Raw genomic sequence first — 55778 nt, 5'->3', positions numbered from 1 at the left:
GGGCATAGACAAAAAAATACCTGACTTTTATGACTGGCTTGGTGCAGGCATTTGTCTTATTGGGGCATCTGTAATCCTGTTTGCCCCCCGCTAATAAAAACAAATAGCCCAGTTGATGGCTGGGCAATTTCTTAAATATTCAAAGCTGGTTTATCTAGAATATAATGTATAATACAACCTTTAAAATATGTTTTTATAATGTTCATTAAACACCTTGAAAAGTCTTTCATCTCCACCGCGGTCAGGATGGAGGGCTTTCAATAGTTTTTTGAACTCTTTTCGGATGATTTGCAGATCCTCATCAGGCTTAAGGCCGAGCAGCTTGGCAGGCTGAATTTTATCATCGGCAATCATTTTTTGTGCCTGAACCATTTTCTTCAATGACTTCACTTTGGATTCCTCTATTTGGACACGGGTATTCAGGATTTCAATTTGCCCTTTCAGGTCTTTAACCTGCAGCAGGACTCCTTCAAGCTTTTGCCGATGCAGCTTTTCTTTTTCCTGGATGATAAAATCAGCGAGATCCTTCATCTTTATGGAGTAGCTGATTTGCCTGCGCGCGCTTCGTTCCGCTATTATTTTTCCTTCTTCTATCCACCGCTCAACGTCTTTGCCATTCGCCTTTATTCCGGATTTTTGTATTTGTGCAACAGCATCAGTAATGTTCATTTTTCTTGCTCGCTCTCTATAAAATCTATACAGCAGTCAAAATAATCATATCACTGATCACTTTCAGAAAAATGACAGGGGAATGACATAGTATTAAAGTTTATTTACATGATTATTGCTGAATGAAAAAGAACCACCCTTTATAGGTGATTCTTTGGCAGAAATTACTTTACAGGACGTTCAAGCGTCAGGATCTCATCCTCCATCGAAGCATATTGCTGTTCCACAACATGCTTTACATCAGCGACGGCTGCATTGTAGAAATGCGGTGCCAATGATTCCTTAACAAAATCCAGTACTCTTTCTGCAGCGAACTCAGATAGATCTTCATCTCTTTCCTCAGAAAAGAAAATCTGGATATCCTCAATCATCCTTTGATGCTGCTCTTTTGTCATTTTTATAAACACGCCAAGCCTTCCTTTCGGGTTAGGATATATGCTACTATACAGGGAATTTTCATAAAATGGGAGGGCGAATTTGAAAGGCAGAGGAAAAAGAAAACCTATGCCTCATCCCCGTAGACATTAAATAAAGAGCTGTAGTAATCTTTTACATAAGTGTTCTTGTTTGCCTTCTTTTTCGGATAAAGGGAAATAGGAATGGCTGACAGGGCAAGAATAGAACTGCATAGTAAAACCAGATAGAATATTCCAGATAGAATGAACATGAAGGAAACCTCCTTTTAGTTGTTAAGAAAAGCTTAATTTATGAAACGCATTTCATAGCAAGAAAAAAAGTGAAAAAAACAGGTGGGTTTATGGCAAATATTAAAGATATCGCTAAAAAGGCAGGAGTTTCAGTTACAACGGTTTCGAGGGTGCTCAATAATCATCCTTATGTGAAGGAGGATAAGAGGGAAGCGGTCTTGCAGGCGATGGAGGACTTCAATTATCAGCGAAATATCAATGCAGTCCATTTGAGCAAAGGGGAGACCCTTCTTATTGGTGTGGTTGTTCCTTTTACCAATCACCCTTATTTTGGTCTGCTGGTAGAAGGGATTGCCAATGAAGCCATGAAAAACAACTATAAACTGGTTCTTTTTCAAACGAATTACGAGGAAGACAGAGAAATCGAAGCGTTAAAAATGCTGCAGCATAAGCAAATTGATTCCTTAATCATCTGTTCAAGAATCTGCGGCTGGGAGGTTATCAACCAGTTCACCGAGTATGGCCCTATCGTCCTTTGTGAAGATGCAAGGAATCAGAAGGTGTCCTCAACCTATATCGACCACTATTTGACGTTCACTAATGCTTTAGAGTATTTACATCATAAAGGGCATCACAAAATCGGGTACTGCATTGGAAGAAGATCAGGCGCCAACAGCAGACAGCGTGCAAAAGCCTATGCAGATTTTTTAACCCGGATTGGGGCGTCTTATAATGAAGAATATATCTTTAACGAGTGTCTGAATTTTGAGCATGGAGAAGAAGTGGTTCAGCGGTTATTGAACATGGATAATCCACCAAGTGCGCTGCTGGTAACAAGTGATTTAGCTGCAAGCGGAATCGTCACATCCTCCAGGGAAAAAGGAATTCGAATACCCGGAGATCTTGCCATAATGGGATTTGATAACCAGCCGATCGCCAAAATCATGCATATCACCACACTTCAAATCCCGCTTGTGGAAATAGGAAAAAAGCTGATGCTTCAAGCGATCGATAGGGAAAGCCGTTCTCACGAGGAGATACCGGTGAAGCTGATTGAACGGGAGACTGTTTAGGGGGGACACGCTGGGCTGGCAGTGGAACTTGGAGTTTTTTTGGACAGCAAAGTGTGCAGCGTTTGAGCTAGAAGCATGAGCTGTTTGGAAATTGAGTCGGTAATTGGAGCGACTTCGGACGCAGAAAGCTGAAAACGGAGTGATAGAGTCCGACCAGGAGCAAGTTTGGACACAGCGCACCGGAAACCCGGGATTTGAGTCCGAAGTTGGAGCAACTTCTGACAAAGCGCGCCGGAAACCCGGGATTTGAGTCCAAAGTTGGAGCAACTTCAGACACAACACGCCGGAAACCCGGGATCTGAGTCCGAACCTGGAGCAACTTCTGACACAACACGCCGGAAACCCGGGATCTGAGTCCGAACCTGGAGTAACTTCTGACACAACACGCCGGAAACCCGGGAACTGAGTCCGAACCTGGAGCAACTTCTGACAAAGCGCGCCGGAAACCCGGGAACTGAGTCCGAACCTGGAGCAACTTCTGACAAAGCGCGCCGGAAACCCGGGATCTGAGTCCAACCTGGAGCAACTTCTGACAAAGCGCGCCGGAAACCCGGGAACTGAGTCCGAACCTGGAGCAACTTCTGACAAAGCGCGCCGGAAACCCGGGAACTGAGTCCGAAGTGGAGTAACTTCTGACACAAAAAGCGGTAAGTGCAGAGCCTGAGCGCGATCCCAGGCCCAACAACGGACACAGAAATATGAAATGACCCCTTTACTGCCCACCCTCTCATTTTTCAAACCAGAATTACACTGAAAGAAGCCACAAAAGAATAATTACCCCTTTGTCCGCCAATACTAACAAAAAAATCTGGGGCTGATGTTATATGGGGTTCGTACTTTTAATTTTTTTGGCCTGGCTGGTTATAATGATTTTTACTTCTATGAATAAGAAACTGACTTTTGTTGAAAATACATTTGTTTATCTGGCAGCGATGGTCATTCATATTAATTATACGTGGATTGTATATGAAGAGCTGAATGAGGCACATATTTCCCAGCAGATCTTAAATAATTCTGCCTTTTTAGTACATAGAAGCATAACGCTTCCAATTACAATAGCAATCACATTTAATTTATTAAGGACAGCGGATTCGCTGGGTTCAAAGTTTATAAAAATAGCGGTTTCCGTTGCATTCCTCGCTTCTGCTGTAATAATTGCGAGGTATTTTGAAATTGTGGAATTTAAAAAGTGGAAAATTGTCTATGAAATCATCTATTTATTCCTCCTCCATTTTGCAATGCTTTACTTATTAAAGTATTTTAGGCAGCTAAAAACAAGAGGGGTGAATGAAGCATGAAAATCTGGAAGGACTTCGGTGGCAATGAGCTTATTCTTTTGCTCATGATTGTTGCTGCCTACCTTGTTTATTTTCTCCTTATCAGAAGGCCGGACAGGCTGGCGAAGCAGATTACAGTGCTGAGTCTGCTGTGGGGAATGGCCATCGGCATACTCTATGATTTCACCATTGGCGGGGGCAGAACCGATTTTTATAAGGTAAATGATTTAAACAATTATGAAGTAACAGATGTTTTGTACTATTTATTATTCGCTCCATTTGGGTATTTCTTTTTTTACCTTTATGAAAAACTGAACATCAGCAAAAAAACGTTTATTATTTATGTGTTGGCCTGGGCACTTTTGGGTGTTTTCATTCAATGGGTTTTAACGGCAGCAGATATTATTATCCTGCAAAAAGAGTATAAGCTCATGCATTCTTTCCCTATCTTTTTGCTGACTCAGACACTGACAGGTATTTATATTCAGGTACTCAAATCAAAGGAATCACTTACAGCTGAATAAATGGCCGCATATCCTGAAACTTTTAGCTGTTTCTGAGCGTAGTACTTACTAAGGACAGCTGAAAGGAGAATGAATTTGAAAGCCGAAAAATGTCCAAAATGCGGTTTAAATGAGTTGGGCAAAGGAAAGCATTCGGGTTATGGGGTCATATTTTCTGTAAATAAGATGAGTCTTGGTTCTGATATTGAATACCTTATTTACTCAAACTGCGGTTTTATCATTGAAGGGTATGTGAAGAAGCCGGAGAAGTTTAAACATACAATGTAGGAGCATCATGAAAAAATATAAGTTAAAGAATCATTTTAAAGGATTAAAAAAGGGAACGCATTTTTACTTGATTGCTGAATCTGAATTTATCGGCATTAAAGAATATGTGCTGCGCACAAACGATTTATCGCATCGGATCTCGATTAATGAGGCCGAGCTGAACAGAAATTTCACGATTATCACCAAAGAATAAAAAAGAATGCTCAGTGCATTGTGCCCGGAGCATTCTTAAATATTTTATTACCAAATATCCCCGCGTTCTTTTTTCAGAGCCTTCATTTTTTCAACCCATTCGTCCACTCTCTGCTTGATTTCATCACTTTCCTTTTCAGCAGCGTTCCGATTTTTTTCATGAAGCTTCATATATAAATCCTTCATCTGGTCGCTGCGTGCATAGCTCCAGTCACGAAGTTCGGATCGCTGCTCATCTGTGATCCAGCCGTTATCTCCCATTATGGTGACGGCATCATGAATCCGATGTGCTTCGCGCCTGCCGACTGTAAATAATTGGCGTGGATATTCTTCTCCTATTTTATATTCGTCTATCATTTCCCATGGGCTTGGTGCCATGGTAAAAGCCCATGCCAGATCACCGGCAGATGGCAGCCACTCGTACTGAATGGTGTTTTTCAAATCGTCTGGACTGTCTGCTTTAAAATACTCCCCGTTGCCTGCTTCGGCTACTGCTCTTAATTGATCTTCAGCTTTGCCGTCTACATCAAACCCAATGATATTTACAGTATTGCTGCTATTATTTTTCACAAGGTCTTTACTTGCCTGTACTGGGTTGCCATCACAGGTTTCAGCACCGTCACTGACAATGTAGATTGTGGTTGAGCCGTCATAACCGCTGCTCATTTCTGCTGCTTTTTGAATGGCACCGGCAAGGGGCGTCCAGCCTTTACTTTCAAATGAATCTACTGCTTGGTGAAATTCCTTCTTTGAATATTTGCCCATAGGATAGACTTCCTCTACACCTGAACAGGAAATTTCTTTATCAGCGTCCGCTTCAGTGCCTTTATGTCCATAAACCACAAGGGACACATCACTGCTTTGGCCGATCGTCTGGGCGAAACTCTTGACGGCGCTTTTTGCAATATCCATTTTTACTTTGCCGTCTGCCTGCAGCAGCATGCTTGAACTGGCATCCAGCAGAATAATGGCCTGTTCTGCTGCCTTTTTATCTTCTTCCTTTGGTTCTGATTTTGTGGGATCCGGCAGGTATGGCTCTTCAAAATCAGGTTTGTAGCCATTGGATTTTTCAATGATGTTTTTATAATTGGGGCTCGCCAGCAGGGAAATTAGTACTTTTTTTAGAGAGTCTGTATCTTTGGCTTCTTTTGTCAGCTCTTCCAGTATAGGCGTCATTTCCTGTAAAAGTTTAGGATCAGTCTTCGGTATAACTTCAATGGCCTCAATATCCTTTTCGTATGTAAGATCATCCATCAGTGTTCCATGAGGCAAACTTAGCAGGCTTTCTTCAGTGACCTCCAGATTAATAGCATCTGTGTTTGCTAGGGTTTTTTCCTGCTTTTCTTCCCTTTTTTGCACTTCTTTAACAGTTTCATCAGCGGCTGTTTTCTCTTTATCAGTGCTGCAGGCGGAAAGAATCAGTGCAGCGGACAACAGCCATAAACCATAATATTTCACAGAAATTCTCCTCTATGTTTATATTTTACTAATTATTGAGTGTAACATGGATAAAGGCAGTTTTGAAGTAATTTCCATATGATAGGATTTTTTTAAAGCAATTTGTTATAGTGGAAGTGAGAGATCATGCAGAGGAGGCAGTCCGTTGGAAAAAGCATTTCCGGTTCTTGAAACAGAGAGATTAATTTTAAGAGAAGCAACTGAAGAAGATGCAGAAGATATGTATGTATACCTGTCAGATCAGCTTGTTGTAAAGCATATGGGAATCTCAGCCTGTGAAACTCCCGAAGAGGTGCTCGGCGAAATAGAATGGTATAAATCCATCTATACAAATGGCACAGGAATGCGCTGGGGCATTACTCTTAAGGACTCGGGAAAGGTCATTGGAAGCTGTGGTTTCCTCAATAGGAATCCAAAACATTACCGAAGTGAAGTAGGTTATGAACTAAGCAGGGAGCATTGGGGGAAAGGGATTGCGAATGAAGCTCTTGAGAGGGTATTAAAATTCGGCTTTGAACAGCTGGGGCTTGAAAGGATAGAAGCCCTGATTGAGCCTAAAAATCTCTCATCCCAGAAGCTGGTCGAAAGGCAGGGCTTCACGAGAGAGGGACTGCTCAGGCATTATGAATACACAAACGGAAAATTTGATGATTTGTATATGTACTCCATTTTAAAAGGGGATTTATAGATCGTTACATACCAGGAGGATATTTTCATGAATTACAATGGCCGTACCTTTGTTTCTGTGCAAAATACTGAGAATGGTGAGGTATCATCAAAGACCTTTTTTCATTATAAACAGGAAAGTAACATTTTAACTGCTTCTTATAGCGGGGGAGAGATTGTTCAGGGAACGCTGATTGGACTTGTCCATGAAGACGGAACTTTAGAATTCAGATATAGCCATGTAAATCACAAAAATCAGCTTCGCGGCGGAAAATGTCTCTCTACCCCTGAATTACTGCCGGACGGCAGAATCAGGCTGCATGAAAAATGGCAGTGGCAGGATGCTGAAGGGACGAAAGGACTTTCGATTATAGAGGAAGTAAAAGCTTGAGGCATGCGGAGAGTATAAACTCTCCGCTTTTGTTTTTTCTTTTGATAATGAAAATAAACAAAATTCATAATACCAAAAACCTGTCCATCTGCCAGTCCACTCCTCGCACTGAATTATCTGCGATATCTGGAAAGCCATGTAAAACCAGAATGCCAGCGACAGCCTCTTTTCCCCAGTCGAATTTTCTATCAATTCAACTCCAATCTTAAATTCCCAAGGAATACTGTAAATAAAAAAATCCATGGCCCTATAAAGCCACAGATTCCAGCATTAAGAATTACAGATCATCAAAATATTACCATCAAGGTCCTGAAAGTTAAAGTAGGCAAAATCTCCAATACGCTCAATTTCTTTTACAATAGTAATTCCCTGATTTTTAACAAAAGCGTACGCCTCATCAATATCCCGTGCAAAGAAGTTAAATAAAACGTGCCCGGAGGGAGTCCATTTAAAGGATGGATCGAAGGTGTGATCGTCCAGTGTAAGTCCGGTTTCTGACGTGACCGGAATGTTGTATACCGGCGATTCCACCTCTTCCTTGTTAAAAGGAAGTCCAAGCAGGCAGCTATACCATTCAGCCGATTTTTTCAGTTCCTTGACATGAATAAAAACATTGTTCACATTGCCAGCAATCGGCGAAGCAATTGATTTCATATACTCACCTCTTTCATTGTGATCTTTTTACATATTCTCTATAGGGGGCTAATTCCCTTTTTTTGCTGCCTGAGGAGGGCGGGCAATATTTGTATACTAAAAAAGTCTGAATGGAGCAACATAGAAAGAAGCATGAAAGTAGATTGCAGGGGTGGAAACATGGAGGCATTTCCAGTCATTCATACTAACTTCTGGGATGCGGTTATAGCAGTTCCTTTAGTTGTTCTGCTGACTCAGCTGGGCAAGGTGCTCCTTAAACTTCCAAAGCCTTTTATTCCTGGGCTGGCCAGTGTCATTGGATTAATCATTTCTGTTTTCTTTGCACACAGAAATAATTTATGGGCAGGAATTTTTATGGGCTTTTTTTATGGAAATGCGGGAGTAGGGTTATATTCCTCCTTAAAAACACAAATACTGGCATTCAGGAAGACTGTTGAAGGAGGAAGTGAGAATTGATCTATATCTACCATGATTTTGGGGGAACTCATACGACATCGCTGGCAGCAGCATATCATCTGAGAATCATTCAAAATCGAAAACTCGAAAAAGAGGAAATTATTCAGGTGCCATTTTTTAATAAACTGACAAAAAAAGATGCAGGAACTCTTATTTTTCATGGTAAAGATGAAGAGGGTAATCCGGTATATAATCTCGGAAGAAGATCTTCAAAATTGACAATTGAAACCCTGCAACATTTTTGTCTGGTATTAGGTAACCGTAAAGCAATTCACGAGAAGATCATTCTCTCAAATACTTCACCGGCCGTTCCGGTTATTATGTCAATTGGTGGATTCTTGGCAAACGGCCTGGGCCTGGGGCCACTAGGTACACCGCTTTTGGTAAAAGGAGCTCAGCAGTGCTGCGGAAATATTCTTGACCTTGTAAATGAAACAAAAAAGACTGCTGCAGGCTCAGATGCAGCGGTCGTAAAAATTGATAATAAGAAGTTCCAGGCATAAGAAAAGAACATCTAAGATGGATCTTTTTATTGAGGACTATTGTCCAGAAACAGAAGTAAGCAAATTATGAAGCAGAGAAAGAAAAAGAAAAGAAAGCAAAGGAAAGAACTTCATAAAGATCATTTAGTATCAAAAGGCCTCTCCCACAAATAGGGAGAGGCCTTTTGATTTAATTTGCATACATCGCGTTTGCAGAGAATCATAAAAACAAGCTAATAATTTATGTGGCAGGAAAATCGATTTACTCAGGCCTTTTATTCTCCAGCCTACACTTGCTGCCGTTCCCCTGTCCAATTAAACTGGTCCTGGCGGCTGTGAAAACAGGTAATTCAAAAAAGAAGCATATTGTAAAGCTGTCCGGCAGTATAGTGAAGTAACAGCTATTTGACAGATCGCCGGAGGGAGAATCAGAATGGCCTACTATCGGAACCCGCAGTTATCTGCGGAGGAAATGCTTTCTATCATCAGAAACGGGCTCGGCATTTCACAGGTTCAGAAGAAAATTATAGTTGTCGGAGCCGGTATGTCTGGGCTGGTGGCTGCTTCGCTATTGAAGGATGCCGGCCATGATGTAACGGTTTTAGAAGCAACACAGAGGGTTGGCGGCAGGATTTTTACAATGCGAGAGCCATTCATGGACGATTTGTATCTGGATGTTGGCGCCATGCGAATTCCCCATGTTCATCAATTAGTTCTTGAGTATATTAAAAAATTCCGTTTAAAGGTAAATGAATTCAGAAACACAACACCCCAGGACCTGATCTTTGCCAATGGAATAAAAACCAATCGTACCGCCTATCAGCAGAATCCGGATATGCTGGGCTATCCAGTTGCTCCGCATGAAAAAGGAAAGACAGCGGAAGAGCTTCTGACGATGGCAATTAAGCCAGTTGCAGATTTTATTAATCAAAACCCCATTCAAAATTGGAGTATCGTAGTTAGAGAGTTTGACAGATACCCCATGAGTTTTTTTCTAAGATACAATCCAGCGGGGCCCTCTCTATCGCCTGGTGCACTTGAAAGCATTAAAGTTCTGCTCGGTCTTGAAGGGTTTCCAGAGCTGAGCTTTCCGGCCATTCTTCGGGAGCTGCTTCCTTTATTTAGCCCTGACATTCATTTTTACGAAATAGAGGGAGGCAATGATAAGCTTCCAAATGCTTTTTTACCACAGTTAAAAGAAGATCTTTTTTTCGGCTATCAAATGACAAAGATCGTACAGGATCCCGAACAGGTGACCATTCATGCAAGACATACCTTGAGCCAAAGGCCTTTGGTAATAACAGGTGATCTGGCCATTATCACCATTCCTTTTTCTCTGCTTTCGTTCGTTGAAGTCGTTCCCCGGAACTCATTTTCCCATGATAAATGGAAAGCCATTCGGGAGCTTCATTATGTTTCTTCTACTAAAATTGGACTTCAGTTCAAGCAGCGTTTCTGGGAACGTGAAGGGCTGCATGGAGGGAAGCTGATGACCGATCTTCCTATCCGCTTCGCAGCATACCCAAGTCATCTGATTGGTTCTTCGGGTTCCGGAATCATTATGGCGAGTTATACGTGGGAAGATGATACTTTATCCTGGGATAATCTTAAAGAAGGTGACCGGATCCGTAATGCCCTTGACAATTTGGCTGTTATCCATGGCAATCAGGTCTACGAGCATTTTTTAACAGGAGCCTCCCATAGCTGGTCACAGTACCCTTTTTCGGGCGGAGCCTTCTCCATGTTCAAGCCAAACCAGGAAACAGAGCTTTATCCAGTTATTCCTATTCCTGAGGGGAGAGTGCATTTTGCCGGGGAACATACTTCCACAGCTCCGGGCTGGATTGAAGGTGCAATTCAATCAGGCATAAGGGCAGCGAGTGAAGTCACCGATTTGCCCAGAGGCTATTACAGGTGGCAAAAATGGTAAAAATACGACAGAAATGTCTGTTTTTGACGTTAAAAAGTGCCAATGGGTAGGCACTTTTTAAAGATTTTCCAACAAATTGTACAAGACATCTGTAAACGCTTTCATTTATAATGGAAATAACAGATAGGAAAGGGGATGCGTTCAGGTGGAACTTTTAATGGAACAATGTGAACATGGCCGGCAGGAAGAACCTTGTGAAGAGTGTGCCCCCGATAAAGTAGGGGAAGAGAATTTCGATACCTCTGATTATGACTATCATAAGAGACTGTGGTTTTAGAAAAGCATTACTTAAAAACGCTTGGGATAGAATTCCCAAGCGTTTTTTCTATAGCTTCTTTCTTCTCATCCATTGCGTGGCAGCCCATTTGTCACCAACGGCAACAGGTGCTCCGCCATGTAGTGTCAGATCATTTAAGTTTTGGTCATTATAAAAATATTCAAAGTAAACAGCCATGCCCTTTTGTGGAGATACAGAAAAGTTAAGCTTTGGAAAATAAGTTTCCCCGCCCTGTGCCACATCATTCAGGTACATAACAAGCGTGCTGATTCTCGGATTGCTTGCAGCTCTGCTGCCTGAAGAGAAGAAGTCAAAGTGTGCTTTATATTCCTGGCCAATTTTATAATTCAGAATCTGGAGCCCTTCGCCATGCTCAACTGGAATGTTCATGATTTGTGAGACTCTTTTCTCGATTCTTGAGACGATTTCATTTTCCCCTTCCTGGAAAAAGGTGCTGCTGCTGGTTCTCAGTTCATCCACTTCAAGGGAGTTGGCAACTTTTGAACGCTGCATGCGATCTTTCGACTGCTGAATCAGCTGGTCACATTCTTCATCACTCAAAACATTTCCAAGTACCACGATTAATGGTTCTGCGAATTTGGCGATTATATGAATTTCCCGATCTTCTGTAATAATTTTATTTCCAGCATGATCAAAAATCGTTTGTTCACTAAAAGATACATCCATTGCCATGTACATCAACCTCTTTTATTTAGTTTTCTGAAAATTCAATATATTTAAAGGCTGCTTGAAGTAATCTGTTGTGCGTTTCTTCCTCCTATACAAATGGATGTCAGAGTCAGCTTTTCAGCTGGCTGAATTTATTTTACACTTTGATTTGAAAGAATTCTATCTTTTTTTCCTGGAAAACTACTAAAAATAGAAAGAATTGCGTCTGCATGATATTCATTTTCCGGAATATATTTCATTACATAAGCTAGTCTGAACAAAAGGAGATGGCCCGTGTATAAAAGTAGAATTCCACACTATTTAAGCCGGAGTCGAAGCGGTAATTTTACCGCATTTAAAAATGGGCTGATTATTTTGCTTGGAGCCACGCTAGTGGCGGTTTCGCTGCAATTATTCCTTGTGAAAAATTATGTCATTGACGGTGGCATTGTCGGATTGAGCATCATCCTTTCACACCTTTTTCACATTGATGTGGGTGCCTTAATACTGGTGCTGAATCTCCCGTTTTTACTGGCAGGGTTTTTCTTTTTAGGGGGAAGATTTTTGCTGTTAAGCCTGTTTGCCAGCTCGGTTCTGGCAGGGGAGACATACATACTGGCTCCATATGAGGAAGTAACTAGCCACCCGCTGCTTATTATTATCCTTGGCGGGCTTTTGCTGGGAATGGGAGTTGGCCTCATTATCCGATATGGCGCCTGCCTGGACGGTACGGAAGTTTTGGCTATTTTATTCAGCGAGCGGCTTCCTTTAACTATCGGTCAGTGCATTCTGATCATGAATACCATTCTCTTTGGAAGCTCTGTTTTCTTATTCGGCATCACAGAAGCCGCATATTCCCTTGCTACGTTTTTTGTTGCTTATAAAACCATAGATACCATTATAATGAGGCCTTAAACATTTCGTATATTTTTGAGGGGCGGGTATATCCTAACCAGTAAAAAGGTGAAGGAGATTACCCTGTGGATCCGTACGAAATTACCGGCATGATTGTGGATGATGAATTTGATGGGGAAGAATATGTGACGACAGAAATTCTCCATGAAAGCAATACTTATAGCATCACATTTAAAAAAGCAGATCTTGAAGTGATCAACGCCTGGATTTTTAAGGAGGGTTCGTCGCTTCCGGCGAAATTGTCCGAAGAAATGATCGAGCTTATTAGAGATGATGTGAAAAATAGAATAGGACTAAAATAGAGGCTCTAAAATGAACCTCTATTTTTTTGCATAATAATAACCATCTCTCAAACAATACTTGTAAATACAATTGTATCTGCAAGTGAGGGGGAAACGGATGAACCTTTTATTGAAACAGCAGACATTGCTTGTCATAAGGGCCCTATACTTCTGCATGGAAAAGAGATGGGCTGAGCTTGAAAAGAAGTTTAAGCTGACGCCTGCCCAGCAGCATATTTTGTTCCTGCTTGGCACTCATAATCAAAAGCTTAGCCCAACCCAAATAAGTGAGCTTGGGTGCTGGCATCTTTCGACTGTAACCAGGCTGTTAAAACCGTTAAAGGAAAAGGGACTTATTGATATCACAGCCAATCAGGAATTGCTGCGCTATAAATGCGTAACTATTACAAAAAGCGGAAGGGAACTATTGAACCTGATTATGGATGAGGTAAAAAAGATGGACCAATTTCCTCTGAATATGAGTCATTTATCGGAAAACGAGCTTTTGTCCTTCCTTGAATATGGCCAAAAAGTATTAGGGGATCAAAAAGGAGATCTTTTTAGAAAAATGCTGACTGATGCACGGGTGGAAAACTATAATTATGCATGATTCTTTTAAGAAGGATGTGTTCCGGGAGGTTATTCTATGAGTTACAGCGAGTACTGGGAGCAAATATATTCACAAAGTGAAAAGATGAATTCGCTCATTACTTCATACTGGAGAGAGTTTTCAGGTCTTACGACATGGCAGTTTTGGGTAGTTCTGGCACTGATGGTCCTCCCGCTGATTCTCGTCTATCTTGCGGTTGACCGCAGCAGAATTTTTGAGATCTTCTTCTTTGGATATACCGTGCATATTCTTTGGACATACGCCGACAGCTTTTTCGAGAGATATAGTTATTTTGTCCATACCTATTTCTTATTTCCAATGTTTCCCTATGCCTTGAACATGACAGCATCAGCTTTACCAGTGGGTTTCCTGCTGATCTATCAGTACTGCACCAACCATAGGAAAAGCTTCTTGCTTTACACCATTTTAGGTGCTGCTGTATTTGCCTTTGGATTTGCTACTTTAGAAGAATGGGCCGGTATAGTCCATTTTAACAAGGGAATGAATCAATTCTATCTATTTCTGATTGATGTCGCGATTGCATTTGCAGCTTATTTTTTGACAATGTTTGTTAAGAGAATGAGTGAGAATATTAAGGGAAAGTGAAAAGGGGAGTGGCCGAACTGCACTCGGGATGTGGTTCGGACCCAGAATGGGTGAGAAGCACGATCTGAGTAGGAAGATGAGCTGAATTCGGACATAGAATACGATAAAAAATTGATATTATGTCCGAATACAAGCCTGGATCTAACAGGGGGAAAAAGCCACTAGGTACTTTTTCAGTACCCAAACTCATTCTCATGTTTTGTGGCTTGACTAGTAATTATTTTACTGTCTTGATAAAATAAATTCCATCAGCTTTCTGCTGGTGTGTTTCAGGGCTTCCTCGTGGTAGATCATATAAAAGTCCCGCTGCATTGAAATCCCATCAACTTGGATTTGTTTTAAAGTTCCGAGGCGAAGTTCTTTTTTTACAGCCGATTTTGAGATGATGGAAATTCCTAAGCCAGCTTCCACACAAGTTTTAATGGCTTCGGTGTGTTTCAGTTCCATTATGACATTCAATTTGGACGCATCTACATGAGATCTCCTGAAGGAATCCTCCATTACTTGCCGTGTTCCTGATCCTCTTTCACGAATAATAATCGGAACTGACAGCAGCTCCTCGATGGAAATTTGGTCTGTCTTTATAAATTTATTTTCGGGAGAAGCGATGATAATCAGCTCATCTTTGGCAAATGGAACTTGTTTTAAGGCTGGATAGGAGAGCATGGATTCAATGAATCCTATATTGATCTCATGATTTAATAGCTTATCAACAATATGCCTTGAGTTAAATACATTTAAATGAAGCTTGACTTTTGGATAGAGACTCGAGAAATCAGCTAATAAAAAGGGGAGGACATGCTCCCCGATGGTTAAGCTGGCACCTACCTTTAAATCTCCATGTACACTTCCCTTTAGTTCTTCCAACTCATTTTCCGTTTCATTCATTAAGGCGATCAGCTTTTTGACTTTATGATAGAGGATTTCCCCTGCGGGTGTCAGCGAGATTTTTTTGGTTGTCCGTTCAAAAAGCTGGCAATCCCACTGTTCTTCGAGTTGTTTGATTTGAAGGCTTACACTGGATTGTGAGAGGTGGAGGTCCTTGGCAGTCTGGGAAAAACTTTTATTATTTGCTGTGACATAAAATACTTTCAGATAGTCGAGGTTCATGGGTATCCTCCTTCAAACAGGTAACGTCTATCTTTCTATTGTAATCGATTAGAAGTCATTTAAAAAATTTTATAAAGTAAGAGCAGAAGCGGTGTTAAGGCAAGAAGACCGAGGAAGCCGGCAATAGCAAGAGCAACTGGCTTAAAGCCAACCTTCACAAAATCATTCCATTTAATATTAAGACCAAGCCCTGCCATACCCATTGCGAGGAGATAAGTGCTGAATAATAAAAGGATGCTGATAATGCTTCCAGGTATAGAGAAAATCGTATTGATCATGCTGGTTAGGAGGAATCCAAAAATAAACCATGGGATTGGCAGCTTTCCTATTTTCCGGCTTTGGCTCCTGTTTTTTCTGCTGTATAAAAGGCTTATGATAAAGGCAACTGGTATCAGTAACAGGACTCTTCCCAGTTTGACCAGAATGGCAGAATCACTGCTGACATCTCCGCCTGGAACACCCGCCGCTACTACATGGGCAAGCTCATGCAGTGTTGCACCTGCTAATATACCGTATTCCTGCTCGCTTATAGGAAGCAAAGGAAATAAGATAATATATAAAATCGCTCCAATGGTCCCTAGAACAGCTATACATGATACGGCTACTGCGGTTTGTTCTTCCTTGCTTTTAACAATTGGGGCAATCGCAATGATGGCTGCCGCTCCGCAAATGGCAGTGCCCGCAGCAAGTAAAGCAGATAATTTTTTATTGATTTTAAATGCTTTCCCCAGAAGCAAAATGAAACTCATGGTAAAGACAATGACCACTACATCGATGATCATGATGGAAAAGCCTGCTGATATAATTTCCTGCAAATTCAGCCTAAAGCCCAGTAAAATAATCCCTGCACGAAGCAATACCTTGCTTGAGAACTGAATGCCTGCATGAGCGTCCACAGGTATTGATAGGGTATTCCCCCAAATTCCTCCTAGCAGAATGGAGAGGAGCATGATTCCGAGGATGGAGAAAAAGGGAAGAGTGGCAATTTGGCCAGCCAGAAACGCAAGCAGGAGGGTCAGCAATACTCCTTTCGCAAACCCGATAGCCTTGTGTTTTTTTTTAGGTTCTTCAATTATATATTCTTGAATTTTTTGCGCTTCCACAGAAAGTTCCCCTTTCGTTCATTTGATACCTTAACCGTATCATAGGAAAGGAGAATCGCTTCACCGATTGATTAATAAGACTTATTGGATTTTTTAATGAGTCGATATTGTATTGCTCAAGTTCTTTTTTGACTGTAAAGTAATTGCTTCTTAATTGATAGGATTACTGCTTCTGATCAAATTTGGACAGAGAAGGCAGGGTTAATTGGTATTGAGTCAGAACCTGGTAGAACTTGGGACACAGAAGATAGGAAAAGCTGATTTTGAGTCAGAATCTGGTAGAAATTCGGACACAGAAGGCAGGGAAACTTGGTATTGAGTCAGAACCCTGTCCAACTTAGAAAACAGAAAGAAGGAAAATCTGGATTTGAGTCAGAACCTGATTCAACTTAAGACAAAGAAAGCAGAAAAATGTGAACCTGAGTCAGAACCTGTCCAACTTCAGACACAAAAAGCAGAAAAACCGGGTTTTAAGTCAGAACCCGGTCACCTTCAGATACAGAAAGTATAAAAATCAGCACCCACCCCACTCTCGGTCAGGATAGTAAGAACAAGTCTTACGCAATGGTTGAAGCCGTCTTTTTTTGTTTATGGCGCTTATCCTGCAGAACAAATTGATCCCTGCCTGCCCCAATGCCGGAAACCGTAAAGATGGCAGTATTAGCCAAAAGCAAGGCCAGCGGAACGGTCCAAGTCCCTAACAGGTCATACAGTGAGCCGATGAGAATCGGTCCTGCTGCAGCCAGCAGGTAGCCGACGGATTGTGCCATGCCGGAAAGACTGGCAGCCTGTTTCGCATTTTCTGCACGAAGGCCGATCAGAGTTAATGAATGGCTGATGGCAGCGCCAAGCCCGATTCCGATTAGGACGATACTAAGGTTTGTTAATATTACACTAAAATTCATTAGAAGCCCTGTTATGCCGGCAAAAGTGAAAGCTCCGATCCAAAAGGCAATCGCTTTTTGGTTAGGGAGCCGGTCTGCAAGAACAGGAATAATAAAGTTGACAGGAAGTCCGGAAAACTGGAGAACGGTTACCATCCAGCCGGCTTCTGCAATATCCCGTCCCTGGCTGTGAAGGATTTCCGGAAGCCAGGTAGTGGTGCTGAAGTAGACCATTGATTGCAATCCCATAAACAGTGTAACCTGCCATGCGATGGGGGAGGACCAGATAGACGTCTTAGGTGCTGTGACGGCTGGTGTTTCCGTTTTTTTCTCCCGCCCCCTGATCTGTGGAAGCCACACAATGATCGCAATAAAAATCAGGATTGCCCATGCCCCAAGTGAAAGCTTCCAGCCTAACCCAAGGTCTTCAGCAAGAGGGACGCTGAACCCGGGTGCGAGTCCCGCCCAAATTCCCATTGAGAATGTATAGATCCCTGTCAGCAGGCCGACCTTCTGCGGGAATTTTTCCTTGACCATTCCAGGAAGAAGTACATTGCAAAGACCTACGCCTAAACCTATTAAAATAGTTCCTATGTACAGTGGAGGCAGCATTCCCAGCGAACGGGCCGCAATGCCGGCTCCCAAAATAGTCAAACCTAATAGAATGCTCCATTCACTGCCAAGCTTTTGGGCAATCCTCGGAACAAAAGGAGAGAGCAGGGCAAAGGCAACAAGCGGCAGGGTGGTCAGGAGTCCTGCTGCGCCGTTAGAGATTCCCGTCTCATCCCTGATAGCTCCAATCAAAGGACCAACTGAGGTGATTGCAGGACGTAAAGTAAACGCGACAAAGATAATGCCGGCCATTAGTAATAGGTTTTTTGAATTCATTTTTGCTGGGCTTCTCAATGCGAACACTCCCTTAAGGATGAAACTTTCGGATAACGAAAGATAATATTCAAAATAGTATAATAGTTTTTTATAAAAAAGTACATAGGCTAAGAGCTATGTATATATTTTTTGTTCTTTATTTAATTTCTAATATGCCAGGAACGAAAACGTTTCACCTCAGTCCAAAGGAAATCATAAGTTAATCAAAAATATAGTTGTAAATTACAAATAATATATCTATAATTAAACCAAGAGGTGAAAATTATGGAAAATCTTCGCGGCTTGTTTCAAGTAATGACGCGCCGTTTTGGCTTACTAAATAAGAATTGCTGCAGCGTCGGCGGTTGCGATATTTCCCTCATTCAGAGCCATATTCTTTATGAGATTGATAATCAGCATAATCCATCCATGCAGCAGATTGCTGATACGCTAGGGACCGATATTACTACTTTCAGCAGGCAGGTTCAATCTTTAGTGAAGATGAACTTAGTTAAGAAGATGCCGGACCCTGCTGATAAAAGAGTCAGTATTCTTTCGCTGACTGCTGAAGGCAGATTTATTGCAGGTTCAATAGATCAGCAGATGAATTCATTTTTACAAGAGGTCTTTTCACACATGAATGAGTTTGAAAAAGAAACAGTCATCCGCTCGATTCATTTGTTAAATAATGCTATGGAAAAATCCAGTGCATGCTGCAAGCCTATTCAGGGGTAAATTCCCCTGGGTTAAATACTTGTAATTTGCAAGTAAATTCGAATCCAATACAGGAGAAAAGAGGAGCACACACATGACTAATTTTAGTGTTGTCAAAGGCTGCTGCACACCTGAGAAAAACGAGTCAGAAAAGACATCATTTAGAGAGGGTGAAGGAAGAGAGCTGCCTGTTGCTATAATTGGCGCCGGTCCTGTTGGGCTGGCAGCTGCTGCACACCTGGCAAGCATGGGACAATCATTTATTTTGCTCGAGTCAGGAAAGCATGCTGGAGCCAATATAAAAAGCTGGGGACATATTCGGTTATTCTCACCATGGCGATACAATATTGATAAAGCTGCTGCCAGGTTATTAAGTGCAAATGGCTGGGTACAGCCGGATTCGGAAGCATTGCCTACCGGGGAGGAACTTGTTGAACAATATCTAAAGCCGCTGTCCAGGTTACCTGAAATAAAGCCATTCATTCATCTTAATACGAAAGTTTTATCAGTTGGCAGAAAAGACACCGATAAAATGAAAACTGGAAATAGGGGGAATATTCCTTTTATCATCCATGCTGAGCAGAATGGAGAGTATCAAACATTTGAATCAAGAGCAATCATTGATGCTTCAGGCACCTGGGGAAATCCAAACCCAGCTTCCTCAAGCGGTATTTGGCTGGCTGGCGAGAAGGAACTGAAAGAAAGGATTTATTATGGAATACCCGATGTTTTAGGGAGTGAGCAGCAGCGCTATCGAAATAAACGTATTGCAGTTGTCGGCGGCGGCCATTCAGCAATTAATGCCTTGCTGGATTTAGCCGCATTGAAAGAGTCCTATCCAGAAACAGAGATTTTATGGATCATGAGAAGAAATCAGGTTGAGGATGCTTACGGTGGAGAAGAAAAAGATACACTTAAAGCACGAGGCCGCCTCGGAAGCAGAATCCATCAATTGGTTGATAACTGGCAAGTGGAGGTCATTACTCCATTTCGCATCCAGCTGATCAAAAGGTCAGAAAAGGGAATTAGATTAATCGGGAGTCAAAATGGCAAACAGAGCAGACTGGATGGAATCGATGAAATGATTGTTAATACAGGAAGCCGTCCGGATTTTTCTATTATAAGTGAACTTCGTACTTCCATTGATTCTTCAACTGAAAGTGCAGAAGCATTAGCACCATTAATTGATCCCAATATTCATAGCTGTGGTACGGTTCGCCCTCATGGAGAAAAGGAGTTAAGACATCCTGAGAAGAATTTTTATATTGTGGGTTCCAAAAGCTATGGCCGTGCTCCAACCTTTTTGATGGCGACAGGCTATGAGCAGGTTAGGTCAGTGGTATCTCATCTAAGCGGTGATTTCGCTGCCGCTGGAAAAGTGGAGCTGGATTTGCCGGAAACGGGTGTTTGCAGCGTTCATCTGAAAAGTTCCTGTGATGCTCCTGCATCTTCCTGCTGCAATTGATTAAAGGGAGGGTAATCCTTCCCCTCATAACGATTTGAAGGTGATGACAATGACCATTAATAATGCTGGAGCGCTTAAAAATGAGTATTTTATAGCATATATGAAATTAATCATGAATGCTTTTGATTGTTCTGTCGAGAAAGCTATAGAAAAAGCTGTTTCGATGGGGGGAAAGTGAAATGGGACAGGAAACATATGCACAATTTTTATTGGCTTATCAGGAGTTGCTGAATCAAACAAAAGATTTGCTGTTTCATTGATGACTGGACTGAACAATGCCGTCCTGCCAGGCGGATTCACTGCGCTATGCTTCGATGTTTATTATGATATACCTCATTTATTAGCGATTGGGCCGGTTCAATAATCCTGCTTTTCTTAGCTGTGATTTGGTAAGCTTTAACAAGACACCAGTAATATTTTTGAAACCAACCAATTAGGGGGAAACTGGAATGTTGAGTGATACTTTTATTCGTGAAGCCAGAAAGACAGATTTAGAGACTATTTTGGAGATATATAATCAGGGAATACAGGATCGAATTGCTACATTGGAAACAGAAGCAAAAGACCTTTCCTATATGTCAAACTGGTTTAAACAGCATCAGGGGAGATATAGTGTGCTTGCTGCCGAAAAAGGGGGTATAGTAATCGGCTGGGCATCTCTGAATCCGTATAGCAGCCGATGTTCATATGATGGAGTGGCAGATCTGTCAGTCTATATCGCAAGAGAGTTCAGAGGGAAAGGGGCAGGCGAGAAGCTGCTCACTGCACTGGAATTGAAAGCAAGAGAGAACCAGTTCCATAAGCTTGTTTTGTTTACTTTTCCATTTAATAGACTGGGACAGAGTCTGTATATGAAAATGGGTTTTCGTGAAGTAGGTATATTTCGAAATCAGGGTTTGCTGGACGGAGAATTTGTGGACGTTATGGCTATGGAAAAACTATTATCTTGCGGCTAAAGTTTTAGCCGTTATTTGTTGGATGACGTAAAAAGCAGTGGCTCACCTAGAGACAGCTGCCACATTTTCGGTAAATAAGTAAAAACGATTTACTTATATAAGTAAATCGTTATATAGTTATATACGCAAAGCGGAGGTGGGATATTCATGAATGGAGGCACGCTCGAAATCGACAAAACTGCATCTATTTTAAAATTACTAGGCGATAAAACACGTCTTACAATCGTGAAACTATTAAAGGAACATGATTGCTGTGTATGTGAGTTTGTGGAGATTTTTAAAATGAGCCAGCCAGCCATTAGCCAACATCTTCGGAAACTAAAAGATGCAGGTGTGGTTAGGGAAACCAGAAGGGGACAGTGGATTATTTATTCATTGAATCAGGAAAGTGAATTTTATCCATTAGTTCAGGCTGTGCTGAATCACTTTCCAAGCCAGGATTATTTATTAACCGAATTGGAAGAGCAGGGATTGCGAATTTCCTGCGAGTAAGAGGGGGAAACAAATTGACTCAAATAATTTTAGCATCGGTGATTTTCATAGTCACCCTCACATTTGTCATTTGGCAGCCAAAAGGGCTATCAATTGGCTGGTCTGCATGCGGAGGAGCCATCCTTGCTTTAATAGCCGGTGTGGTTGATTTCAATGATGTCATAGATGTTACAGCCATTGTTTGGAATGCCACATTAACTTTTATTGCAATCATTATTATTTCGCTTATTTTAGATGAAATTGGATTTTTCGAATGGGCCGCCTTACATATGGCGAGAGCGGCAAAGGGAAGCGGAGTGAAGATGTTCATTTACGTTTCCATTTTGGGAGCTGTGGTCGCAGCATTTTTTGCGAATGATGGGGCTGCGCTCATTCTCACGCCAATAGTTCTTGCGATGGTCCGAAATCTGCAGTTTGAAGAAAAGTTGGTTTTTCCGTTTATTATCGCCAGCGGATTTATTGCGGATACTACGTCACTGCCATTAGTTGTCAGCAACCTTGTCAATATCGTTTCAGCTGATTATTTCGGCATCGGCTTTGGGGAATATGCCTCACGCATGATTATTCCGAACTTCTTTTCATTGGGTGCCAGCATCTTGGTCTTATACCTATACTTCAGAAAAAGCATACCAAAGAATTATGAATTATCTCATTTGAAAAACCCTGGAGAGGCAGTTAAAGACAGTAAAATGTTCCGATTGTCATGGCTGGTGTTAGGTATCTTATTAATTGGCTATTTCGCAAGTGAGTGGATTGGTGTCCCCGTTTCATTCATTGCGGGCATTGTAACGGTGTTCTTTCTGCTCATGGCGCGCAGAAGCCCGGCTGTGAATACACGAACGGTCATCAAGGGTGCACCCTGGGCTATCGTTTTCTTTTCAATCGGCATGTATGTAGTGGTTTACGGTCTTAGAAACGCGGGTCTTACCAATGTTTTAGCTGATTTAATTCAAATGACAGCTGACCAGGGACTGTTCGCAGCAACAATCGGAATGGGATTCATTGCGGCCATTCTTTCTTCTGTCATGAACAATTTGCCAACCGTGATGATTGATGCTCTGGCCATTGCTGAAACCGATACAAGCGGTGTGATGCGGGAAGCACTTATTTATGCAAATGTTATTGGATCTGATTTAGGACCGAAAATTACGCCGATTGGGTCCCTCGCCACTTTGTTATGGCTTCATGTTTTGTCTCTGAAGGGAGTAAAAATATCATGGGGAACTTATTTTAAAACAGGGATCATTTTAACCATTCCAACACTGTTCATCACATTATTCGGTTTGTACATTTGGCTAATGATTATTTAATAAGGAGAGTCCCAACATGACTAAAAAAACGATCTACTTTTTATGCACAGGCAACTCATGCCGCAGCCAGATGGCTGAAGGATGGGCAAAACAGCATTTAGGCGAAGATTGGAATGTTTACAGTGCGGGGATTGAAGCACATGGTTTAAATCCGAATGCTGTAAAAGCCATGATAGAAGCAGGGATTGACATCTCTAATCAGACTTCTGATATCATTAATTCTGAGATTTTAAATAATGCAGATTTGGTTGTAACGCTTTGCGGAGACGCAGCTGATAAATGCCCGATGACACCTCCTCTTGTAAAGCGCGAGCACTGGGGATTTGATGACCCTGCAAAAGCAGAAGGATCAGAAGAAGAAAAATGGGCTTTCTTTCAGCGTGTCCGTGACGAAATTGGCCAAAGGATTAAAACATTTGCCGAAACAGGAAAGTAAACATTCAGAGGGAGTGATTTTATTTTGAAAATAACAGATCATGCACGCGAGGAATTGATAAAAATGATGGAAGTGCAAAATGCCAGCAGCGTCCGCATCTTTTTTGACGGCTATGGCTGAGGACAGCCAAGAATAGGACTGGCTCTGGATGAGCCGGAATCAGATGATATTATTGTCACAATTAATGAAATCAAAGTAGCTATCGATCCGATCATTGAACCAAACACCGAAGACCTTGTATTAGAACGAAGCGGAAACGGAAGAGGAATCTCAATGATAGGGAACACAGGAAGATGCTGTTAGAAAAAGACCCAATGGGTCTTTTTCTTTGTCTATTGAGTTAATAGCTTTTTGCAGGCTCTTTTTGGATAAATTGTGTTTTCGCTTATCTATATTGACCATGATTAGTTTGGCTTGATTAGCATGGGCTGGGCCTATCTTGAGCTGAGCTGCCTATTACACTTATTTCCTTTTGTCAGAGTAAAACGTGCCAAAACGTTCCCAAATTCCCTCCAGTTTTTCAAGACGATCCTCAGATTCATTCATTCGATTTTTTCCAACATACGCTATGAGTGTATTAATAAGACTTAGCGGAGCAACAAAAGAATCAAAAAATGTTGGTAATTGACTTGAAGCAGTTAGCACAGCATCCCCATGAGGAACGAGCGGCGAAAGAAGATTGTCTGTAATGACAATGGTGGCGGCACCTCGTTCTTTTGCAAAATCCATAATATTGACAGTACTTGTTGAATAACGTGAGAAACTGATTCCAACTACTACATCTTCCGCATTCAATGCATATAATTGTTCAGGTTTATTTTCAACAGGACCGAGTAAATGAGCATTTCCTAAAATAATATCCAAGTAATATTGCAGAAATAGCCCAAGAGATGTGGCGCTCCGGTTCGCAGATATGTATATTTTTTTCCCGTTAAGCAGATGGTTTCCCGCATCTGCAATCGCCTTTGAATCTAAATTTTCCATCGTCGATTTAATATTGGCTATATCATCTTTAAAAATATCGTAGATGGCCTGGTTTGAATCATCATAAATCTGTGAAGACATTTTTAACCTGTCCTTCGTCGTCAACTGCATCTGAACAGAGTTCTGCATCTGGTTCTGCAGTTCACGATAGCCGGAATATCCTAAAAAGACAGCAAAACGTACCACTGAAGCCTCGCTTACTCCTGCTTGTTTGGCCAGGGTTGCAACCGTATAGAAAGGAACCGTGTTCGTGTTTTGAAGGATATAGGAAGCCAGTTTTTCCTGTGACTTGCTCATGCTTGACATTTTTTCAGCAATTAATTGATAGACATTTTTATTACTCATAATGACCCCTTTTAAATTTTTACTTTAAAAATAGGATAGTCCTATCATCAAACAAATGCAACAAAAGTTTCATGTTCTATAGTTTTTTGAAATTTTTTGTTCAAAAAGGGTTCCAAAATCATTCATTCTCACCTATTATGAAATAAATATTTCATTATTTTATGATTTTGAATAAAATATTTCTGAATGCAGGAGGATATTGTGATGACATTAATGGCAAGCCATTCCCTAACAGAGTTTGAGAACCAGACATCAAAATCCAGAGATTTTTTCTTAAAAGCTAAAGAAGTCATGCCAGGCGGAGTAACCGCTAATATCAAATCTTTTGATCCATATCCAATTATTATGGAAAAAGGGAAGGGAGCTTATTTATATGATCTCGATGGAAACGAGTATGTTGATTATCTGCTTTCCTACGGTGCTTTAATGCTTGGGCATGGACATCCAAAAATCATTCAAGCCATACAGGAACAGCTTGAGGGAGACGGGACTATGTTATTTGGAACTCCACACCGGCTTGAACTTGCTATGGGAGAGAAAATAAAAGAGCTTTATCCAAGTATGGAAAGAATCCGTTATACCAGCTCCGGAACAGAAGCTACTCTTCTGGCTTTGCGATTGGCATATGCTTATACAGGTAAAACAAAAATTGCTAAATTCGAGGGTCATTACCATGGAGGTTATGATCAGGTTCTTTTAAGTTTAAATCCTTCTCTTGAAGAAGCAGGGCAAGCTCATGCACCAAAGTCAGTGATTGAATCCAAAGGGATTGATCCATATCATGAGATACAAACCATAGTACTTCCTTTTAATGATCTCGAACATACCTCTGATATCTTAAAGAAGAATAAGGATGAAATTGCTGCCGTTATCCTTGAGCCCATACAGGGCGGATTCATCCCGGCAGAACCTTCGTTTATGAAGGGTCTAAGAAAGCTGACGGAGGAGCTGGGCATCCTATTAATTTTTGACGAAGTAAAAACAGGTTTTCGTGTGGGACTCAGTGGAGCTCAAGGACACTACAGCATTAAACCAGATCTCACAGCACTGGGAAAAGTGGCAGGCGGCGGTTTTCCTGTGGGAATCGTAGGGGGCAAAGAAGAAATCACGATGACAAGCGCTCCCACCGTTTCGTCAGATGTTTTTGACAGTAGTCACAGTAAAAAATCCAGTGCCAAAGATGTTCTATTCCACAGCGGAACATACAATGGACACCCTACGATTCTGGCAGCTGGTCTTGCTACTATAAATGTATTGGAACAAGAGATTGAACACGTTTTTAAAATGACTGACAGATTAAAAGAAGGGATAAAGGGTCTTTTTGAACAGCGGGGAATTCCGATGCAAACAATTGGTCTGGGCACCATATTTAACGTTATCATTACGGAAAAAGAACAAGTAAGAAACTACAGAGATTTACAGCAGGCTAATTTTTCCATGAGAAAGGAACTGGACTTTGGTTTGCTTGCAAAGGGTATCTATACAAAGCCATTAAACAGATACAGCATGGCTACAGTCCATGGCGAAAAGGAAGTAGACCGTACACTTGAGGCGTATGATACCGTACTTTCTAAAATGTTTTAAAGGTTTTCGAGTGAATAATAAAATAAAAAAGCAATGCAGTTTTCATACGCTGCATTGCTTTTTAAAATTAACGTTCCGCTGTTTTCTCAGTCAAAAAGGTAATCACCACAAACAAGGCGAAGGCAAGCAATAGCAAGGTTCCGCCAACAATAAAGAAGACCAGAACAAAGGTATCCCCTAAATCGAAGGGATTTAATGTATACATCCACATGCCGATTGTTAAGCCTAATGCCCCTGCCATTCCAAGAATACTGTGAATGGAAACCAGCCTCTTATATTTTACGCGGTATACTTTATAAAAGATTCCCCATGCGAATACGGAAAGCCATCCTACCAGCAGGATGTGGGCATGAATGGGCCTTAATGAATAATCCATCTGCCCGGACATATGTGATCCAAGATAGGTTCCGATAATGCCAAATACGGCTGCAAATCTAATTAACCTGATACTCCATTTTTGTTCCATAACGCTTATTCCTCCCGTTGTTTCTCCCTGAAAAATGTAATGGTAAAGGATGTGCCATTGCCAGCCTGGCTGTCTGCCTTGATATCCCCATTATGCAGCTCGATTATCTGTTTCACTATCGAAAGCCCGAGTCCTGTACCATCTTTCTTTCTTGCCGAATCCACCCTGTAAAAGCGGTCGAAAATCTGGCTGATCTTCTCTGCGGATATTCCGATTCCGGTGTCTTTAAATACAATCTTAATTTCAGATTGAGTCTGAGATAGACTGATCAAAATGCTGCCGCCATGTGAGTTATATTTTATCGCATTTGTCAGCAAGTTGTCCCAAATATTCACCAAAAGCTCCGGATCCCCTTTAAAAATGACTGGTGCAAGCTTGTAGGAAACTTCAATTTCTTTTTCCTCCAGCCTCCATTGATGCCTGCGGATGGTTTCCTTGATTTGCTCATCCAATTTCACTTCTGAAAGTTTCATCGGATAGGATTTCTGGTCAAGTGAAGTTAGCAGCAAGAGCTGTTTGGTCAAATTGGAAAGCCGCTTCGACTCCTGATCGATGATTTGCACATATTCGAAATGTTCCTCATCTGAAAGTTGCTGTGTCTGCAGAAGCTCTGCATACCCTTGAATATTCATAAGAGGGGACTGAAAGTCATGGGACACATTGTTGATGAATGACTTGCGGGCTTCATCATTGTGCTGCAGCTGTTTCTGCATGCGGCGGAAACTTTCCGCGAGCTGTCCGATTTCATCCTTTTGCTTAATATTTAATGGGAAGTTGAAATTCTCACGTGTAATTTCCTTGGTTGCTTCCGTCAGCTTCGTGATCGGTTTGATCAGATGCTTCGCAAACCAGATCACTCCGGTAATGCTGACAACGGCAATGGCGACAAAGAACCATGCGAAAATCATATGAATATCTGAGAAAATCAGATTATTATCCGGACGAAGGAATAGCCCGTAATTTTGATTGTCCATGGTAAAAGGGACGCCGACTGTATTTTTAAGGTCGTTTGAAAAATGGCCCATCATCAGGAATTTGCCGGCAAAGCTGTCCATCCCATGATAAACCTTTTGATCGGCCAGCACTTTTTCAGCTTCCTCAGGCAGTTCGGTCCTGTTGAACGGCTGGCCGAAGAATTCTCCATCGCCCGATTCACTTACAATATAAAGCTGATAGCCGAGCTTGCTCATGGAGTTTAAGTATGTTTTATATGTAGAACCAGAGGTATGCAAATGCTCAAGTCCACTCGCGATTTCCTCTGCAATCACCACATTTTGTCTGTCAATTTTCCCTTTTGTCGAAGCCATATAGACCCAGTTTGTTAAAAGGAAGGAAAGCAGGATGCTTATAGCTAATATCACAAGTGTAGCAGCGATGAATTTTCGGTAGAGCGTCTTCATTTTGTTTCCTCAAGCTTATATCCGATGCCGCGGATGGTCTGGATTTCAACGTTTGCCCCGTATTTTTTTAGCCGGTCGCGGACGCGGTTGATGTGAGTATTTAATGTCTGTTCGCTGCCTTCATAATCCGCACCCCACGCCTGTTCGATTAAAGCCGCTCGCTGGGTGATTTTATTTTTACGGGCAGAAAGCAGGCTCAGGAGCTCAAATTCCTTCAGTGGGAAAAGGATGGTCTCTTGATTGATTTCCACTTCAAAGCTTTTTCGGTCTATGGTCAGATTACCGGCTTTAACGACTGTTTCCATAGCCCGACCCGCTCTCCGGAGCACAACAGCTACCCGGAAAAGGAGCTCCTTCACTTCAAATGGCTTCACAATATAATCTTCAGATCCGGATAGGAAACCCTGTTCTTTATCACTGAGCTGCCCCTTTGCTGTCAGAAGAATAACAGGAATTCCGAAGTTGTCTGTCAGAAGCCTGGTGAGTTCGAATCCGTCCATACCAGGCATCATGACATCGACAACGGCTAAATCTGCTGTTTGTTCTTCCAATAATTTTAAAGCTTCTTGAGCATTGTCTGCACGCAGCACTTGATAGCCCTCACGATTTAAATGGATCGTGACAAGTTTTTGTATATGCAGATCATCATCAACGACAAGTATCTTCATTTAAGGTCCTCCTATTGGGAATACCCTCTCTATTCCGAAATGTTTTGCCGGGAAGTTTCCTTATCTTTTTCGAAAAATAAGATTAATGCCGGAAGCAGCATGCCTCTCACAAGGAAGGTATCGATCAATATTCCCATGGCAACGATGAAGCCAAATACGAATAAATCAGCGATTGGCATGGTCATCAGGGCGGCAAAGGTAGCAGCCAGAATAAGGCCAGCCGAAGAAATAACGCCGCCGGTATTGCGGATGGAAATTTCAAGGGCGTCCTTCACACGATGTTTCTTTCTTTCCTCCATAAAACGCGAAACCAGGATGATGTTGTAGTCGATCCCCAAGGCTACAAGGAAAATAAACGAATAGACAGGAACACGCGAGCTGATGGCATCAAAGCCGAATAATACATCTACCAGGAAAATCCCAAGCCCTAAAGCCGAAACGAATGAGAGCAGAATCGTTGCCATCATGTAGATCGGCATCCGGATGGATTTTGTAAGCCCAAATAACAGCGCAAGGATCAGGATTGTTTCAAGCAGGACAATTTTCATTATATCACCGCTGTTGATATCCTGTTCGTCCACTATTTTCGGAGTGACCCCGCTATAGTAGGATTCAGCTTCCACACCGATTTCTTCTAATAGCTCAGGTGTGTCGTCACGCAAGTTTCTCATAAAATCTATTGCTTCATTCGAATATGGATTGATGGATAGTGCCACATCCATTTTAGCAGCCTTGCCGTCTTCTGACAGGGCAGACAGGCGGACAGAGGCAATTTCATCAAATTCCTGGAGCTTATCACTGATTGCACCTGTATTACTTTCATCTAATTGCTCATCACTGACAACCAGCAGTGTCGAAGGAGCCAGCTCGCCCTTGTCATATCTTGCTTCCACTATTTCATAACCAACCCGTGAAGGAAGATCCTCAGGGAATTTTTTGACGGTGTCGAATTCATAATCAAGGTTGAAAATATTAAACGCTGTTATCAGCATGAAGATGCCGACAATTCCTCCAGATATGCCTGGCTTGTTTACAACAAATCTTGCGATTGGCCCCCAGACACTATGTTTAACTTCTGTTTCCGCACCAAATTTAGGAACCTTCGGCCAGAACGCCTTGCGTCCGAATAGGGTAAATAAAGCCGGAACCAGCGTAACGGAAGCCAGCATGATAAAAAACATCGCTGTTCCAAAAATCGGGGCAAAGTTCTGATAGTCACGGAAATCCGCGAAAAACAGAATCAGCATGGCAGCCAGCACCGTTCCGCCCGCGAAGAATACAGGCTCCCCGGTTGCCCGCATCGCATGCTTCATGGCTTCATATTTATTTTCATAATGATTCAGTTCCTCACGGTAACGGGAGAAAACAAATAACGAATAATCAATGACGGCAGCAAAAAGCAAAATGCTCATGATCGAGGTCGTCTGGTTATTGATCTCAAGACCGCCGGCACCCATTAGCGCAACACTCTGGTTTACGACCTGGTAGACGATTACCGTTGCCAGAAGCGGAATAATCGCCAGCAATGGTGAACGATAAATCGCTATTAACAGTACAAGAATAATGACAACAGTGGCAATCAGGAGAACAAAGTCAGCCTGTTCAAACAGCTTGACTGTGTCTCCAGCAATACCTGCCGGACCCGTAATATAGAAAGCTGTACTTTCTAGATCCTTTGCAATCTTATTGCCGACTTCAGACGCATGATCATTAATATCGGCATATTGATCATTGCCAAGTCCCTGTTCAAGCTCCATTGGTACAATCAGGGTAGACTTGTCCTCAGAAACAAAAGATTCGATGGCCTGCGGCGGAAGCTTGCTGATATCGATAATCGTTTTGATTCCATCGATATCCTCATTCATAATTCCTTCCAGTATTTTTTGAGCTTCATCGATTTGAACCTCGCCATTTTCATTATGGAAAACGAGGATGCCCGGTGTTCCTTGTTTGTCTGGAAAATATTCCTCTGTTTTATTCTGGGCGATAATGGACTTCGCCTCATCAGGAAGTGACTGGAAATTATTTGTTTTATAATCCCCCAGCAACGGACCGGCGCTTAAGCCAACCATAAGCACAAGCCAGCCGATAATCGTAATCCACATCCCTCTCTTGGTGGAAACCCAATCTGTTACCCCTTGCAGCAGTTTTTTCACATAAATGCCTCCTAAAACTAATTTCAATGGTTATTTTATAAAATGAAAATAAACTGAACCTCAACTTCTGTTTACAATTAGCCAGGTGCATGAAACTAGCAGTTTATATAGAAAATATAAACATACTAACAGTAGGAGAGACAAGGATGAGAACAGCATTATTGGTTTTAGACATGCAAAAGGGATTTGATGACCCATACTGGGGGAAGCGGAATAATCCCCAGGCTGAAAACAATGCATTTCGCCTGTTGACTGAATGGAGGAAGCGGCAGTGGCCTATTTTCTTTTCCAAGCATTTGTCGCTGGACCCGCAATCGCCTCTTTATCATAAAAATGAACTGGGAATCCAATTTAAAGATCTGCTGGCTCCAAAGCCGGGGGAACAGGTTTTTCCTAAGAATGTAAATAGTGCCTTCATTGGCACAGAGCTTGAAATTCAATTGCGGCAAAAGGAGATTCAATCTGTTGTTATCACCGGACTGTCAACACAGCATTGTGTGTCAACCACAACGAGAATGAGCGCTAATTTAGGGTTTAAAACGTATCTGGCATCAGATGCGATTGCCGCTTTTGACATCACTGATCATAGGGGAGTTGTCCATCCCGCGGAGACAGTGCAGGAATTGGAGCTCGCGGCCTTGCACAAAGAGTTTGCTGTAATCGTGACGGCTGATGCAGTGATAGGAAGGCTGACTTAAATAAAGAGGAATGGGAGTATTATCAAAATTTGAAAGGTGTGTGGCTTGAATATGCCAGTTAATGAAATGATACTCCGTGTAACCGTCTCGTTTTTGGTGCTTTTTATGCTCGCAAGGCTGATGGGGCGGAAGGAAATTGGACAAATGACCTTTTTTAACTGGGCTTCTGCCATCGGCATCGGGTCTATTGCCGGAAACCTTGCTGTGAATGAAAATACCCTCATTAAAGATGGTGTAATCTCGCTGGTTGTTTGGGCAGCTTTCACCATCGCATTGGATATTATCGACCTCAAATCGAAACAGGGAAGATCAGTTACAACCGGGGATCCCTTGATTGTCATTAAAGAAGGCAAGATTATGGAAGAGGCGCTTAAAACAGCGAGGATAGACCTGGATGAGCTGCAGGCGTTATTAAGGCAGAAGGATATATTTTCCTTTAAGGATGTCGATTGTGCGATCCTGGAGACAAATGGAGACCTGTCTGTACTGAAGAAAGAAAGTCAGCAGCAGGTGACCAAAACAGATTTAAACATTAAGAGCTTAAAAGAGGTTCTTTTTCCACTACCAACGGATGTCATTTCTGATGGAAAGATCAATTCAAAAAATCTGTCTAAATTAAATTTAGGAAAAGGCTGGCTTGAAAAAGAACTGCAAAAAGAAAATATCCAATCAGTTGAAGAGGTGTTTTTTGCACAAGTCCAGCAGGACGGTACCTTATTTATCGATCGAAAAAGCAAATAGAGAACAGAATCGGCTTCTGTCCTCTTATATTTTCTTGAACGTTCCCAGCAGCCGGTGAAAGGGGCATTTGGATATGGCGGTGTCATCATCCCGGAGAAAATATTGCTTCCACTCAAAATTGTCCTCGGCACCATAGCTGTTCAAATCAGGATGAATAGAGATGCTGTCGTAGTTTTGAAGCCGATTGCGGATCTGATTCTTAATGCGGGAAGCAAATGTCCCCCTCTTCATAAACTCCTGCAGCACCCATCTCGGTGTGATCGCCAGCATCATCGTATCAAAATGGCGGCTCTGCCGATTTTTATGAGCAGGGGTGGCACAATACATAAAATATTTTTCCCCGTGAAAGCAGAATTCCCATAGGGTGTCCTGCGGGTCTTTAGGAATGTCGTTTGGCCACTCCACTTCATCCCTCTCAGACAGCCCCGTCAGCACATCCCAGAAAAGCTGCTCATAATCCTCTGCGCTTAAATTTTCCTTTTGTTTATAAAAAATGATCAGTGACGTATAGTTTCCGTACTCTCTTGAGTGTTTTGTGTATTCCTTCAGGATGGATGCTGTCTTCTGGATGGAGGCCGGATCTCCCGGATCATTGGCAAACCCATAACGGAGCTGATTTTTGGCAAACCCGATGGTTGCCGGGATGCAGGGGAAAGGTTTTTCTTTATCGGTCATTTTTCTCTGGAATTTATTCAAGGCATTCTGCTGCCAACCTTCTAAACTTTGCGGACCGGAGGAGCTGGCAGTATATAAATGACTGATCTTAGTCACCCCCTCTAACTCCTACACTATATTCAATGAGGGATTAAGCGGGTGAGTGTCCATGGTGAAAATGGGCGGACAGATTGTGTGGGGGCTGGCGGTTGGGGGAAAACCGTTAATGCTGAAAAAGCAGGAGCGGTTGGGAAAATGGGAGTTAATAGGGAGGAATAGCGCTGAAAACCAGTGATGCGCAAGAAAAACGGTAGTGAAACGAGGGGGATAGCGCCGAAAATCATGGTCCCTATGAAAAACTATCAGAAAGTAAACCTCCAACAGCCCTCACATAGAAAAAGAGGCAGTAACCACAAATTGTACGAGAAAATTCATTTCGGAAGGTTTATTCTATTAAAAACTGGGGTAAGGAAGTATGTTTAGGATGATGCGGACTCATTTTTATAGGATTAAATCTAGGTGCTATAAGGGGGAGAACATGAATAATCAGATGCGTGTTTTAGGGGAAAAGATTTTAGAAGAGAAGGGTACCTTAGCGAAAAAGCTGCATATGGATCGGATGAGCAATATCGAAAGGACTGAACTAGAGAGGCTTCAGGCTGACAAAATAGAAGCGGACGCTGTTCAGATTTGTACTGAGTTTATTGAATTGTTCGGTGAAGCATTGCTGAATTATGAGAACGAAAACGAAGTAATGGAAAAGATCGGAAAATGGTGCAGGGAGACAGGCGAGTACTTCTTCCGGGTTGGGATCCCTTTGGATGAAGCTATAAAGAATGCAGGCTATTACCGGGCATATATCTGGAAAGAACTAGAGAACACGATGATGGAGCATGAGATGAAGGCTTCAGAGGTTATGAAGGTTGTCTATTTGGTAGATCCCCTGCTGGATCATTCCATTCATTGTTTCAGCATGGCTTATGTCAAATTCCATCAGGTAACTCTCGAGAATGCAAAGCAGGCTTTCCTTGAGTTATCTGTCCCGGTTGTTCCTCTTTCCAAAGGGGTGGGCATTCTGCCGTTAATAGGAAATATTGACACAGGGAGAGCTCGGCAGTTAATGGAGGAAACGTTAAAACAATCTGCACGCTTAAAGCTGTCTCATTTAATTTTAGACCTTTCAGGTGTAATGATCGTCGATACGATGGTGGCAGATCAGCTGTTTAAAGTCATTGAAGCATTATCGCTTGTCGGCGTTAAGACCGTTATTACAGGAATCCGTCCAGAAGTGGCGCAGACGATTGTCACGCTCGGCATTGATCTGAATGGCATTCAGGTAAAAGCCAATGTGTATCAGGCTTTTGAAGAACTGCATGGATAAAATAGTAAAAATAGCAGAGGAATTCAGGCAGAATATACTCTGCTATTTTTAATTTTACTCCCTTTCTGCAGTTGGCATTAATTCAATTTTTCCGCATATGAACCGTGTTAATTTTCCCAGCCGTGAATACAATGAATCAAACAGCACTTCAATGATTATTGAGGGGTGATGACATCATGTTTTCGGTAACGGGAATGCAGGGGTTTGAAATCTTTTCGCTTATGCATCTGGTTATGTTATTTCTTTTCTTTTTTACGGCCTGGTGGCTTGTGTTTTACAGGGAGGGGCTGAGGGCCTATCAGAAAGTCATAAAATGGACACTGTTTTTTACTTTGCTTGCCTGTGAAGTGACGTATCATTTATGGCTTGTTCTGACAAATCAGTGGGATGTGTCAAATCTGCCGCTCCAGTTATGTTCCTTGAGCACCTTCATTGCACTTTATCTATTTTTAAAGCCTAATAAAAAGGCTTTCTGGCTGCTCTATTTTATTGGTACAATTCCTCCGATTTTAAGCATGGTGACACCTGATATGGTTTACCAATTTCCTCATTACCGCTACATCAAATACTTTCTTCATCATTCAGCCATTCCATTAGCCGTATTATATTTTATTTTGTTTGAAGGCTACAGAGTGCCGAAAAAGGCGGTTCTGACAGGCTTTTTAACAATCAACCTCATTGCGGTGCCCATCTTCTTTTTAAATCTGCTTCTGGGGACCAATTTCTTTTATTTGGCGAGCCCGACAGATACTAAGACCCTGCTGTCATTTTTCGGAAATGGCGTCTGGTACTATGTAACACTTGAGGCTGCTGCACTGATTGTCTTTTTTGTAACATACTTACCTATGCATTTCCTGCAGAAAGCGGAACAAAAAAGGCTCCGTGACAATTGAAGGCCGTAATCCTGCTGCAGGGCAGGATTACGGCTTTTTTATCGTTTATTCTGTTCCTTTTCTTTTTCATACTGGCGCTGCGGAGTCATCTTTGAAATGGCATCATCCACAACCTCCTGGGCCTTCTTCGCTTCCCGGTCCTGTTTTTGTGCATCCTCCTGAATGCGGTTTACATCCTGCGGGGTTTTATCGGTCATCTTTTTGCCTCCCTTTTTGATATATGTAATTAATGTTTCCGAATTATAGGGAAATAAACAATCCCGAATCGAGACAGGTTTTCTCTTTTCATTTTATGTATAGACTTTCACCCATTTTAGCCCATTAAACTTGATTTCCTCTTCCGGCCAATTCTCCGGCATATCCGCATCAGTAATAACAAAATCAATAGCTGAAAAAGGGCTGATATGGAAAAATGCCCTTTGGTTCAGTTTTGAGGAATCGGCTGCCACATAAACCTGTTTAGATCTTTTAATCATAATGGAGGAGGCGGCGGCTTCATCCATATTATAATCGCATATTCCTTCGAGGTTCATTCCTCCACAAGAGATAAAGGCCTTATCAAAGAAAAAGTGTCCCAGCATCTGGTTAGTTAATGAACCTGATGTGGAGCGCTGCAGAGGATTGACTGTCCCGCCGATCAGAATGACCTTGCCATTGAACAATTGATTTTCCATTCTTGTATTTAAAATGTCTGCGGCGGCCAGGGAATTAGTTACGATCGTCACGTTCTCAACATTTTCAATCGAATCAGCTATATGAAGAGTTGTGGACCCGACATCCAAAACGATTGTTTCTCCATCGGAAATAAAGCCTGCGGCAGCTTGACCAATTTTCTTTTTAATGGGAAGGCTTTTACCAATCCTTTTATTTAGTTGCTGCTCCTTCTCTAAGCCAAAATAGCATATGGCGCCTCCATGGATTCTTCGTAATTTGTTTCTCCTCTCAAGCCGTCTCAGATCATTCCGGATGGTTTCCGGCGTTACACTTAATTTTTTGGAGAGATCCGCTACACTTACTTTATTTTTTATTTCTAATTCCCTGATAATCCTCCTGTGCCTTTCCGCAACCAATCCTTTTTTCATTAATTACAACCCCCGCTTTCATGTTATGGATAAGTATAGGGCTTGAGTTTTAAAAATTGAGGTCAAGAATATTAATTTGTTTAAAAGTTTAAAAACAGAAAGGTAAACAAAAGAATACAAAGAGAGAAAAGTCCCGAATTTCCTTCTTCCTTCCTATTAACCTCCGATGATCATGGAAATCCTTTTTTTTGTTTCTCTTTTTGTCTTTGTTTTCTTTACTAAACAATCTATTGAAATTAATACTTCTTTAATAGACTTACTCTAGAATTTTAGGTGCAGGGGAAATTATTATTTATTAATTCATGGAGGTAAGACTGATGAAGAAAGAAAATGAAAATAAAGGGATGGACAGAAGAACATTTATTAAAGCAGGAGGAGCAGGGACTCTAGCTTTAACCATGGCAGCCGCAGGTTTACCAGGAGACTTATTCGAAAGTAAGGTCCAAGCGGAAGAGATCAGTGAAAAGCTGGAAGGGCCGAGACTTTCCTTCAATTCTAATGGGAAATTTAAAATTGTTCAATTTAATGATACCCAGGATGATGAACGGATCGACATACGGACCATACAGCTGATGGAAAAGGTGTTGGATTCTGAGAAGCCTGATTTTGTCGTTTTAAATGGTGACAATATAGCAGGCGGCTGTGATACAGAATTAGAAATGAAACAAGCCATGAATAATGTCGTCCAGCCAATGGAAAAAAGGGGAATCCGATGGGCGGCTACGTTTGGAAATCATGATGAGGACTCAACTCCAAAGAGCGGCATGGATGAGAGCGATATGCTCAAGTTCTATATGAAATACAAGCATAATATGAACACTCCTGGACAAAAAGGTCTTACGGGAACAGGTAATATGAATCTATTAATCAAAAAATCCAGAGGAAATAAGGCAGCATTTAATCTATGGCTTTTAGACAGCGGCAGATATGCCCCTCAAACGATCGCAGGCCAGGATTTCAAAGGCTATCCAACATGGGATTGGCTGCGATTTAATCAGGTCAGTTGGTACTATGAAAGATCCAAAGCAATAGAAAAGCGGTATGGATATAAAGTGCCATCACTTGTATTCATTCATATTCCTCTATGGGAGCACCGTTTTATGTGGTGGGGCAGTGTGGATGGCAGAACACAGGCCGGGCATGATTTGGCTGTGGCCAGGCATCAAATCAATGGAGAGCGGAATGAAGATGAGTGCCCCGGCCCGATCAACAGCGGCTTGTTCACAGCCATGCTCGACAGAGGGGATGTTAAGGGAGTATTCTGCGGCCATGACCATATTAATACATATTGCGGTAACTACTATGGAATTCTGCTGGGATATGCCGGAAATACAGGTTTTGGCACTTACGGTCTTTCAGGCCCCGACAGGAACAGACTTCGGGGAGCGAGAGTGTTTAATTTAGATGAAAATCATGAAGGTGTTTTAGCAGAGACGCATATGGTTTTTGCCAAAGACTTCGGTATTGATTTAACAGCCAACGACCAGAGCATTGATCCGCTGCCGCTGGAAAAAGAATAGGCTAATGCAGGCCCACGATGTTAATAAGGGACGGTGTTAAGAGGAATATGGATAAATTGGGGAAGGAATTTATTAATCATGAATGATAATCGGACTGGACAAAGAGATGGAAATATATTTAAAAAAGAAATGGATCGCCGTGCCTTTTTGCAAAAAACTACCTTAGCTGCCAGTGCAACAATTGGATTATCTCTTGCTAACTCTCTTAATTTAATAACAGCAAGTGCCGCCTCTTCTGCTTCGATTATGAATTCTGCTGGGAAACCGGATTTAGTTTTCCCGGTAATTAGTGACATTCATATACATAACAGCAGCAATAAAACACTCGAAAAGTTTATAACAACTTTAGAACAACTAAATAAGGCTGTTCCGAAGCAGGATGCGTTTTTGGTTGTGGGGGATTTAACAGATTATGGATATGAATCCGAATTCGATAAGTTTATGTCAGCTTATAATGCCCACAAACAGCCTGGTACCGTTTCCATGTTTGCCATCGGAAATCATGACTATTGGAATGGCTTATCAACAGCAGATGCACAAAAGCGATTCCTAACAAAAACAGGCATGGAATCTATCTGCTATCACAAGGTAATCAAAGGCTGCCATTTTATCATTCTGGGAACAGAAGATGGATTAACAGAGGGCACATTCTCCGTTGAACAAATTAATTGGCTGGGTGAGCAGCTGAAGATTGCACATGAAGATGATTGGAAAAAGCCAATTTTTGTCTTTCACCATCAGCCGATTAAAGGGACGGTCTATGGGAGCGAATGGGGCTTTACTCAAAATAGAGACCTTTTTTACAACACTTTAAAGGAATATCCGCAAGTCATCTCATTTTCCGGTCATACGCACTATCCTCTTGATGACCCGAGAATCATTCACCAGAAGGATTTTACTTCAATTGGAACCTCAACTGGCGCCTATTTGTGGCTGGATGCCGGCAGAATTCAAGGGGAAGTGCCTGAGGGTGCAGATGTCCTGAATCAGGCATTAATTGTAGAAGTACATAATAATAAGGTGCTGATCAGGCGACGCGATATTCATCATAATGATTGGACAGGTGAGCCATTTGAAATAAACTATCCGGCAAATAAGCGGAAATTCTCTTACACAGAAGACAGGGATAAGCAGGCACCTTTTTTTACAAAAGATGCGATGCTTTCCATTAATCATGGAATGACTTCAGCCACTGGCATAGCCATTATGTTTACTCAAGCCAAGGATGACCTGCTGGTTCATGACTACAAGGTAGTGGCAAGACATGCAAATTCAGAGAAAGTTGTGAAGGAATTTCTTGCTTTCTCGGAATTCTATAAAGATCCTGTGCCAAACCCGTTGACGTTAACAATTGAAGGATTAGAGGCAAATACAGCCTATCAAATTGAGGTGCATGCACTTGATGCTTATGGGAATGTATGTAAGAGGCCTTTAAGAGCTTTAGGGAAGACAAAAACATTGGCTGCCGCAAAAACCGTTTGATCAAGACGGTTAGTAACAATACTCAGCAGGAGGGATGAACATGCTGCAAAATATAGGTATACCTGGACTAATATTAGTATTAGTTATCGCACTTATCATTTTCGGTCCATCGAAGCTGCCGGAAATTGGCCGAGCATTCGGCTCGACTTTGAGGGAATTTAAAAGTTCAACAAAAGAATTGCTGTCAGACAATCAGGAAGACAGCAGCAAAACTAAATAATACAACAGAAATGGGCCGACTTTTTGGGAGTTGGCCTTTTTCGTGAAGATTTTCTTGAAAAAGCTGTCTTCCAAATGGGGATATCGGTCACTTTCGAGAGTTTATCGGACAAAACTAGCATAAATCAGTCACTTTCACGGTATATCTGTCACTTTCACAATTTATCGGTCAGTTGCTTTAATGCCGGGTTTTTAATAAGGCAGTTCTATCAAACTGAAAAATCAAAAATGAGAATTACATATTCTTAACAGAAATTTACATCCCATTAACCTATTTGACATGGCACCAAGTTATTTTATTATAAAAGGCTTTGAATAGGAGGAATGAAATGAAAGCAGAGCTGCATTGCCATACAAATGTTTCTGATTGTCCACTTTCGATTGATGAAGTATTGAATCTGGCCATTGCCAATGAGGTTACACATTTGGCCATTACAAACCATGACACGACAAAGGGGCTGCAGGAAGCAATTATTCGTGGAAAAAGGTATGGAGTGGTGGTGATCCCCGGTATTGAAATTTCTGCTTTTGACTTTGACAGGGGACGCCGGGTGCACATTCTGGGCTATTTTATCGAACCTGGGCATAAGGCAATAGAATCGCTGTGCCAGCCGATTGTTGAGCGGAGGCATAAGCTCTCTTATGAAATGGTTCAAAGGCTGATTTCAGCAGGATACAGCATAACATGGGAACGCCTGGACATTTCTCCGCTTTGAGATTAACTTTGCAGTAGCCGTTGCCATGGGAGCAGCAGCAGGAGCCGGCGGAATTGGATTTGACATGTTCATGGCAAGCAGCTTTTACCTGGATACGAGGGAAATTGGGGCTATTACTTATTTTTTTGGCCGTTGCAGTAATCCTTGAAGTCTTTGTTGCTAAGATTAAGAGAAAGCTGAAAACAGCATAGTGAATAAGCCATTATTTGACCAGATACTGATGTGCCTGGTCTTTTATATTTTGTTTTCCTGTTAATCTTACTGTTGACAAATTTTAGGTATCAAGATCTTTGAAAAAGAATAGATAAAACCTGGATAAAAATTAAAAAAATATAAAATTTTCTGAATACACTATTGAAATTACAAGATTATCAATCTATAATAAATTTAATTATTTTCACCAGTGGAGAAAATAATATGTAAATAACCTTTTTATACCGAAAATACATAGGTTGTTTAATATATTTACTAACATGGTGAAAATAATTGTCAATTTTAAGCTCTTTTAGATAAAACAACTGTGAAAAACAACAAAAACAAACATGTTCAAGGGGGAAAGCAATTTGAGAAGGGTAAACGTGTGGAAAATGCTGTTTGTTGCTTTTGTGTTTGCCATTTTACTGGCTGGCTGTTCCAGCGAAGAAAGCGGTGGTACTTCTGAAAAGGAGAATTCAGGGAAATCAGCAAGCGGCAAGGATCAGGAGTTAGTCATTGCTGTTAATGAAAACTTCATTTCAATGGACCCGCATAATACGGGAGATACGAATTCAAATTCCGTCCAGACAGCTATGTTAGAGGGATTGCTGGGATCAGATGAAGAAGGGCAAATCATTCCGCAGCTGGCTGAGGAATACAGTGTCAGTGATAATGCACTCGAATATACATTCAAGCTCCGCCAGGGTGTAACCTTCCATGATGGAGAGCCGTTCAATGCAGAGGCGGTTAAGACCAGCTTTGAAAGAATTATGAAGGATGAAAGCCTCCGGTTAAACAGCCGCGGATTTAATCTTATCACCAGCATTGACGTGATTGATGATTATCAGATTAAAGTCACTTTAAAAGAACCATATGCAGGAATGCTGACAAGATTTGTTTCCGCTAAAATCTTAAGCCCGAAGCTGATCAATGATTCCTCAAGCGATATCGCCAAAACACCAGTTGGCACCGGTCCATTTAAATTTGTGGAATGGGTTCAAGGGGACCATTTAACAGTTGAAAGGTTTGATGATTATTGGAAGAAGGCTGATCGCGTGAAAAAGATTACGTACAAGCCTGTTCCGGAAAATGGCTCTCGAGTAGCTATGCTTAAAACAGGTGAAGCACATGTGATTTATCCGGCACCCGTACAAAACTTAAAGGAATTGGAGAGCAATTCAGATGTTGAAATTCATAAAATTCCTTCCACAATTGCCCGTTATGTATCCATCAATACGATGAAAGAACCATATGATGATGTCCGAATTCGCCAGGCCATTAACTATGCTGTAAATAAAGAGGCATTTATAAGTGTTGTCAATTCCGGGTACGGCTTGCCGCTGGACTCGATTATTCCGAGCAAAACCCAGTTTTATTCTAAACAGGAAACCTATGATCACAACATTGAGAAAGCAAAAGAATTAATGAAAGAGGCTGGATTTGAAGATGGCTTCAAAGCTGAAATTTGGGGCAACACCAATTCCGACACATTGAAGGGAATGCAGTTTATCCAGCAGCAGTTAAAAGAAATTGGCATTACGGTGGAGATTAAATCAATGGAAGAAGGCACATTATCAGATGAGATTTATGGTGCTCAGACACCGGAAGAAGCAAAGGTACAAATGTGGTATGTCAGCTGGTCTGCATACCCATCCGACACCACCAATGCAACGAAGCCATTGTTCAGCAGCAGTTCATTCCCGCCGGACGGAGCGAATACTGCTTATTACAAAAATGATAATGTAGATAAGTGGATCACAGAGGTAAATCAGACAGCAGATCCCGACAAGCAGGCAGAAGTCTACAATAATATTCAATCAACTATCTACAAAGATGCACCTTGGATCTTCCTTGGGGTAGATGAGATTCTGGCTGGTTCAAGGTCGAATGTCGAAGGTGTCTTCATTTCTCCAACAGGCGGAATTAATGTGACAGACGCAAATCTTAAGTAACAGCAAGGCTAGCAGAAGAGGCAAAGGCTGACAATATCCAATGCCTCTTCCTTCTAAAAAAGGGGGTTTCATTTTGCTTCAATATATCTTGAAGAGAATCCTGGAAATGATCCCGATTCTATTTATTGTTTCCATATTGATTTTTTTCTTCACTCATTTAATTCCTGGAGATCCCGCCAGATTAGTTGCCGGAAAGGATGCAACTCTTGAAGAGGTCAATATAATCAGGGCGGAGCTGGGGCTCGATAAACCAATTTGGGATCAATACATTACATACATGAGCAATTTGTTTCAAGGAGATCTGGGGACGTCCTTAAAAACAGGTCTCCCGGTTTCAGAGATGTTTGCAGACCGTTTTATGCCCTCCATCTATTTAACGTTCATGAGTATGGGCTGGGCTTTGGTACTTGGATTGTTAATTGGCACACTGTCCGCGGTATTCAAAAATAAATGGCCGGATTATTTCGGAATGGTCACAGCCGTTTCAGGAATTTCCATGCCGGGATTTTGGCTGGGTTTGATTCTTATTCAGATTTTTTCCGTCCAGCTTGGGTGGTTTCCAACAGGCGGGGCTGAGAGCTGGAAAAGCTATATATTGCCTTCCCTCACTTTAGGGGCAGGAATCATGTCCATGCTTGCCAGGTTTACCCGGTCATCTTTACTTGAGACGTTACGAGCCGATTTTATCCGGACAGGAAGAGCGAAAGGGTTAAAGGAATCCATTGTTATACCAAAGCATGCACTTAGAAACTCTTTAATTCCTGTTGTAACCATTGCCGGGCTGCAGTTTGGCTTCCTGCTTGGAGGATCAGTAGTGGTAGAAACCGTATTTAGTTTTCCGGGGATGGGACGATTGCTGATCGACTCTATTGCCTTCAGGGACTATCCGGTCATTCAGGCTGAGCTATTGCTTTTTTCCATTGAATTTATTCTTGTTAATTTAATCGTGGATATTATGTACAGTATGCTGAATCCGAAAATTCGCTACGTTTCCTAGAGGAGGGGAATCATGGAAATCATAAAAGAAGTAAATGCTTATACGCCAGTGATTCCAAAGAAAAAGTACTCACCTGTCAAAGAATTTTTTAAAAATTGGAGAAAGCAAAAGACAGCATTTTGGGCTAGCTTTTTTATTCTGCTGCTGATCATCATCGTGATTATTGGACCGTATATTGCACCCTATGACCCTTACGAGCCGGATTACAACACAACGCTTCAGGGCCCAAGCAAGGAACACTGGGCAGGCACGGATGAATACGGACGCGATATTTTCAGCCGTTTGCTTGTCGGTGCGAGAATTTCGCTGGGTGTCAGTTTTCTGGCTGTTTTTCTGGGAGCGGCTGGAGGAATCATTCTTGGATTAATGAGCGGCTATTTTGGGGGCTGGCTGGATCGTCTTATTATGCGCGGCAGTGATGTCATGTTTGCGTTTCCGGATCTGCTGCTCGCAATCGCCATTGTGGCCATCTTAGGACCGGGATTAACAAATGTGGTGATCGCCGTGTCCATTTTCAGCATCCCTTCCTTTGCAAGACTGGTGAGGGGCTCGACATTAGAGGGGAAAGAGACCGTCTTTGTGGAAGCAGCGAAATCAATGGGAGCTTCGCACCGGAGGATTATGTTCAAGCACATTTTTCCTGAAACTCTTGGAAGCTTAATCGTGTTTATTACGATGAGAATTGGTACGGCAATCTTAGCGGCCTCCAGCTTGAGTTTTCTAGGTCTCGGTGCCAGTCCTGAAACTCCGGATTGGGGAGCTATGCTCAGCCTTGGACGTGATTATTTAGGAACAGCTTCCCATGTTGTCATGATGCCGGGATTAGCTATCTTTTTGACAGTACTTGCTTTCAATCTTGTCGGAGATGGGCTCCGGGATGTTCTGGACCCTAAAACGAAGAATGAATAGGGGAGATTGAAGAAAATGGAGAAGCTATTGCAGGTAAGCGAGCTGGAGACGCAATTTACAAAGGATAAAGAAAAACTGAAGATTTTGCGGGGTGTCAGTTTTCATATCAATAAAGGAGAGGTACTTGGACTCGTAGGGGAATCCGGCTGCGGCAAAAGTCTAACCTCCCTGTCGATCATGAAATTATTTAAAGGCACTAGCGGAGAAATATCTGGAGGAAGCATTTACTTTAAAGGTGAAGATCTTACTCAAAAAACAGAGAGGGAAATGAGAAAGATCCGCGGAAAACAAATGGCCATGATCTTCCAGGAGCCGATGACTTCATTAAATCCTGTAATGAAAATAGGGGAACAGCTGCTGGAGCCCATCAGGCTGCACCTTGATATAAACGAAAAACAGGCAAAGGAGCATGTGATATTTATCTTAAAGAAAGTCGGAATCCCCCGGGCTGAAGAAATCGTGTATGAATATCCACATCAGCTGTCCGGGGGGATGCGGCAAAGGATCATGATTGCCATGGCCATGTCCTGCAATCCCCAGCTTTTAATAGCAGATGAGCCGACGACTGCATTGGATGTAACCATTCAGGCTCAGATACTTGAATTGATGAAACAGCTGCAGCGGGAGGAAGGAATGTCCGTTCTATTGATTACCCATGATTTGGGGGTCGTGGCAGAAATGTGTGACCGGGTATCCGTAATGTACGCAGGCCGGATAGTAGAGGAAGCGAATGTATTCGAGTTATTTGAAAGCCCGAAGCATCCTTATACGAAAGGACTGATAGGTTCTGTTCCAAAGATCGGACAGAGGAAGGATAAACTGACATCCATTAAAGGGAATGTGCCCGATCCCGGCAATATGCCGAAAGGCTGCAAGTTTGCTCCAAGATGCAATGAGGCCATGACTGTTTGTTTTGAGGAAGAGCCGAATGCCACGGATTTGGGAAATGGGAGAAAGTGCAGCTGCTGGATGATTGAAGAAGGGAGGAAAAATGTATATGCCTGAGACACTGCTGAAAATAAACGGGCTGAAAAAGTCTTTCACGCTTCCGGGTGGCATGTTTGCCAAAAAGAGATCATTAAAGGCGGTTCATGATGTGTCGTTCGGCATTGAGCAGGGAACTACATACAGTCTCGTTGGAGAAAGCGGTTGTGGCAAGTCTACTACAGGAAGGCTGATTTCAAGGCTGCTGACTCCCAGCCAAGGTGAGATCTGGATTGATGGCGAAGAAATTTCACAAAAGAAAGAATCACAGCTGAAATTGGTAAGGAAAAAGGTGCAAATGATCTTTCAGGACCCCTATGCATCTCTTAATCCAAGAATGAAAGTCAGAGAGATTATTGCAGAACCACTAGTGATCCATACGAAACTATCAAAAGCGGAACGTAATAGGTTAGTCAGTGAAATGCTTGAAGTTGTAGGCTTAACTGAACATCATGCAGATCGGTATGCCCATGAATTCAGCGGCGGCCAGCGCCAGCGGATCGGCATTGCCAGGGCGCTGATTATGAAGCCCAAGCTAATCATTGCTGATGAACCTGTATCTGCTCTTGATGTTTCCATTCAATCTCAAATCCTTAACTTATTAAAGGATTTGCAGACCGAATTTAATCTCACGTATCTATTTATTTCTCATGATTTAAGTGTTGTGGAACACATCAGCGACAGCATCGGGGTCATGTATCTTGGCACCATCGTGGAATCTGGACCAAAGGATGTCATCTTCTCAAATCCGCAGCATCCCTATACAAAAGCACTGCTATCGTCTGTGCCAGTCCCGGATCCAAGGCTGAGAAGGGAGCGGATTGTCCTGCAGGGAGATTTGCCGAGTCCCGTTAACCCTCCTTCCGGGTGCCGCTTTCATACGAGATGTCCTTCCTGTATGGATATTTGCAGAACCGTGGAGCCAGAGGTGAAAAAAGGGCTGGCTGATGATCATTTTGTTGCATGTCATTTAATGGATTAGCCAAACGTACCGATTCAATGGGATTTTTCTTAAGGATTTTACGCTCTGCGGGCATTTATCGGTCACTTTGCCCTGTTTAACAGTCAACTTTTAAATATATCGGTCATTTTTAGGAGATATCGGTCAGAAGTTAATTTTTTCGGTCACATTTTTAAAATATCGGCCACTAGGCGGTATATCAGCATTCCTGAAATTTACTATTAAAATACTGGAAATAGGAGAGGATTTTCATGAAGGTTGGGCTTAGCACGTACAGTTTAGTAAGAGAATTAAGAGATGGCAATATGACGGTTCTGGATGTCATTGACTGGATTGCCGAAAATGGCGGGGAGCATATGGAAATTGTCCCTTATGGGTTTTCAGTTGTAGATAATGCGGAGCTGGCACTTCAAATTAAGAAAAGAGCAGAAGCAGCCGGAATTGAACTTTCTGCCTATTCCCTGCCAGCCAATTTTGTTCAGCCGACACAGGAAGCATTCGAGCAAGAAGTGGAGCGGCTGAAAGAGCATGTGGATATCGTTAATCTAATGGGCATTAAGATTATGCGCCACGATGTAACCGCATTTCAGCTGAAGCCGGAAGAAATGACGATTCACTACTTTGAGAAGCATTTTAATAAGCTGGTAGAAGGAAGCCGTCAAATTGCAGATTACGCAGCACAATACGGCATTACGACAACCATTGAAAACCACGGATTCAATGTCCAATCGAGCGACCGGGTACAGCGGGTCATTCATGAGGTGGACCGTCCTAACTTTAAAACAACTCTCGATGTCGGCAACTTTCTTTGCATCGATGAGGATCCGCTTGTTGGGGTGAAAAAGAATCTAAAATACGCAGCAACAGTCCATTTAAAAGATTTCTATATTCGCCCATATTTTGAGAACCCGGGTGATGGGGTCTGGTTCAGGACTGTAAATGAAAACTATCTGCGCGGAGCCATCGTCGGCCACGGCGACTTAAATATTCGCGAGATTATCAGATTAATAAAGGGCTCAGGTTATGACGGTTATTTAACAGTGGAATTTGAAGGCATGGAAGATTGCAGGACTGGTTCCAAAATTGGCATGGATAATGTAAGAAGATTATGGAATGAAGTGCAGGCAGTGAATGAATCCAAGCCGGTTTTGAAAGGGTGAAGAAAGTGGAGCCATTAAGAGTCTGTATTATAGGAGCCGGATCCATATCTGATATGCACTTCAAATCTTTTGCCAATAATTCTGATGCTGTCCTGTACGGGGTTTTTGATTATTCTTCGGAAAGAGCGGAATCGAAGGCGCTGGAGTATGGAATAGGACGTGTATATAGGAATATAGAAGAGGTGTATAGTGACCCGAATGTTGATGCAGTAAGCATTTGCACCTGGAATAATAGCCATGCCGAAATTTCTGTTGGAGCCCTAAACGCAGGGAAACATGTTCTGGTAGAAAAGCCTCTGGCCATGAATGTGGAAGAAGCGTTAAAAGTGGAAGAAGCTGTAAGGAATAGTGGAAAAACCCTGCAGGTTGGTTTCGTCCGGAGGTTTGCGACAAATACAAAAGTGCTGAAAGCATTTGCTGATAAAGGAACTTTAGGCGATATTTACTATGCAAAAGCATCATGCCTGCGCCGTCTGGGTAATCCCGGTGGCTGGTTTGCAGATAAAGATCGCTCTGGGGGAGGTCCCTTAATTGACCTGGGTGTCCATGTCATCGATGTATGCTGGTACCTGATGGGCCGACCAAAAGTGAAGTCGATTTCCGGGAATGTATACAGCAAGCTGGGGAACAGAGGCAATGTCGAAAATCTACGCTTTTATAAAGCAGCAGATTATGAAAAAGACCGTAATACAGTAGAAGATTTGGCAAATGCCCTGATTACGTTTGAAAACGGTGCATCTTTATTTGTCGATGTATCCTATACACTTCATGCAAAACAAGATGAAATCGGCATCAAATTATATGGCACAAAAGGCGGAGCAGAACTGGAGCCTGAATTGGCCATTGTAAGTGAAGAAAATAACACCATTTTAAATATTCATCCGCAGATGGATCATTTAACATTTGATTTTGCCAATGCCTTTCAGAATCAGATTGATTCCTTTGTTTCAAGTTGCATAAATGAAACCAATCCTTTGGCGCCTGTTGAAGATGGAGTAGAAATGATGAAGATCCTCGCTGGCATTTATGAAGCGGCAGATAAGAGAAGTGAGGTGACGTTTGCTTAAAATGGAGACTGTAAAACTCGCAAATAAAATTGGTGTGATGGTGGATAGCCTCAGGCTGCCCTTATACGAAGGACTTAAGGTCTGCAAAGATATGGGGGCTGATGGGGTACAAATATATGCGATTGAAGGAGCAATGGCTCCTGAAAATATGGATCAGAACTCCCGGAAACAGCTTAAGAGCTACTTGGAATCTATGGGTCTTGAAATTTCTGCCCTTTGCGGTGACCTTGGAGGGCATGGGTTTCAGGATGCTAATCAAAACCAGGTTAAAATCGAAAAATCAAAACGCATTTTGGATCTCGCTGCAGAATTGGGAACAAATATAGTGACGACGCATATTGGCATTATTCCCGAGGAGCAGAACAGCCACATCTATGAAGCCATGCAGACAGTTTGTGAAGAACTTGCTGTTTATGCAAGCAGCATGAATGCCTATTTTGCCATTGAGACAGGTCCAGAACCATCCTCCAGGCTCAAAAGCTTTCTTGATACCCTGAGCACGAATGGGGTATCAGTAAATTTTGATCCGGCGAATATGGTGATGGTAACAGGAGATGACCCGGCAGTCGGCGTTAAGCTTTTAAAAGATTATATTGTCCATACACATGTGAAGGATGGAAAGAGGCTTAAGCCTGCTGATCCCCGTGATGTATACGGGTTCCTTGGATATGGAGGCGGAACAGACCACGAGAAAATTGCTGAAATGGTTGCCTCAGGTGAATATTTTAGAGAGCTTCCGCTCGGAAAAGGAAACGTTGATTTCCAGGCTTACTTCAATGCTTTGAACGAGATTAATTATCAAGGCTACTTAACGATTGAAAGAGAAGTGGACCAAGATCCTTTCCGTGATATTACGGAAGCAGTAGGATTCATTAAAAGCTTTAGGTAAATGGATTCATGCTTTGAACAAAGTGTATAATGAGATGGGGATTTCCAATATAAGCTTCCAAAAGGATAAGTGAGGTTTTCTTTTGGAAGCTTTACGGGACTTGCACAGAATAGTGCTCAAGTTTTAAAGGATGATGTTGGTTTTTCCCATGAAGGCGAGAGTCAACACGATTCTTTAAATGCACCTTCAGAGTTGGAAGTCTAAATCTGCAGGCATAAAGAAGGTAGGATAATGGAGAAACACGATCAGCTTTTAATGAAAAGACAAAATAAAAACCTGGTTCTTGATATTATAAGGACTAAGTCTCCTATATCAAGAATTGAAATTGCGAAAATGACGGGAATGAGCCCGACCTCCATAACAAGAATTGTCACTGAGCTTCAGCTGCAAGGATACCTGAGGGAAACAGAAGCAGTTGCCTCAGGAGTAGGGAGAAAAGCAACCTTACTGGAAGTACGCGGTGATGTGTTATATACAATTGGCATTGAAATTGACAAATCGCTCCTGAAGGTTGGAATTGTCAACTATATTGGAGAAATGGTTTCGTTACATAAGAGTAAAAGAGATGAATCAGAAAGTTATATCGAAACGCTTCATAAAATAGACAAGGTCATTCGAAAGATCATGGAGGAAAACGAAATACCTGCAGCTAAAATATTGGGCCTCGCTGTCGGTTTACCTGGATATATTGATTATAAAAACGGGATTGTAAAGGTATCGGATCAGTTAAAGTGGAAAGATGCAAGCCTGGCTGAAGATCTGCAAAAGCTTACCTCTTTTAATGTCATAGTTGATAATGAATTGAAAATGAAGATTGTGGCAGAGAGCTTTACAGGCAAAGCAAAGAATTCACAGAATTCCATATTAATAGGAATTGGTTCAGGAATTGGTTCTTCTATCATGCTTAATGGTGAAATTTACAGAGGGGAAACCAATAATGCAGGGGAAATAGGGCATACCGTGATTGATCCTACAGGAAATGTCTGCAATTGCGGCAAGATAGGCTGTCTCGCAACCTATATATCGGAAGGAGCAATCCTTGCTGACAGCAGGAAGGTGAAGGATATTTCTTCTATAGAAGATGTGTTCCAATCCTACCGGGACCGTGAGCCCTGGGCAGTAAATATTATGGATAGAGCCTCCACATATATTGCATTGGCCATCAGCAATCTCCTTTGTCTTTATAATCCTGAAGTCATTATTTTGAGCGGCAATACGATTGAAAAATTACCTGAAATGAAGGAAGCTATTGAGCAAAAATGTGAGTTATATATTTGGGAGCCTTTGAAGCAATCAGTGAGGATTGTCTATTCGGAATTAAGTGATAACGGAGTTGTTCTTGGTGCAGCCATAAAGGCCCAAAATCTTATGCTGGAGCTTGAGTAGTTAAGCTCATTTTAAGGAGAGACCTGAATTGAAATACACTGCGTTAGTAGAGGAAGTCAGGGGAGGATTGGTTGAGAATATTCATACAGGAATCATCTGCGGTGTGAATGATCAATTGGAATCCTTTTATCATGTTGGTGATGTAGAGCATTACACATACTTTCGCTCTGCTTCTAAGCCAATCCAGGCGCTGCCTGTGTTTCTGACTGACATCATTGATAAGTATAATATAACAGAGCAGGAAGCGGCATTGTTTACGGCCTCCCACCGGGGAGAAGCCTGCCATATTGCGGCTCTGGAGTCCATGCTGGCAAAACTCCCGGTAGAGGAAGAGGAGCTTTATTGCCCTCCTTCTTATCCATTAAATATACAGCCAAGAGAAGAGATGATCAAAAAAGGGATTCAGAAAAGAAAGCTTTTTCACAACTGCGCAGGCAAACATATGGGATTTATTACAGTATGCCGTGAATGGGGATTGCCTGTGGAGGGATACTGGAAAGAAGATCATCCGCTGCAAAAGCATATCCTGGAGATAGTTTCCCATTTAGCAGGCATCCCGGTCTCGGCTATTCATATTGGTATTGATGGCTGCGGTGCTCCCGTTTTTGCCATTCCTTTAAAAAAGATGTCCGAGGTATACCTAAAGCTTGCCTGTCCCGATCTGATTCAAGATCCTAAGCTCCAGCAGGCAGTTATTAAGATGACGGCCATTATGAATAATCAGTTTAATATGGTTGCTTCACAGCATTTTATCTGTTCGATTTTATTGGAAGACAAGAATATTGTTGCTAAGGGTGGAGCACAGGGTGTGTATTGCTTTGGACTTAAAAAAGAACGTACTGGATTTGCCCTTAAAGTGTTAAGTGGATCTGAGGACGTTTGGCCAAACATTGTAGCATCTATTCTTGAACAACTACAATACAACAATCATGAAACCATAAAAAGACTGAGAAACCTAAGGCCATCGGTTATACGAAATGACGCAGGTATGGAAGTGGGGACTATACAAGAAATCTTCCAGTCTGAGAAAATGCCTTTAAAATAGCAGCTAATGAGAACTCACGATTAAAGGAGATACATACACATGTTAATAGAAGTTATAGCTGACACGCTGAGTGATGCGCTGATTGCCGAGGAAGCCGGCGCAGGCAGAATTGAACTGGTAACCGGGCTCTCAGAGGGCGGTCTGACACCAGGCTATGGCGTTATTGAAAGAGTGTGCAAGGAATTAAAGATTCCGGTAAATGTAATGATCCGTCCGCACAGCCGCGGGTTTTGCTATTCGGAGGAAGACCTTGACATTATGATTCAGGATATTAAAGTATGCAATAAACTAGGAGCGGCAGGTATAGTGCTTGGCGTTCTTACACCTGACCATCAAGTACATAACGATCATTTAAAGCGGCTGATCGATGCAGCAGACGAAATGGATATTACCTACCATCGCGCCTTTGATGAGGCCGATGATCAATTTGCGGCTTTGGAAAGTCTAAAGCAGTATCCGCAAATTTCGAGAATTCTTACATCCGGAGGCCGGAAAAGTGCTGCAGATGCCGCAGAAAGACTGAAGCGCCTTCATGAGCTCACGGCTGATAGTCATTTGAAAATTATGGCTGGTGCCGGTCTATCAGCTGGAAATATTAGAGCATTTTTGGATGAGGTGCCTGTTACTGAAGTTCATTTTGGTACAGGAGTCCGTGTGAAATCCAGCTATGAGCATGCGATTGATCCTGAGAGGGTGCTAACCATAAAGAAAATAATCGGTGCTTAATGTGAAAAGGACTCTGACGGAATGGGAGAGATGAGTAATGTGGTATTGTATGTGCGAGTTATTACATTAACCTAAGAATAATACTATTAAAAAAGACAGGTAAATCACCTGTCTTTTTATATTACGAAAAGTCCTATAAAAATATTTTAAACGGCATAAGATTTAAGAAGATAGCGTTCAATAAACTCAGCTAATCCATCATTTTCGTGGTGTCCTGTAACAAAATCAGCTGCTGCTTTAACCTTTTCGCCTGCGTTCCCCATTGCCACACCAGTACCGGCTTGACGAAGCATTTCTATATCATTGGGACCGTCTCCAATAGCTGCGACTTCATTTGGGCTGATCCGAAGTTCGTTAAGTAAGCTTTTGATAGCAGCCCATTTGGAAACATCAGGAGCAACCAGCTCAAACCCGTCATTCCAATCAATGACAGCTGCTTCTGTTTTAAACAAAGCGGATAGTTCTTGGCTCGGGGTGCCTGTACGAACACTATATTTAAGAACATCCTGATAAGCTGCATGTCTTAAATCTCCGATATACTGCGGTGGAATTTGCCCAATTCGAGTCCAATAATCGATTTCTTCATTAAGTTCCTTACAATATAGCCCAGTTGATGTATGGATCATAACATTACATGGAATTTTTGCAGTAAGATGGTGAAAGCGTTCCTCGTTTAGTTGTACGGTTTTTATTTGCGTAGGCCTTCCTGTCTCTGCATCGTGAATAACAGCACCATTCAAACAGATCATGGGAGTTTTTAAACCAATTTCTTTATGATAGGGAGCGGTTACTTCATAGTGCCGGCCAGTGGCAAGAAACACCATAACTCCCTGGTCTATGAGCCGGTAAATGGCTTCTATGTTACGGCGGGAAATGCAGTTTGAGGCTTTCAGGAGTGTACCATCCATATCAATAAATACTGCACGCATATTCATTTATTTTGCCTCCTCATCTGTTGATAAACCAATCATATACTTTGAATATTAAAGTCATGTAAATTCATTGTATAGATTTGTTTTTTTCACCGATGAGCGGGAGAATTGCAAATCCTATTTAAATCGGAGCTGAAACATCCACAAAGAAAGAGGGATAGACTATGAATATTAATCGTGCCAGTGAATTAAAAGGAACTATAAGAAATGAGATGAGTGTCATTTTCGTAGACGGCTTTTATCAATGGCTGAATTATTTTTCAAAGGATAAAGCTAAACTTTACAGGACATTTGCGCATATGTTTAATACGGAAGTCTTCTATACGGCTTCAGTTGACAATCATATTGCGGCTCTAGCCGCATGTACAAACAATACCCCAGCAGTGAAATTAAAATATAGTGAGTTTAGAAAACATCTTGGCTTTATCATGGGCAGTTTAGCTTATATCATTCTTAAAAAAGAATTTGAGAAAAAGCAATATCCCTTTCAAGTATCTGAAAATATGGGTGCAATAGAGTTTGTGGCTACATCGGTTAATTATAGAGGACGGGGTATGGCGACTGAACTGCTAAAATCGATAATGGATTCTGCTTCATATGACGAATATGTTCTAGAGGTAGCAGATACCAATACAAATGCCATCAAGCTTTATGAAAAACTGGGCTTTGCAGAGTTTATGCGTATACCTCAAAAGCATAGTGAAAGAAGTGGTGTTAATTATCTTGTTTATATGAAGCATGAAAAGAAAGAGGCTGAATCACTGGGACCAATCCGCTGATGTGATTGCTAAATGGACTAGCTGAAAATCTTGTAAATCTGATTTGAACCATTTATCTAAAGTAGATTATACTCACGAAAAAGATGCCTAATAGAGGTAATAGTATAGATCTGTATTCAGAGAAGTGAAACTGTTTAGGATTCAGTTTGCCAGATGAAAATCAGAATGGAATCGAGTAATTAAAACCCAACAAATCCGCTATTCGAGTTAATTTCCTATCATAAAATAAAAGATTCTTACAAAATGTAAAACCTATGTTTTATTTTCATAAACTTTCTTAAAAGAAGGTTAATGTATGTAAAATAATGGATTGAAGCCTTCTATTTCCGTTCAGATTCTTCTATGATTACAACTGTAACAAATATAGCAGCCAAGGAGGAATTGGAAATGAAAAAATGGTTATTAGCTATGATGGCATCTTTGATGATTACAGGTGTGGCTACAGGCTGCAGCAATGAAGATGATACTGACGAGACGAACACAGAAGAAACTGAAGATACGGGAACAGAAGAAGGCACTGAAGAAGGAACAGAAGAAGGCACTGAAGAAGGCACTGAAGAAGGAACAGAAGAAAGCACTGAAGAAGAAACTGAAGAAGGAACAGAAGAAAGCACTGAAGAAGAAACTGAGTAAAGATTCAAATTCAAAGAAAGTGCCCCTTTTGAAGAAGGGGCACTTTCTTTTTGAATTAATGCGCAAATATCTCCAAATGCAGTTTGACGAGACAGGCATTTCCATGCTACATTAATTTCATAATACAAAAAGGTGTGGTGAAGTATGTCGGTAGCAGGTGTCAACTAATTGTTATTAGTTGAATAAGGTGTTTTTTCTGGCGGATGCCAGCTTATTAAGAATGCCTTTCTTCAAACACAATTGTTTGAATACCTGCTATAAGACTGCTTCCATTTCTATTTATTCGTGTTGATGTAGACACTAAACCTGGTATAAGGTTTAGTCTGTTTATGCCTGTTCGAAAATAGGACGCCCGCGGAAGCTTTCTGCCCAATTAGATTGGCGGTGGGGGAAGGCTTTTGCGGGCTATTTTATTTGGAATGAGGCAGAGGATATGAATAATATGACCTTTGAAAAATTGCAATATCATGAATTGAAGAATAGAGTAAAACAGCATTGTGTCAGCAGTCTGGGAAAAGAATTAATCGACCGGCTGCAGCCGAGCTCAAATATGAAAACTGTCCGCAATCGTTTAAATGAAACAAGCGAGGCCCGAAGGCTGCTTGACGCCGAAAAGCATCTGCCATTAACCGGCATTTCCAATATCACAAGCATTATTGAGAAATTGGAAAAAGGCATCATATTAGCTCCATCAGAGTTAAATGCTGTATCCGATTTTTTAAGAGGCTGCCGGAAAATCAAAAAGTTTATGGCGGATAAGGAATTTTTTGCTCCTGTGCTTTACACATATGCA

The 55778-nt window shown here is 41.8% G+C and carries 65 protein-coding genes and 1 pseudogene (2 of these 66 running past the window's edge); 48 read left to right on the top strand and 18 right to left on the bottom strand.

All coding sequences use genetic code 11. The annotated features are described in order from the left end of the window. Positions 1-94, top strand: partial view of a YnfA family protein gene (locus AC6CHU_RS09040; protein ID WP_159862947.1) — the final stretch only. Its footprint begins 230 nt before the window's first position; only the last 94 of its 324 coding nucleotides appear in the window; the start codon falls outside the window, past its left edge; the stop codon is at positions 92-94. Between the two features lie 86 nt (positions 95-180). Here the strand turns inward: AC6CHU_RS09040 and AC6CHU_RS09035 are convergent, their stop codons facing one another. From AC6CHU_RS09035 to AC6CHU_RS09025, 3 genes are all read right to left on the bottom strand, one after another. Further along, the gene (locus AC6CHU_RS09035) at positions 181-669 is read right to left on the bottom strand and encodes a J domain-containing protein (protein ID WP_251284181.1); all 489 of its coding nucleotides are present in this window, start codon (positions 667-669) and stop codon (positions 181-183) included. A gap of 164 nt (positions 670-833) precedes the next feature. Then, positions 834-1076 (bottom strand): DUF2164 domain-containing protein, encoded by a 243-nt coding sequence (locus AC6CHU_RS09030; RefSeq protein ID WP_159862949.1) that lies wholly within the window; start codon positions 1074-1076, stop codon positions 834-836. Between the two features lie 95 nt (positions 1077-1171). Next, the gene (locus AC6CHU_RS09025) at positions 1172-1336 is read right to left on the bottom strand and encodes a hypothetical protein (RefSeq protein ID WP_159862950.1); all 165 of its coding nucleotides are present in this window, start codon (positions 1334-1336) and stop codon (positions 1172-1174) included. A 90-nt stretch (positions 1337-1426) separates the two neighbouring features. Between AC6CHU_RS09025 and AC6CHU_RS09020 the strand changes: the two genes are divergently transcribed. From AC6CHU_RS09020 to AC6CHU_RS09000, 5 genes are all read left to right on the top strand, one after another. Beyond that, the gene (locus AC6CHU_RS09020) at positions 1427-2389 is read left to right on the top strand and encodes a LacI family DNA-binding transcriptional regulator (RefSeq protein ID WP_159862951.1); all 963 of its coding nucleotides are present in this window, start codon (positions 1427-1429) and stop codon (positions 2387-2389) included. Positions 2390-3270: 881 nt separating this feature from the next. Continuing rightward, entirely contained in the window at positions 3271-3687 is a 417-nt protein-coding gene (locus AC6CHU_RS09015) for a hypothetical protein (RefSeq protein WP_498121311.1), read from the top strand. Beyond that, positions 3684-4190: a hypothetical protein gene (locus AC6CHU_RS09010; RefSeq protein WP_498121309.1), complete on the top strand. Its 507-nt coding sequence runs from the start codon at positions 3684-3686 to the stop codon at positions 4188-4190. The genes AC6CHU_RS09015 and AC6CHU_RS09010 overlap by 4 nt, the downstream gene beginning before the upstream one ends. 69 nt (positions 4191-4259) lie before the next feature. Further along, a complete protein-coding gene (locus tag AC6CHU_RS09005) occupies positions 4260-4457 on the top strand; it encodes a transcription initiation factor TFIIIB (protein WP_498121307.1) in 198 nt (65 codons plus the stop codon). A gap of 7 nt (positions 4458-4464) precedes the next feature. Then, positions 4465-4650 carry a hypothetical protein gene (locus AC6CHU_RS09000; RefSeq protein WP_159862955.1) on the top strand — a complete coding sequence of 62 codons (186 nt, stop codon included), beginning with the start codon at positions 4465-4467 and terminating at the stop codon, positions 4648-4650. A gap of 47 nt (positions 4651-4697) precedes the next feature. Here AC6CHU_RS09000 and AC6CHU_RS08995 read toward each other — a convergent pair whose 3' ends face one another. Next, positions 4698-6107 carry a vWA domain-containing protein gene (locus AC6CHU_RS08995; protein WP_498121305.1) on the bottom strand — a complete coding sequence of 470 codons (1410 nt, stop codon included), beginning with the start codon at positions 6105-6107 and terminating at the stop codon, positions 4698-4700. 145 nt (positions 6108-6252) lie between these two features. Between AC6CHU_RS08995 and AC6CHU_RS08990 the strand changes: the two genes are divergently transcribed. After that, complete coding sequence (locus AC6CHU_RS08990; protein WP_159862957.1) at positions 6253-6795, top strand: GNAT family N-acetyltransferase; 543 nt, start codon at positions 6253-6255, stop codon at positions 6793-6795. Between the two features lie 27 nt (positions 6796-6822). After that, entirely contained in the window at positions 6823-7164 is a 342-nt protein-coding gene (locus AC6CHU_RS08985) for an avidin-fold protein (protein WP_159862958.1), read from the top strand. A 270-nt stretch (positions 7165-7434) separates the two neighbouring features. Here the strand turns inward: AC6CHU_RS08985 and AC6CHU_RS08980 are convergent, their stop codons facing one another. Continuing rightward, positions 7435-7818, bottom strand: coding sequence for a VOC family protein (locus AC6CHU_RS08980; protein ID WP_159862959.1), 384 nt, complete (start codon positions 7816-7818; stop codon positions 7435-7437). A 159-nt stretch (positions 7819-7977) separates the two neighbouring features. Between AC6CHU_RS08980 and AC6CHU_RS08975 the strand changes: the two genes are divergently transcribed. From AC6CHU_RS08975 to AC6CHU_RS08960, 4 genes are all read left to right on the top strand, one after another. Further along, a complete protein-coding gene (locus AC6CHU_RS08975) occupies positions 7978-8274 on the top strand; it encodes a hypothetical protein (protein WP_159862960.1) in 297 nt (98 codons plus the stop codon). Further along, positions 8271-8777, top strand: a complete 507-nt coding sequence (locus tag AC6CHU_RS08970) for a DUF3189 family protein (RefSeq protein WP_159862961.1) — start codon at positions 8271-8273, stop codon at positions 8775-8777. The genes AC6CHU_RS08975 and AC6CHU_RS08970 overlap by 4 nt, the downstream gene beginning before the upstream one ends. Positions 8778-9189: 412 nt before the next feature. Then, the gene (locus AC6CHU_RS08965; protein ID WP_159862962.1) at positions 9190-10686 is read left to right on the top strand and encodes a flavin monoamine oxidase family protein; all 1497 of its coding nucleotides are present in this window, start codon (positions 9190-9192) and stop codon (positions 10684-10686) included. A 145-nt stretch (positions 10687-10831) separates the two neighbouring features. Further along, positions 10832-10963, top strand: coding sequence for a hypothetical protein (locus AC6CHU_RS08960; RefSeq protein WP_498121302.1), 132 nt, complete (start codon positions 10832-10834; stop codon positions 10961-10963). A gap of 48 nt (positions 10964-11011) precedes the next feature. Here AC6CHU_RS08960 and AC6CHU_RS08955 read toward each other — a convergent pair whose 3' ends face one another. Further along, complete coding sequence (locus AC6CHU_RS08955) at positions 11012-11662, bottom strand: 2OG-Fe(II) oxygenase (RefSeq protein WP_159862963.1); 651 nt, start codon at positions 11660-11662, stop codon at positions 11012-11014. Positions 11663-11926: 264 nt separating this feature from the next. Between AC6CHU_RS08955 and AC6CHU_RS08950 the strand changes: the two genes are divergently transcribed. From AC6CHU_RS08950 to AC6CHU_RS08935, 4 genes are all read left to right on the top strand, one after another. After that, positions 11927-12547 (top strand): YitT family protein, encoded by a 621-nt coding sequence (locus tag AC6CHU_RS08950; protein WP_159862964.1) that lies wholly within the window; start codon positions 11927-11929, stop codon positions 12545-12547. Between the two features lie 65 nt (positions 12548-12612). Beyond that, on the top strand, positions 12613-12849 hold the full coding sequence (locus AC6CHU_RS08945) for a hypothetical protein (RefSeq protein ID WP_498121300.1): 237 nt from the start codon (positions 12613-12615) through the stop codon (positions 12847-12849). Positions 12850-12946: 97 nt separating this feature from the next. Further along, entirely contained in the window at positions 12947-13438 is a 492-nt protein-coding gene (locus AC6CHU_RS08940) for a MarR family transcriptional regulator (protein ID WP_159862966.1), read from the top strand. Between the two features lie 36 nt (positions 13439-13474). Beyond that, entirely contained in the window at positions 13475-14044 is a 570-nt protein-coding gene (locus AC6CHU_RS08935; RefSeq protein WP_159862967.1) for a hypothetical protein, read from the top strand. A gap of 222 nt (positions 14045-14266) precedes the next feature. On the opposite strand, the gene AC6CHU_RS08930 is transcribed toward AC6CHU_RS08935, so the two are convergent. From AC6CHU_RS08930 to AC6CHU_RS08920, 3 genes are all read right to left on the bottom strand, one after another. Next, positions 14267-15154, bottom strand: coding sequence for a selenium metabolism-associated LysR family transcriptional regulator (locus AC6CHU_RS08930; RefSeq protein WP_251284183.1), 888 nt, complete (start codon positions 15152-15154; stop codon positions 14267-14269). Positions 15155-15213: 59 nt separating this feature from the next. Next, positions 15214-16257, bottom strand: coding sequence for a YeiH family protein (locus AC6CHU_RS08925; protein ID WP_251284184.1), 1044 nt, complete (start codon positions 16255-16257; stop codon positions 15214-15216). 557 nt (positions 16258-16814) lie between these two features. Beyond that, positions 16815-18029 (bottom strand): CynX/NimT family MFS transporter, encoded by a 1215-nt coding sequence (locus tag AC6CHU_RS08920; RefSeq protein WP_251284185.1) that lies wholly within the window; start codon positions 18027-18029, stop codon positions 16815-16817. Positions 18030-18293: 264 nt separating this feature from the next. Between AC6CHU_RS08920 and AC6CHU_RS08915 the strand changes: the two genes are divergently transcribed. The 7 genes from AC6CHU_RS08915 (at position 18294) to arsC (ending at position 23381) form a co-directional block, all read left to right on the top strand. Continuing rightward, entirely contained in the window at positions 18294-18743 is a 450-nt protein-coding gene (locus AC6CHU_RS08915; protein WP_159862970.1) for a MarR family winged helix-turn-helix transcriptional regulator, read from the top strand. Between the two features lie 73 nt (positions 18744-18816). Beyond that, entirely contained in the window at positions 18817-20187 is a 1371-nt protein-coding gene (locus AC6CHU_RS08910) for an NAD(P)-binding domain-containing protein (protein ID WP_498121297.1), read from the top strand. Between the two features lie 43 nt (positions 20188-20230). Next, a complete protein-coding gene (locus AC6CHU_RS08905) occupies positions 20231-20365 on the top strand; it encodes a hypothetical protein (RefSeq protein ID WP_498121295.1) in 135 nt (44 codons plus the stop codon). A gap of 271 nt (positions 20366-20636) precedes the next feature. Next, positions 20637-21143 carry an arsinothricin resistance N-acetyltransferase ArsN1 family A gene (locus AC6CHU_RS08900; protein ID WP_201306483.1) on the top strand — a complete coding sequence of 169 codons (507 nt, stop codon included), beginning with the start codon at positions 20637-20639 and terminating at the stop codon, positions 21141-21143. 147 nt (positions 21144-21290) lie between these two features. Beyond that, positions 21291-21635 (top strand): ArsR/SmtB family transcription factor, encoded by a 345-nt coding sequence (locus AC6CHU_RS08895; RefSeq protein ID WP_251284187.1) that lies wholly within the window; start codon positions 21291-21293, stop codon positions 21633-21635. 14 nt (positions 21636-21649) lie between these two features. After that, on the top strand, positions 21650-22945 hold the full coding sequence (locus tag AC6CHU_RS08890) for an arsenic transporter (RefSeq protein ID WP_159862974.1): 1296 nt from the start codon (positions 21650-21652) through the stop codon (positions 22943-22945). Between the two features lie 16 nt (positions 22946-22961). Next, positions 22962-23381, top strand: coding sequence for an arsenate reductase (thioredoxin) (arsC, locus tag AC6CHU_RS08885; protein ID WP_159862975.1), 420 nt, complete (start codon positions 22962-22964; stop codon positions 23379-23381). Between the two features lie 462 nt (positions 23382-23843). Here arsC and AC6CHU_RS08880 read toward each other — a convergent pair whose 3' ends face one another. Beyond that, positions 23844-24710 carry a MurR/RpiR family transcriptional regulator gene (locus AC6CHU_RS08880; RefSeq protein ID WP_251284188.1) on the bottom strand — a complete coding sequence of 289 codons (867 nt, stop codon included), beginning with the start codon at positions 24708-24710 and terminating at the stop codon, positions 23844-23846. 204 nt (positions 24711-24914) lie between these two features. Here AC6CHU_RS08880 and AC6CHU_RS08875 point away from each other — a divergent pair, with 204 nt between their 5' ends. Beyond that, positions 24915-26294 carry an aspartate aminotransferase family protein gene (locus tag AC6CHU_RS08875; protein WP_236566151.1) on the top strand — a complete coding sequence of 460 codons (1380 nt, stop codon included), beginning with the start codon at positions 24915-24917 and terminating at the stop codon, positions 26292-26294. Positions 26295-26361: 67 nt separating this feature from the next. Here the strand turns inward: AC6CHU_RS08875 and AC6CHU_RS08870 are convergent, their stop codons facing one another. Genes AC6CHU_RS08870 through AC6CHU_RS08855 form a run of 4 tightly spaced genes read right to left on the bottom strand, consistent with a single transcriptional unit; the run spans position 26362 to position 30984 of the window. After that, the gene (locus AC6CHU_RS08870) at positions 26362-26760 is read right to left on the bottom strand and encodes a hypothetical protein (protein WP_159862977.1); all 399 of its coding nucleotides are present in this window, start codon (positions 26758-26760) and stop codon (positions 26362-26364) included. A gap of 5 nt (positions 26761-26765) precedes the next feature. Continuing rightward, positions 26766-28160: a sensor histidine kinase gene (locus AC6CHU_RS08865; protein ID WP_159862978.1), complete on the bottom strand. Its 1395-nt coding sequence runs from the start codon at positions 28158-28160 to the stop codon at positions 26766-26768. After that, a complete protein-coding gene (locus tag AC6CHU_RS08860) occupies positions 28157-28828 on the bottom strand; it encodes a response regulator transcription factor (protein ID WP_498121291.1) in 672 nt (223 codons plus the stop codon). Before AC6CHU_RS08860 ends, AC6CHU_RS08865 begins: the two co-directional genes overlap by 4 nt. 29 nt (positions 28829-28857) lie before the next feature. Continuing rightward, a complete protein-coding gene (locus AC6CHU_RS08855) occupies positions 28858-30984 on the bottom strand; it encodes an MMPL family transporter (protein ID WP_159862980.1) in 2127 nt (708 codons plus the stop codon). A 146-nt stretch (positions 30985-31130) separates the two neighbouring features. Here AC6CHU_RS08855 and AC6CHU_RS08850 point away from each other — a divergent pair, with 146 nt between their 5' ends. Both AC6CHU_RS08850 and AC6CHU_RS08845 read left to right on the top strand, forming a co-directional pair. Beyond that, entirely contained in the window at positions 31131-31682 is a 552-nt protein-coding gene (locus tag AC6CHU_RS08850; RefSeq protein WP_159862981.1) for a cysteine hydrolase family protein, read from the top strand. Positions 31683-31733: 51 nt separating this feature from the next. After that, a complete protein-coding gene (locus AC6CHU_RS08845; protein WP_159862982.1) occupies positions 31734-32423 on the top strand; it encodes a YetF domain-containing protein in 690 nt (229 codons plus the stop codon). Positions 32424-32447: 24 nt separating this feature from the next. On the opposite strand, the gene AC6CHU_RS08840 is transcribed toward AC6CHU_RS08845, so the two are convergent. Continuing rightward, positions 32448-33194 carry a YqcI/YcgG family protein gene (locus AC6CHU_RS08840; RefSeq protein WP_159862983.1) on the bottom strand — a complete coding sequence of 249 codons (747 nt, stop codon included), beginning with the start codon at positions 33192-33194 and terminating at the stop codon, positions 32448-32450. A gap of 46 nt (positions 33195-33240) precedes the next feature. Here AC6CHU_RS08840 and AC6CHU_RS08835 point away from each other — a divergent pair, with 46 nt between their 5' ends. The 3 genes from AC6CHU_RS08835 to AC6CHU_RS08825 all read left to right on the top strand — a co-directional run bounded on the left by AC6CHU_RS08835 (position 33241) and on the right by AC6CHU_RS08825 (position 35351). After that, a complete protein-coding gene (locus AC6CHU_RS08835; protein ID WP_498121289.1) occupies positions 33241-33372 on the top strand; it encodes a hypothetical protein in 132 nt (43 codons plus the stop codon). Between the two features lie 243 nt (positions 33373-33615). Continuing rightward, on the top strand, positions 33616-34458 hold the full coding sequence (locus AC6CHU_RS08830; RefSeq protein WP_159862984.1) for an STAS domain-containing protein: 843 nt from the start codon (positions 33616-33618) through the stop codon (positions 34456-34458). 176 nt (positions 34459-34634) lie between these two features. Beyond that, the gene (locus AC6CHU_RS08825) at positions 34635-35351 is read left to right on the top strand and encodes a YwaF family protein (protein WP_498121286.1); all 717 of its coding nucleotides are present in this window, start codon (positions 34635-34637) and stop codon (positions 35349-35351) included. Positions 35352-35389: 38 nt separating this feature from the next. Here AC6CHU_RS08825 and AC6CHU_RS08820 read toward each other — a convergent pair whose 3' ends face one another. Both AC6CHU_RS08820 and AC6CHU_RS08815 read right to left on the bottom strand, forming a co-directional pair. Beyond that, entirely contained in the window at positions 35390-35548 is a 159-nt protein-coding gene (locus AC6CHU_RS08820) for a hypothetical protein (protein WP_201306484.1), read from the bottom strand. A gap of 93 nt (positions 35549-35641) precedes the next feature. Beyond that, positions 35642-36433, bottom strand: a complete 792-nt coding sequence (locus AC6CHU_RS08815; protein ID WP_159862986.1) for a DeoR/GlpR family DNA-binding transcription regulator — start codon at positions 36431-36433, stop codon at positions 35642-35644. A 317-nt stretch (positions 36434-36750) separates the two neighbouring features. On the opposite strand from AC6CHU_RS08815, the gene AC6CHU_RS08810 reads away from it, so the two are divergent. The 16 genes and pseudogenes from AC6CHU_RS08810 to AC6CHU_RS08735 all read left to right on the top strand — a co-directional run bounded on the left by AC6CHU_RS08810 (position 36751) and on the right by AC6CHU_RS08735 (position 52641). After that, positions 36751-37953 carry a metallophosphoesterase gene (locus tag AC6CHU_RS08810; protein WP_159862987.1) on the top strand — a complete coding sequence of 401 codons (1203 nt, stop codon included), beginning with the start codon at positions 36751-36753 and terminating at the stop codon, positions 37951-37953. A 78-nt stretch (positions 37954-38031) separates the two neighbouring features. Continuing rightward, positions 38032-39435, top strand: a complete 1404-nt coding sequence (locus AC6CHU_RS08805) for a metallophosphoesterase (protein ID WP_251284189.1) — start codon at positions 38032-38034, stop codon at positions 39433-39435. Positions 39436-39475: 40 nt separating this feature from the next. Then, on the top strand, positions 39476-39655 hold the full coding sequence (locus AC6CHU_RS08800) for a twin-arginine translocase TatA/TatE family subunit (RefSeq protein ID WP_159862989.1): 180 nt from the start codon (positions 39476-39478) through the stop codon (positions 39653-39655). A gap of 328 nt (positions 39656-39983) precedes the next feature. Then, positions 39984-40370 (top strand): PHP domain-containing protein, encoded by a 387-nt coding sequence (locus AC6CHU_RS08795; protein WP_236566152.1) that lies wholly within the window; start codon positions 39984-39986, stop codon positions 40368-40370. After that, positions 40348-40561 (top strand): annotated as a pseudogene (locus AC6CHU_RS08790) (phosphonate ABC transporter permease); the annotation flags it as partial. The gene AC6CHU_RS08795 and the pseudogene AC6CHU_RS08790, both read left to right, overlap by 23 nt. A 372-nt stretch (positions 40562-40933) precedes the next feature. Continuing rightward, positions 40934-42517: a glutathione ABC transporter substrate-binding protein gene (locus AC6CHU_RS08785; protein WP_251284190.1), complete on the top strand. Its 1584-nt coding sequence runs from the start codon at positions 40934-40936 to the stop codon at positions 42515-42517. A 73-nt stretch (positions 42518-42590) separates the two neighbouring features. Beyond that, positions 42591-43514, top strand: coding sequence for a nickel ABC transporter permease (gene nikB / locus AC6CHU_RS08780; RefSeq protein WP_159862991.1), 924 nt, complete (start codon positions 42591-42593; stop codon positions 43512-43514). Between the two features lie 12 nt (positions 43515-43526). After that, entirely contained in the window at positions 43527-44423 is an 897-nt protein-coding gene (locus tag AC6CHU_RS08775; RefSeq protein ID WP_251284191.1) for an ABC transporter permease, read from the top strand. A gap of 15 nt (positions 44424-44438) precedes the next feature. Next, a complete protein-coding gene (locus tag AC6CHU_RS08770) occupies positions 44439-45428 on the top strand; it encodes an ABC transporter ATP-binding protein (RefSeq protein ID WP_498121283.1) in 990 nt (329 codons plus the stop codon). Further along, positions 45421-46389 (top strand): ABC transporter ATP-binding protein, encoded by a 969-nt coding sequence (locus tag AC6CHU_RS08765; RefSeq protein ID WP_251284193.1) that lies wholly within the window; start codon positions 45421-45423, stop codon positions 46387-46389. Before AC6CHU_RS08770 ends, AC6CHU_RS08765 begins: the two co-directional genes overlap by 8 nt. A 230-nt stretch (positions 46390-46619) precedes the next feature. Beyond that, positions 46620-47528: a sugar phosphate isomerase/epimerase family protein gene (locus AC6CHU_RS08760; RefSeq protein ID WP_159862994.1), complete on the top strand. Its 909-nt coding sequence runs from the start codon at positions 46620-46622 to the stop codon at positions 47526-47528. Between the two features lie 5 nt (positions 47529-47533). Next, on the top strand, positions 47534-48595 hold the full coding sequence (locus AC6CHU_RS08755) for a Gfo/Idh/MocA family oxidoreductase (RefSeq protein WP_159862995.1): 1062 nt from the start codon (positions 47534-47536) through the stop codon (positions 48593-48595). Between the two features lies 1 nt (position 48596). Beyond that, on the top strand, positions 48597-49484 hold the full coding sequence (locus AC6CHU_RS08750; protein WP_498121281.1) for a sugar phosphate isomerase/epimerase family protein: 888 nt from the start codon (positions 48597-48599) through the stop codon (positions 49482-49484). 231 nt (positions 49485-49715) lie between these two features. Continuing rightward, positions 49716-50870: an ROK family transcriptional regulator gene (locus tag AC6CHU_RS08745; protein WP_159862996.1), complete on the top strand. Its 1155-nt coding sequence runs from the start codon at positions 49716-49718 to the stop codon at positions 50868-50870. Between the two features lie 28 nt (positions 50871-50898). Next, positions 50899-51915 carry an asparaginase gene (locus AC6CHU_RS08740; protein WP_498121279.1) on the top strand — a complete coding sequence of 339 codons (1017 nt, stop codon included), beginning with the start codon at positions 50899-50901 and terminating at the stop codon, positions 51913-51915. 39 nt (positions 51916-51954) lie between these two features. Further along, positions 51955-52641 carry a copper homeostasis protein CutC gene (locus tag AC6CHU_RS08735; protein WP_498121277.1) on the top strand — a complete coding sequence of 229 codons (687 nt, stop codon included), beginning with the start codon at positions 51955-51957 and terminating at the stop codon, positions 52639-52641. Positions 52642-52787: 146 nt separating this feature from the next. Here the strand turns inward: AC6CHU_RS08735 and AC6CHU_RS08730 are convergent, their stop codons facing one another. Then, on the bottom strand, positions 52788-53576 hold the full coding sequence (locus tag AC6CHU_RS08730; RefSeq protein WP_498121275.1) for an HAD family hydrolase: 789 nt from the start codon (positions 53574-53576) through the stop codon (positions 52788-52790). A gap of 161 nt (positions 53577-53737) precedes the next feature. Between AC6CHU_RS08730 and AC6CHU_RS08725 the strand changes: the two genes are divergently transcribed. The 3 genes from AC6CHU_RS08725 to AC6CHU_RS08715 all read left to right on the top strand — a co-directional run. Next, positions 53738-54352 (top strand): GNAT family N-acetyltransferase, encoded by a 615-nt coding sequence (locus AC6CHU_RS08725; protein WP_159863000.1) that lies wholly within the window; start codon positions 53738-53740, stop codon positions 54350-54352. Positions 54353-54739: 387 nt separating this feature from the next. Then, positions 54740-54985, top strand: coding sequence for a hypothetical protein (locus AC6CHU_RS08720; RefSeq protein WP_498121269.1), 246 nt, complete (start codon positions 54740-54742; stop codon positions 54983-54985). Between the two features lie 433 nt (positions 54986-55418). Beyond that, on the top strand, positions 55419-55778 hold the 5' portion of the coding sequence (locus tag AC6CHU_RS08715) for an endonuclease MutS2 (RefSeq protein ID WP_159863001.1). It continues 1545 nt past the right edge of the window; the window shows 360 of its 1905 coding nt (coding positions 1-360); it begins with the start codon at positions 55419-55421; the stop codon falls past the right edge of the window.

This window comes from Cytobacillus sp. GQ23 (genome assembly GCF_059758675.1).
The sequence above is the reverse complement of the archived record's forward strand: the minus strand, read 5'-3'. Positions and strand labels throughout refer to the sequence as shown.

What these genes read in the sequence shown, in the direction of transcription:
- AC6CHU_RS09035 (WP_251284181.1), bottom strand. Translation starts at nt 669, where the DNA reads ATGAACATTACTGATGCTGTTGCACAAATACAAAAATCCGGAATAAAG.
- AC6CHU_RS08955 (WP_159862963.1), bottom strand. Translation starts at nt 11,662, where the DNA reads ATGTACATGGCAATGGATGTATCTTTTAGTGAACAAACGATTTTTGAT.
- AC6CHU_RS08735 (WP_498121277.1), top strand. Translation starts at nt 51,955, where the DNA reads ATGTTAATAGAAGTTATAGCTGACACGCTGAGTGATGCGCTGATTGCC.
- AC6CHU_RS09010 (WP_498121309.1), top strand. Translation starts at nt 3,684, where the DNA reads ATGAAAATCTGGAAGGACTTCGGTGGCAATGAGCTTATTCTTTTGCTC.
- AC6CHU_RS09000 (WP_159862955.1), top strand. Translation starts at nt 4,465, where the DNA reads ATGAAAAAATATAAGTTAAAGAATCATTTTAAAGGATTAAAAAAGGGA.
- AC6CHU_RS08725 (WP_159863000.1), top strand. Translation starts at nt 53,738, where the DNA reads ATGAATATTAATCGTGCCAGTGAATTAAAAGGAACTATAAGAAATGAG.
- AC6CHU_RS08795 (WP_236566152.1), top strand. Translation starts at nt 39,984, where the DNA reads ATGAAAGCAGAGCTGCATTGCCATACAAATGTTTCTGATTGTCCACTT.
- AC6CHU_RS08920 (WP_251284185.1), bottom strand. Translation starts at nt 18,029, where the DNA reads ATGAATTCAAAAAACCTATTACTAATGGCCGGCATTATCTTTGTCGCG.
- AC6CHU_RS08880 (WP_251284188.1), bottom strand. Translation starts at nt 24,710, where the DNA reads ATGAGTAATAAAAATGTCTATCAATTAATTGCTGAAAAAATGTCAAGC.
- AC6CHU_RS08805 (WP_251284189.1), top strand. Translation starts at nt 38,032, where the DNA reads ATGAATGATAATCGGACTGGACAAAGAGATGGAAATATATTTAAAAAA.
- AC6CHU_RS08875 (WP_236566151.1), top strand. Translation starts at nt 24,915, where the DNA reads ATGACATTAATGGCAAGCCATTCCCTAACAGAGTTTGAGAACCAGACA.
- AC6CHU_RS08820 (WP_201306484.1), bottom strand. Translation starts at nt 35,548, where the DNA reads ATGACCGATAAAACCCCGCAGGATGTAAACCGCATTCAGGAGGATGCA.
- AC6CHU_RS08775 (WP_251284191.1), top strand. Translation starts at nt 43,527, where the DNA reads ATGGAAATCATAAAAGAAGTAAATGCTTATACGCCAGTGATTCCAAAG.
- AC6CHU_RS08815 (WP_159862986.1), bottom strand. Translation starts at nt 36,433, where the DNA reads ATGAAAAAAGGATTGGTTGCGGAAAGGCACAGGAGGATTATCAGGGAA.
- AC6CHU_RS08935 (WP_159862967.1), top strand. Translation starts at nt 13,475, where the DNA reads ATGAGTTACAGCGAGTACTGGGAGCAAATATATTCACAAAGTGAAAAG.
- AC6CHU_RS09025 (WP_159862950.1), bottom strand. Translation starts at nt 1,336, where the DNA reads ATGTTCATTCTATCTGGAATATTCTATCTGGTTTTACTATGCAGTTCT.
- AC6CHU_RS08745 (WP_159862996.1), top strand. Translation starts at nt 49,716, where the DNA reads ATGGAGAAACACGATCAGCTTTTAATGAAAAGACAAAATAAAAACCTG.
- AC6CHU_RS08720 (WP_498121269.1), top strand. Translation starts at nt 54,740, where the DNA reads ATGAAAAAATGGTTATTAGCTATGATGGCATCTTTGATGATTACAGGT.
- AC6CHU_RS09020 (WP_159862951.1), top strand. Translation starts at nt 1,427, where the DNA reads ATGGCAAATATTAAAGATATCGCTAAAAAGGCAGGAGTTTCAGTTACA.
- AC6CHU_RS08845 (WP_159862982.1), top strand. Translation starts at nt 31,734, where the DNA reads ATGCCAGTTAATGAAATGATACTCCGTGTAACCGTCTCGTTTTTGGTG.
- AC6CHU_RS09015 (WP_498121311.1), top strand. Translation starts at nt 3,271, where the DNA reads ATGAATAAGAAACTGACTTTTGTTGAAAATACATTTGTTTATCTGGCA.
- AC6CHU_RS08895 (WP_251284187.1), top strand. Translation starts at nt 21,291, where the DNA reads ATGAATGGAGGCACGCTCGAAATCGACAAAACTGCATCTATTTTAAAA.
- AC6CHU_RS08760 (WP_159862994.1), top strand. Translation starts at nt 46,620, where the DNA reads ATGAAGGTTGGGCTTAGCACGTACAGTTTAGTAAGAGAATTAAGAGAT.
- AC6CHU_RS08870 (WP_159862977.1), bottom strand. Translation starts at nt 26,760, where the DNA reads ATGGAACAAAAATGGAGTATCAGGTTAATTAGATTTGCAGCCGTATTT.
- AC6CHU_RS08940 (WP_159862966.1), top strand. Translation starts at nt 12,947, where the DNA reads ATGAACCTTTTATTGAAACAGCAGACATTGCTTGTCATAAGGGCCCTA.
- AC6CHU_RS08975 (WP_159862960.1), top strand. Translation starts at nt 7,978, where the DNA reads ATGGAGGCATTTCCAGTCATTCATACTAACTTCTGGGATGCGGTTATA.
- AC6CHU_RS08985 (WP_159862958.1), top strand. Translation starts at nt 6,823, where the DNA reads ATGAATTACAATGGCCGTACCTTTGTTTCTGTGCAAAATACTGAGAAT.
- AC6CHU_RS08810 (WP_159862987.1), top strand. Translation starts at nt 36,751, where the DNA reads ATGAAGAAAGAAAATGAAAATAAAGGGATGGACAGAAGAACATTTATT.
- AC6CHU_RS08900 (WP_201306483.1), top strand. Translation starts at nt 20,637, where the DNA reads ATGTTGAGTGATACTTTTATTCGTGAAGCCAGAAAGACAGATTTAGAG.
- AC6CHU_RS08865 (WP_159862978.1), bottom strand. Translation starts at nt 28,160, where the DNA reads ATGAAGACGCTCTACCGAAAATTCATCGCTGCTACACTTGTGATATTA.
- AC6CHU_RS08905 (WP_498121295.1), top strand. Translation starts at nt 20,231, where the DNA reads ATGACAATGACCATTAATAATGCTGGAGCGCTTAAAAATGAGTATTTT.
- AC6CHU_RS08765 (WP_251284193.1), top strand. Translation starts at nt 45,421, where the DNA reads ATGCCTGAGACACTGCTGAAAATAAACGGGCTGAAAAAGTCTTTCACG.
- AC6CHU_RS08800 (WP_159862989.1), top strand. Translation starts at nt 39,476, where the DNA reads ATGCTGCAAAATATAGGTATACCTGGACTAATATTAGTATTAGTTATC.
- AC6CHU_RS08750 (WP_498121281.1), top strand. Translation starts at nt 48,597, where the DNA reads ATGGAGACTGTAAAACTCGCAAATAAAATTGGTGTGATGGTGGATAGC.
- arsC (WP_159862975.1), top strand. Translation starts at nt 22,962, where the DNA reads ATGACTAAAAAAACGATCTACTTTTTATGCACAGGCAACTCATGCCGC.
- AC6CHU_RS08730 (WP_498121275.1), bottom strand. Translation starts at nt 53,576, where the DNA reads ATGAATATGCGTGCAGTATTTATTGATATGGATGGTACACTCCTGAAA.
- AC6CHU_RS09005 (WP_498121307.1), top strand. Translation starts at nt 4,260, where the DNA reads ATGAATTTGAAAGCCGAAAAATGTCCAAAATGCGGTTTAAATGAGTTG.
- AC6CHU_RS08850 (WP_159862981.1), top strand. Translation starts at nt 31,131, where the DNA reads ATGAGAACAGCATTATTGGTTTTAGACATGCAAAAGGGATTTGATGAC.
- AC6CHU_RS08930 (WP_251284183.1), bottom strand. Translation starts at nt 15,154, where the DNA reads ATGAACCTCGACTATCTGAAAGTATTTTATGTCACAGCAAATAATAAA.
- AC6CHU_RS08830 (WP_159862984.1), top strand. Translation starts at nt 33,616, where the DNA reads ATGAATAATCAGATGCGTGTTTTAGGGGAAAAGATTTTAGAAGAGAAG.
- AC6CHU_RS08965 (WP_159862962.1), top strand. Translation starts at nt 9,190, where the DNA reads ATGGCCTACTATCGGAACCCGCAGTTATCTGCGGAGGAAATGCTTTCT.
- AC6CHU_RS08825 (WP_498121286.1), top strand. Translation starts at nt 34,635, where the DNA reads ATGTTTTCGGTAACGGGAATGCAGGGGTTTGAAATCTTTTCGCTTATG.
- AC6CHU_RS08980 (WP_159862959.1), bottom strand. Translation starts at nt 7,818, where the DNA reads ATGAAATCAATTGCTTCGCCGATTGCTGGCAATGTGAACAATGTTTTT.
- AC6CHU_RS08910 (WP_498121297.1), top strand. Translation starts at nt 18,817, where the DNA reads ATGACTAATTTTAGTGTTGTCAAAGGCTGCTGCACACCTGAGAAAAAC.
- AC6CHU_RS08915 (WP_159862970.1), top strand. Translation starts at nt 18,294, where the DNA reads ATGGAAAATCTTCGCGGCTTGTTTCAAGTAATGACGCGCCGTTTTGGC.
- AC6CHU_RS08860 (WP_498121291.1), bottom strand. Translation starts at nt 28,828, where the DNA reads ATGAAGATACTTGTCGTTGATGATGATCTGCATATACAAAAACTTGTC.
- AC6CHU_RS08770 (WP_498121283.1), top strand. Translation starts at nt 44,439, where the DNA reads ATGGAGAAGCTATTGCAGGTAAGCGAGCTGGAGACGCAATTTACAAAG.